58 protein-coding genes, 4 tRNA genes and 1 pseudogene (1 of these 63 cut by a window edge) are annotated in these 56116 nt (G+C 55.6%); 50 read left to right on the top strand and 13 right to left on the bottom strand.

Features of this window, described 5'->3' with window-relative positions; all coding sequences use genetic code 11:
• The 3 genes and pseudogenes from KUF73_RS26545 to KUF73_RS26535 form a co-directional block, all read left to right on the top strand.
• On the top strand, positions 1-109 hold the 3' portion of the coding sequence (locus tag KUF73_RS26545; protein WP_218440944.1) for a GntR family transcriptional regulator. 545 nt of this gene lie to the left of the window's left edge; 109 of the gene's 654 nt are visible here — the last part of the coding sequence; its start codon lies off the left edge, out of view; it ends in the stop codon at positions 107-109.
• Between the two features lie 387 nt (positions 110-496).
• Positions 497-853, top strand: coding sequence for an arsenate reductase (glutaredoxin) (gene arsC / locus KUF73_RS26540; RefSeq protein WP_218440943.1), 357 nt, complete (start codon positions 497-499; stop codon positions 851-853).
• Positions 854-2255: 1402 nt separating this feature from the next.
• Positions 2256-2484 (top strand): annotated as a pseudogene (locus KUF73_RS26535) (transposase); the annotation flags it as partial.
• A gap of 114 nt (positions 2485-2598) precedes the next feature.
• Here KUF73_RS26535 and KUF73_RS26530 read toward each other — a convergent pair.
• The 3 genes from KUF73_RS26530 to KUF73_RS26520 all read right to left on the bottom strand — a co-directional run bounded on the left by KUF73_RS26530 (position 2599) and on the right by KUF73_RS26520 (position 4691).
• Positions 2599-3507, bottom strand: coding sequence for a MurR/RpiR family transcriptional regulator (locus KUF73_RS26530; protein WP_218440942.1), 909 nt, complete (start codon positions 3505-3507; stop codon positions 2599-2601).
• Between the two features lie 219 nt (positions 3508-3726).
• Positions 3727-4272 carry a hypothetical protein gene (locus tag KUF73_RS26525; protein ID WP_218440941.1) on the bottom strand — a complete coding sequence of 182 codons (546 nt, stop codon included), beginning with the start codon at positions 4270-4272 and terminating at the stop codon, positions 3727-3729.
• Positions 4272-4691, bottom strand: a complete 420-nt coding sequence (locus tag KUF73_RS26520) for a hypothetical protein (RefSeq protein WP_218440940.1) — start codon at positions 4689-4691, stop codon at positions 4272-4274. Before KUF73_RS26520 ends, KUF73_RS26525 begins: the two co-directional genes overlap by 1 nt.
• Before the next feature lie 255 nt (positions 4692-4946).
• Here KUF73_RS26520 and hutH point away from each other — a divergent pair, with 255 nt between their 5' ends.
• The 34 genes from hutH (at position 4947) to KUF73_RS26350 (ending at position 36778) form a co-directional block, all read left to right on the top strand.
• On the top strand, positions 4947-6479 hold the full coding sequence (gene hutH / locus KUF73_RS26515; protein ID WP_218440978.1) for a histidine ammonia-lyase: 1533 nt from the start codon (positions 4947-4949) through the stop codon (positions 6477-6479).
• 511 nt (positions 6480-6990) lie between these two features.
• Positions 6991-8235, top strand: coding sequence for an OprD family porin (locus KUF73_RS26510; protein WP_218440939.1), 1245 nt, complete (start codon positions 6991-6993; stop codon positions 8233-8235).
• Positions 8236-8526: 291 nt separating this feature from the next.
• Positions 8527-9279 (top strand): hypothetical protein, encoded by a 753-nt coding sequence (locus KUF73_RS26505; RefSeq protein WP_218440938.1) that lies wholly within the window; start codon positions 8527-8529, stop codon positions 9277-9279.
• A gap of 115 nt (positions 9280-9394) precedes the next feature.
• A complete protein-coding gene (locus tag KUF73_RS26500; RefSeq protein ID WP_218440937.1) occupies positions 9395-9625 on the top strand; it encodes an AlpA family phage regulatory protein in 231 nt (76 codons plus the stop codon).
• A 4-nt stretch (positions 9626-9629) separates the two neighbouring features.
• Positions 9630-10472, top strand: a complete 843-nt coding sequence (locus KUF73_RS26495; protein ID WP_218440936.1) for a ParA family protein — start codon at positions 9630-9632, stop codon at positions 10470-10472.
• An 85-nt stretch (positions 10473-10557) separates the two neighbouring features.
• Complete coding sequence (locus KUF73_RS26490; protein ID WP_218440935.1) at positions 10558-10767, top strand: hypothetical protein; 210 nt, start codon at positions 10558-10560, stop codon at positions 10765-10767.
• 14 nt (positions 10768-10781) lie between these two features.
• A complete protein-coding gene (locus tag KUF73_RS26485) occupies positions 10782-12368 on the top strand; it encodes a ParB family protein (RefSeq protein ID WP_218440934.1) in 1587 nt (528 codons plus the stop codon).
• Positions 12365-12913 carry a DUF2857 domain-containing protein gene (locus KUF73_RS26480; RefSeq protein WP_218440933.1) on the top strand — a complete coding sequence of 183 codons (549 nt, stop codon included), beginning with the start codon at positions 12365-12367 and terminating at the stop codon, positions 12911-12913. The genes KUF73_RS26485 and KUF73_RS26480 overlap by 4 nt, the downstream gene beginning before the upstream one ends.
• Positions 12910-14100, top strand: coding sequence for an STY4528 family pathogenicity island replication protein (locus tag KUF73_RS26475; protein ID WP_218440932.1), 1191 nt, complete (start codon positions 12910-12912; stop codon positions 14098-14100). Before KUF73_RS26480 ends, KUF73_RS26475 begins: the two co-directional genes overlap by 4 nt.
• A 223-nt stretch (positions 14101-14323) precedes the next feature.
• Positions 14324-15079 (top strand): PFL_4669 family integrating conjugative element protein, encoded by a 756-nt coding sequence (locus tag KUF73_RS26470; RefSeq protein WP_218440931.1) that lies wholly within the window; start codon positions 14324-14326, stop codon positions 15077-15079.
• The gene (locus KUF73_RS26465; protein ID WP_218440930.1) at positions 15076-15594 is read left to right on the top strand and encodes a DUF3158 family protein; all 519 of its coding nucleotides are present in this window, start codon (positions 15076-15078) and stop codon (positions 15592-15594) included. Before KUF73_RS26470 ends, KUF73_RS26465 begins: the two co-directional genes overlap by 4 nt.
• Positions 15591-16061 (top strand): single-stranded DNA-binding protein, encoded by a 471-nt coding sequence (locus KUF73_RS26460; protein WP_218440929.1) that lies wholly within the window; start codon positions 15591-15593, stop codon positions 16059-16061. The genes KUF73_RS26465 and KUF73_RS26460 overlap by 4 nt, the downstream gene beginning before the upstream one ends.
• A 227-nt stretch (positions 16062-16288) precedes the next feature.
• Complete coding sequence (locus tag KUF73_RS26455) at positions 16289-18256, top strand: DNA topoisomerase III (RefSeq protein WP_218440928.1); 1968 nt, start codon at positions 16289-16291, stop codon at positions 18254-18256.
• Positions 18257-19162: 906 nt separating this feature from the next.
• On the top strand, positions 19163-19744 hold the full coding sequence (locus KUF73_RS26450; RefSeq protein ID WP_218440927.1) for an STY4534 family ICE replication protein: 582 nt from the start codon (positions 19163-19165) through the stop codon (positions 19742-19744).
• 71 nt (positions 19745-19815) lie between these two features.
• On the top strand, positions 19816-20073 hold the full coding sequence (locus KUF73_RS26445; protein ID WP_218440926.1) for a hypothetical protein: 258 nt from the start codon (positions 19816-19818) through the stop codon (positions 20071-20073).
• 100 nt (positions 20074-20173) lie between these two features.
• Positions 20174-20668, top strand: coding sequence for a DNA repair protein RadC (gene radC, locus KUF73_RS26440; protein ID WP_218440925.1), 495 nt, complete (start codon positions 20174-20176; stop codon positions 20666-20668).
• A gap of 52 nt (positions 20669-20720) precedes the next feature.
• Positions 20721-21467 carry an ABC transporter substrate-binding protein gene (locus tag KUF73_RS26435; RefSeq protein ID WP_218440924.1) on the top strand — a complete coding sequence of 249 codons (747 nt, stop codon included), beginning with the start codon at positions 20721-20723 and terminating at the stop codon, positions 21465-21467.
• Between the two features lie 106 nt (positions 21468-21573).
• Entirely contained in the window at positions 21574-22116 is a 543-nt protein-coding gene (locus KUF73_RS26430) for a PilL N-terminal domain-containing protein (protein ID WP_218440923.1), read from the top strand.
• A complete protein-coding gene (locus KUF73_RS26425; protein WP_218440922.1) occupies positions 22113-22784 on the top strand; it encodes a chemotaxis protein in 672 nt (223 codons plus the stop codon). Before KUF73_RS26430 ends, KUF73_RS26425 begins: the two co-directional genes overlap by 4 nt.
• A gap of 10 nt (positions 22785-22794) precedes the next feature.
• Positions 22795-23514, top strand: a complete 720-nt coding sequence (locus tag KUF73_RS26420; RefSeq protein WP_218440921.1) for a TIGR03759 family integrating conjugative element protein — start codon at positions 22795-22797, stop codon at positions 23512-23514.
• Positions 23496-24044 (top strand): lytic transglycosylase, encoded by a 549-nt coding sequence (locus KUF73_RS26415; protein WP_218440920.1) that lies wholly within the window; start codon positions 23496-23498, stop codon positions 24042-24044. Before KUF73_RS26420 ends, KUF73_RS26415 begins: the two co-directional genes overlap by 19 nt.
• Positions 24041-24553, top strand: coding sequence for an integrating conjugative element protein (locus KUF73_RS26410; protein WP_218440919.1), 513 nt, complete (start codon positions 24041-24043; stop codon positions 24551-24553). Before KUF73_RS26415 ends, KUF73_RS26410 begins: the two co-directional genes overlap by 4 nt.
• 8 nt (positions 24554-24561) lie before the next feature.
• Positions 24562-26667, top strand: a complete 2106-nt coding sequence (traD, locus tag KUF73_RS26405) for a type IV conjugative transfer system coupling protein TraD (protein ID WP_218440918.1) — start codon at positions 24562-24564, stop codon at positions 26665-26667.
• Positions 26668-26757: 90 nt separating this feature from the next.
• Entirely contained in the window at positions 26758-27489 is a 732-nt protein-coding gene (locus KUF73_RS26400) for a TIGR03747 family integrating conjugative element membrane protein (RefSeq protein WP_218440917.1), read from the top strand.
• 138 nt (positions 27490-27627) lie between these two features.
• Positions 27628-28608 carry an integrase domain-containing protein gene (locus KUF73_RS26395; protein WP_218440916.1) on the top strand — a complete coding sequence of 327 codons (981 nt, stop codon included), beginning with the start codon at positions 27628-27630 and terminating at the stop codon, positions 28606-28608.
• 705 nt (positions 28609-29313) lie between these two features.
• Positions 29314-29646 (top strand): RAQPRD family integrative conjugative element protein, encoded by a 333-nt coding sequence (locus KUF73_RS26390; protein WP_218440915.1) that lies wholly within the window; start codon positions 29314-29316, stop codon positions 29644-29646.
• Positions 29643-29882, top strand: a complete 240-nt coding sequence (locus KUF73_RS26385) for a TIGR03758 family integrating conjugative element protein (RefSeq protein WP_218440914.1) — start codon at positions 29643-29645, stop codon at positions 29880-29882. Before KUF73_RS26390 ends, KUF73_RS26385 begins: the two co-directional genes overlap by 4 nt.
• A gap of 17 nt (positions 29883-29899) precedes the next feature.
• Entirely contained in the window at positions 29900-30271 is a 372-nt protein-coding gene (locus KUF73_RS26380; protein ID WP_003174125.1) for a TIGR03745 family integrating conjugative element membrane protein, read from the top strand.
• Between the two features lie 7 nt (positions 30272-30278).
• Positions 30279-30692, top strand: a complete 414-nt coding sequence (locus KUF73_RS26375) for a TIGR03750 family conjugal transfer protein (protein WP_218440913.1) — start codon at positions 30279-30281, stop codon at positions 30690-30692.
• Complete coding sequence (locus tag KUF73_RS26370; RefSeq protein ID WP_218440912.1) at positions 30689-31330, top strand: PFL_4703 family integrating conjugative element protein; 642 nt, start codon at positions 30689-30691, stop codon at positions 31328-31330. The genes KUF73_RS26375 and KUF73_RS26370 overlap by 4 nt, the downstream gene beginning before the upstream one ends.
• Positions 31327-32139, top strand: a complete 813-nt coding sequence (locus KUF73_RS26365; protein WP_218440911.1) for a TIGR03749 family integrating conjugative element protein — start codon at positions 31327-31329, stop codon at positions 32137-32139. Before KUF73_RS26370 ends, KUF73_RS26365 begins: the two co-directional genes overlap by 4 nt.
• The gene (locus KUF73_RS26360) at positions 32129-33646 is read left to right on the top strand and encodes a TIGR03752 family integrating conjugative element protein (RefSeq protein WP_218440910.1); all 1518 of its coding nucleotides are present in this window, start codon (positions 32129-32131) and stop codon (positions 33644-33646) included. Before KUF73_RS26365 ends, KUF73_RS26360 begins: the two co-directional genes overlap by 11 nt.
• Complete coding sequence (locus KUF73_RS26355; protein WP_218440909.1) at positions 33609-34025, top strand: TIGR03751 family conjugal transfer lipoprotein; 417 nt, start codon at positions 33609-33611, stop codon at positions 34023-34025. The genes KUF73_RS26360 and KUF73_RS26355 overlap by 38 nt, the downstream gene beginning before the upstream one ends.
• A complete protein-coding gene (locus KUF73_RS26350) occupies positions 34025-36778 on the top strand; it encodes a conjugative transfer ATPase (protein WP_218440908.1) in 2754 nt (917 codons plus the stop codon). Before KUF73_RS26355 ends, KUF73_RS26350 begins: the two co-directional genes overlap by 1 nt.
• 41 nt (positions 36779-36819) lie before the next feature.
• Here the strand turns inward: KUF73_RS26350 and KUF73_RS26345 are convergent, their stop codons facing one another.
• On the bottom strand, positions 36820-37077 hold the full coding sequence (locus KUF73_RS26345) for a LasR-specific antiactivator QslA (RefSeq protein ID WP_069551349.1): 258 nt from the start codon (positions 37075-37077) through the stop codon (positions 36820-36822).
• Positions 37078-37246: 169 nt separating this feature from the next.
• Between KUF73_RS26345 and KUF73_RS26340 the strand changes: the two genes are divergently transcribed.
• The 5 genes from KUF73_RS26340 (at position 37247) to KUF73_RS26320 (ending at position 41802) form a co-directional block, all read left to right on the top strand.
• The gene (locus KUF73_RS26340; RefSeq protein ID WP_029290836.1) at positions 37247-37501 is read left to right on the top strand and encodes a helix-turn-helix domain-containing protein; all 255 of its coding nucleotides are present in this window, start codon (positions 37247-37249) and stop codon (positions 37499-37501) included.
• A 104-nt stretch (positions 37502-37605) separates the two neighbouring features.
• Entirely contained in the window at positions 37606-38562 is a 957-nt protein-coding gene (locus KUF73_RS26335) for a TIGR03756 family integrating conjugative element protein (RefSeq protein WP_218440907.1), read from the top strand.
• Positions 38559-39941, top strand: coding sequence for an integrating conjugative element protein (locus KUF73_RS26330; RefSeq protein ID WP_218440906.1), 1383 nt, complete (start codon positions 38559-38561; stop codon positions 39939-39941). The genes KUF73_RS26335 and KUF73_RS26330 overlap by 4 nt, the downstream gene beginning before the upstream one ends.
• A gap of 3 nt (positions 39942-39944) precedes the next feature.
• Positions 39945-40253, top strand: a complete 309-nt coding sequence (locus KUF73_RS26325; RefSeq protein WP_218440905.1) for a hypothetical protein — start codon at positions 39945-39947, stop codon at positions 40251-40253.
• A gap of 10 nt (positions 40254-40263) precedes the next feature.
• Positions 40264-41802, top strand: a complete 1539-nt coding sequence (locus tag KUF73_RS26320; protein WP_218440904.1) for a conjugal transfer protein TraG N-terminal domain-containing protein — start codon at positions 40264-40266, stop codon at positions 41800-41802.
• On the opposite strand, the gene KUF73_RS26315 is transcribed toward KUF73_RS26320, so the two are convergent.
• Entirely contained in the window at positions 41795-42202 is a 408-nt protein-coding gene (locus KUF73_RS26315; RefSeq protein ID WP_218440903.1) for a DUF3742 family protein, read from the bottom strand. The two genes, KUF73_RS26320 and KUF73_RS26315, sit on opposite strands and share 8 nt — an antisense overlap.
• 455 nt (positions 42203-42657) lie before the next feature.
• On the opposite strand from KUF73_RS26315, the gene KUF73_RS26310 reads away from it, so the two are divergent.
• Both KUF73_RS26310 and KUF73_RS26305 read left to right on the top strand, forming a co-directional pair.
• Positions 42658-42987, top strand: a complete 330-nt coding sequence (locus tag KUF73_RS26310; protein ID WP_218440902.1) for a hypothetical protein — start codon at positions 42658-42660, stop codon at positions 42985-42987.
• Positions 42988-43109: 122 nt separating this feature from the next.
• Entirely contained in the window at positions 43110-44069 is a 960-nt protein-coding gene (locus tag KUF73_RS26305; protein ID WP_218440901.1) for an ArdC family protein, read from the top strand.
• 131 nt (positions 44070-44200) lie between these two features.
• Here KUF73_RS26305 and KUF73_RS26300 read toward each other — a convergent pair whose 3' ends face one another.
• Positions 44201-44398 (bottom strand): hypothetical protein, encoded by a 198-nt coding sequence (locus tag KUF73_RS26300; RefSeq protein WP_096143053.1) that lies wholly within the window; start codon positions 44396-44398, stop codon positions 44201-44203.
• Between the two features lie 221 nt (positions 44399-44619).
• Between KUF73_RS26300 and mobH the strand changes: the two genes are divergently transcribed.
• From mobH to KUF73_RS26285, 3 genes are all read left to right on the top strand, one after another.
• Positions 44620-46344, top strand: coding sequence for a MobH family relaxase (gene mobH, locus KUF73_RS26295; protein WP_218440900.1), 1725 nt, complete (start codon positions 44620-44622; stop codon positions 46342-46344).
• Positions 46345-46656: 312 nt separating this feature from the next.
• Positions 46657-47649, top strand: coding sequence for a hypothetical protein (locus KUF73_RS26290; protein ID WP_218440899.1), 993 nt, complete (start codon positions 46657-46659; stop codon positions 47647-47649).
• A gap of 122 nt (positions 47650-47771) precedes the next feature.
• Complete coding sequence (locus KUF73_RS26285; RefSeq protein ID WP_256345694.1) at positions 47772-49298, top strand: DNA methylase; 1527 nt, start codon at positions 47772-47774, stop codon at positions 49296-49298.
• A 6-nt stretch (positions 49299-49304) separates the two neighbouring features.
• On the opposite strand, the gene KUF73_RS26280 is transcribed toward KUF73_RS26285, so the two are convergent.
• The 7 genes from KUF73_RS26280 to KUF73_RS26250 form a co-directional block, all read right to left on the bottom strand.
• The gene (locus KUF73_RS26280; protein WP_218440898.1) at positions 49305-50000 is read right to left on the bottom strand and encodes an MAE_28990/MAE_18760 family HEPN-like nuclease; all 696 of its coding nucleotides are present in this window, start codon (positions 49998-50000) and stop codon (positions 49305-49307) included.
• Positions 50001-50091: 91 nt separating this feature from the next.
• Complete coding sequence (locus KUF73_RS26275; RefSeq protein WP_256345693.1) at positions 50092-51042, bottom strand: DUF262 domain-containing protein; 951 nt, start codon at positions 51040-51042, stop codon at positions 50092-50094.
• A gap of 309 nt (positions 51043-51351) precedes the next feature.
• On the bottom strand, positions 51352-52668 hold the full coding sequence (locus tag KUF73_RS26270) for an integrase arm-type DNA-binding domain-containing protein (protein WP_218440897.1): 1317 nt from the start codon (positions 52666-52668) through the stop codon (positions 51352-51354).
• Positions 52669-52901: 233 nt separating this feature from the next.
• Positions 52902-52978: transfer RNA gene (locus KUF73_RS26265), tRNA-Asp, on the bottom strand.
• Positions 52979-52993: 15 nt separating this feature from the next.
• Positions 52994-53069 (bottom strand) — tRNA-Val (locus tag KUF73_RS26260).
• Positions 53070-53266: 197 nt separating this feature from the next.
• Positions 53267-53343 (bottom strand) — tRNA-Asp (locus KUF73_RS26255).
• A 19-nt stretch (positions 53344-53362) separates the two neighbouring features.
• Positions 53363-53438 (bottom strand) — tRNA-Val (locus tag KUF73_RS26250).
• A 161-nt stretch (positions 53439-53599) separates the two neighbouring features.
• Here KUF73_RS26250 and rdgC point away from each other — a divergent pair.
• The 3 genes from rdgC to sugE all read left to right on the top strand — a co-directional run bounded on the left by rdgC (position 53600) and on the right by sugE (position 56075).
• On the top strand, positions 53600-54520 hold the full coding sequence (gene rdgC / locus KUF73_RS26245; RefSeq protein ID WP_218440896.1) for a recombination-associated protein RdgC: 921 nt from the start codon (positions 53600-53602) through the stop codon (positions 54518-54520).
• 155 nt (positions 54521-54675) lie between these two features.
• On the top strand, positions 54676-55641 hold the full coding sequence (locus KUF73_RS26240; RefSeq protein WP_218440895.1) for a bile acid:sodium symporter family protein: 966 nt from the start codon (positions 54676-54678) through the stop codon (positions 55639-55641).
• A gap of 119 nt (positions 55642-55760) precedes the next feature.
• On the top strand, positions 55761-56075 hold the full coding sequence (gene sugE / locus KUF73_RS26235) for a quaternary ammonium compound efflux SMR transporter SugE (protein ID WP_218440894.1): 315 nt from the start codon (positions 55761-55763) through the stop codon (positions 56073-56075).
• Positions 56076-56116: the final 41 nt, after the last annotated feature.

Below are 56116 nucleotides of genomic sequence, written 5' to 3'. Positions count from 1 at the left end.
TGTCCGCGGACACTTCGAGATTGTAGATCACCTGGCCGAGGGAAACCGTGAGGCGCTGCTGCAAACGATGCGGACGCACGTAATTGGACATACAGACTTCGTCTGCTAAGGGCCTTCGATGGAGTTATCGAACAAACACCTTTCGCTTTAGAGATGATCGATCGCCTGCCTCCAGCCGGCATCGCGTCGCGCATTGCTTCCAGCAGAACAGCAACCAAGAAACTACTCGATGCGCTTGAGTCGAACACTAGCGAGGAGCAATTACTGGATCCGAGACAACTGCGAGGCTTAAACCTCGCTCCCGAGCAAAATGAAGGCTTTGAACCGTCTCTCGCGGGTACAGTGGCATTGCGGACGCCAATAGACATTTTGCGCCTGCCCCACGAGCCTGCTCAATTGGGTTGTTTCGCTTTGCCAATGCCTGCAAGAATGTTACAGTTTTAGCAGATTTCTGTGTCTAGATTTATTTTAATCATTGCGTCATGGGTAAATTACGATGAGCATTATTATTTATCACGCTGGAGTGTGCACCCATTCTCGAGGAGCACTTGAACTCCTCCGGCGTGCAGGTTTTGAGCCTGATATCGTGGAATACCTTGTTAATCCTTTAGATCGCCAGGTTTTACTTGATCTTTTAAAGCGTGCAGGCCTTTCCGTAAGGGATATCATTCGCATCCAGGAGCAAGAATATAAAGATTTGGGCCTGGACGATAAAAGTCTAAGTGATGAGGTTCTCTTGGATGCTATTGACGCGCATCCTATTCTCATGAACAGGCCTCTTGTAGCGACTCCCCTCGGTGTTCGCCTGTGCCGGCCCGCAGAGTTGGTGCTTGAAATTTTGCCTAAAGACTAGATCCAAGCGAAACTCTTAAGTCAGCAATATTGCTGCTTTCTATTATTGCTTTGTCAGGCCTGAGCTGCTGATCGCTCTCAGTTGTGATTTTCTTCGGCTCATACACCCTCCTGATTGTTCAATCTGGTTATGGAGGCTTTATTGGTAGTTGTCCCCTCCTTACCTGTACTCTCTCGTCCACAACCTCACATCTGGTGGCCGACAACGCAGCCAATTCGTCCTGGACTGAAGAGCATGTGCCAATGTGCATACTTGGCCGAGCAATTCCTCGCAGGAAGGAATATCAATGTTGGGCTCAACCCCGCGGAGGATAGTCAATCTATGATGTTGAGATTGACAGTCAATGGTGATGGCCCATTTTTGGCTTGAGTCCCGATTTTGCAGCAGATACCGCGTTTCAATCCCTAAGAATGGTAGGTGATACGAAACGTTACATGTTAGTCATGCTCTGATCCCGCGCGGTCGGAAACCCTGTGCACGTCGGGAAGTCCTTCGCGCGGAAACTGGGAGATCTCAGCGGCACCCGGTGCGCAAGCACGCGACAGGCCTCCAACCACTTAAAGCACCAGCTGCGCATCATGTGTCTCTATGGAAAGTGTAACGCCATCCTCGTGTCTAGCAGTAAGCCAAGCCCTCATTTTGCTCACATCGAAAATTTGCCCTTGCTCCATCAGCATCAATAAGAGTTCATCGGAAACTCTATAATGTCCACAGTCTGGACAGTCTCTTTCTTCCCATGGCCCTTGGCACTGGATGCGATCTGCGGAAGCAGAACAAATAAGGCAAGTCATAGAATCACCATTAATTTTTATAGTTTGTGTCAGATCCGCTGGATGTGCAGCGTGTTCAATTAAGCAGCGCACTAATATCCCGATCACTAACTCAGCAAGAGTTGACGCTGGTCGGCCTGCTACCTCGCCACGAACGTATGAACGCGTTGAGATGGCTTGTTGCAGCCGTCGTAACCTTCGTGCACATGGCGCAGGAAGCAGCATTTTCGGTTGGCCAGTTCACTTTGATGGCGCCACGCCCACTCGGGTGGATTTCCAGGCTGAAAGTGGCGGCCGTGATTTTTGATCGTATTGCAGATGCCTTGTAATTTCAGCGGTGTCGGCACGGGTTGAAGACTGGTTGCAGGGTGACATTTTTATGTAATTGCAGTCGAATCCACTCATGATCGAGGTTCGCGTTGAGGCTGTGGGTTAGCGCGATATTGGAAATCGAGACACTGGGCTGGGCACACTATTGAATGGGCGTTGAAGGATTGGGAATACGAACGGCGCGCTGGCTGCATGGAAGATCTGCTTAAAAAGGCTAGACGATGTGTACACTTAAAGTGAAGTGCACACAATGTCTTGGCTTAGCAGGGCGGGCTAGATGCCTTCACTGGACGCATACGAACGTGCTGCATATTCATCTGTTGCTAAACAGGTTCTCCCTCAGCGATCCAGCCGTGGAAATAAGCGCTTTATGAAATCACGTACTTACGCCAGTTCGTGCTTCTGAATCTGAGCGCGCCGATCCCCGAAGACACCACAATCATGAGTTTACGGTACTTACTGGAAAAGCATAAATTGGCGCCAGCGATCCTGACGATGATTAACGATTATTTGCAGGGAAAAGGTCAATCCTAGGCGAGCAATTTATCGGTACCGAAACGACTTAGGCCTATCATGACACCTCTAACAAGAGCTAACTTTTAGGCCTATGAGGCGAACAGTTAATGACACCAGGACATATGGGCATCAGCGTATAAACACTTTTCGACGCATAGATGACCGGTCACCTGCTTCTAGACGAGCTTCTCCTCCGTCTGGCATAGCATCGCACATAGCTTCTAGGAGAACTGTAACTAGAAAAGCGCTAGATACGCTGGAATCGAAAACCAACGACGAACAAATGCGAGTTGAAAGACTGAAGTCTGGAGCGAGTCCTTGCGTAGGAAACGCCGGATCGGAAACAACAGCAAGATCGAGACCAACCTGCCTGGCATATTGAAGCGCTTGTATTGTTTCGCGAGGATAAAGTGGCATGGCAAAACTAAGAATACATGTTGCTCCAGCTTCCTTTGCCTGCTCAATCTGGTCCTCGGAAATCGATCCACCATTAGTAATGAGCCGAACATCAGGGTGGATTTTAGCTGCAAAATAGGCAAATTGAGTTGCAAGTCCCGCGGATGCGCGGAGCCCTAAAACTAGGAGTGGAGCTGATCCCGCTAGCGCGCTTCCAAACTCTCTAATTCGAGCCATGTCCTCAAGTTGCTCTGACAACTCCATGAGATTGCGCGCTTCTGCTGCCGCGGCGACCTGATACTTGTTGGCATTGTGAGTATTGGTATTTGCTGTTGTGGAAGGTTCAGTGAGAGAACGAAGAGCCCGCCGCATTTCTTGAAAGCCGGGGAACCCCAATGCTACTGCAAAGCGAGACACTGATGGCTGACTTACATTTGCCAGTTGAGCTAACTCCATACTGGTCAGATAACCTACGTCGGCAGCATGCTGCACCAGAATCTGTGTGATTCGGCGGTGAGCAGGAGTGAGGCGCCGGCCCTCAAGCCTTCGTTCAAGCTCGTTGCGCAGTAGCGTAGGATCAGCCGCAGCTTGAGGTCCTAGCGCATCAGATTTATTTTTTGGGCTACGAGCTCTGACAGCCAAGGGTATCTCCAAGTTTTAGAGTAAATACTAGCAAGCTTGGCATGTTACTCGATAGCAAAGCAAGATTGGTACCGTAAGTACACGGTAACAAGGCCATCAGATTTAGTATATTGCAAAATTATGCCCCGACTCCACCATAGCATCATGCGTGGTGAAGGACGGGGCGCTACGCGCGATCACTGTACTAGGACCGCATCGCCTATTACTGAATGTAAATTTTCACGCTTTAGTCAAAATTCCGGCGATAGCCGCAACTTCTTCTGGTTGACGGTGAGGGAAGGCTACGCCCAGATTCCATGGGAAAATGAAGTGGATCCAGCGATGCATACGGATCACATAGGTCATCATAGAGCCAGTGAGCTGGACGTATTCTTCTTTGGTTTCCAAGGTATCGAGGGCATCGCTAAACATTTGCCCTACTTCATGCATATTCGTCAGACCCAAGTCGGTCATGAACTCGAACACGTTAAACGTACCGGTCAGAAACTCACGAGTCATCTTAATGAGCGTCGGAAGCTCTACATCCGGATACTGGGAAACCTTGAGAAAGCGATAGGTCACGTCTGCGCCTACCAACATCAAATACGCTTCGAGGTGGACCAAGACGCTGAAAGATTGTTGGCCGCTGCCGGCGCCGCTATCGATGATGCCCCAGCGAATTTTCTGAATTTCTTCAGGCTCTGTCAGCCATACGCGTTCGACTTGGCGATCAATCTCTGCTTTGGCTTCGCGCCAGTTACCTTCAAATTTCTTAATGCCGGACATTATGAAGCCCTCCGAACGGTAATATTGATGACACTCCGGCGCGGTTCGGTGATCGTCTGTGCGAAGACAAATTCGCCGAGTTTCGACAGCGCTGGCAGGTCACTATCGAGAACTTGCCCAAATTTGTTGACTAGCGCGCTTTCAGTGATGGCGCCGTAGGTCAGGCAAATTGTTTGGCCTGGAGCGTACAGGTACACAGCGCCGGGCGTCCGTTTCACCATATTCGACTTACCCAAATGAACAATCTTGGTTGGCATCCAAATGGCTTCGCCAGAAATGACGACGTGGCCAAGCACGGTATCAAGTGGCAATTGCTCAAGGACCTGTGCGATGACGTCAGGGTTTTCTTGGTTAAGCAGTTGGACACGGAACTTAATATCCGGGCCCGGCGCGTGAAACTCGAGCAGGTTCGTTGACATGGGAACTCCATCGTTCTGAAAGTTTTTATGTTTGCGGCGAGACGAAGAATAAAACATTTCATTCATCCATGCAACGATTCAGATTAACGGTGGTGGCTGGTAGCGTGCAGCTGTCGCTTCGTCTGTCTTAAGCCCCTGTAAATCATAGTGTTTACGATGGATGTAACAATTTTTCACTTGGTATTGAATGAAAAAATACATTCATGTATATTTCGCTCACTGTTCATTCGTCCTTCATTCATAGGGGAAATCGGCATGATTAAGCTAACACCTGGCAAACTCACCTTGAGCCAGTTGCGCCGCATTGCGCGTGAAAACGTCTCTCTCGAACTCGACCCGGCCAGCTTCGATGCTATCGAGGCGGGTGCTCGTACCGTTCAAGCAATTGTTGCCAAAGGGGCACCTGCGTACGGCATCAACACAGGTTTTGGTTTGCTGGCAAGCACGCACATCCCTAGCGACCAGCTTGAGTTGCTTCAGAAAAATCTGGTGCTGTCTCACTCGGTCGGCGTGGGTGAACCAATGCCGCGACCGGTGGTTCGCCTCTTGATAGCGCTCAAATTGTCGAGCCTTGGCCGTGGCAACTCTGGAATCCGTCTGGAAGTGATGGAAGCCATGGTCAAGCTCTTCAATGCGGATGTGCTACCTGTAATCCCGGTGAAAGGCTCCGTAGGCGCCTCTGGTGACTTGGCTCCTCTTGCGCACATGTCAGCTACGCTGATCGGATTCGGTGAGGTGCATGTGAAGGGTGAGCGCATGAGCGCTCTCGATGGATTGCAGCTTGTCGGGCTCGATCCGCTTACATTGCAAGCTAAGGAAGGGCTCGCCCTGCTTAACGGAACCCAGGCATCTGCTGCTCTCGCGATACAGAATCTGTTTGCGATTGAGGACCTATTTAGCACTGCTCTCGTTGCAGGTGCGCTGTCGGTCGATGCTGCTATGGGTTCAGTTGCACCTTTTGATCACCGTATTCATGCGCTTCGAGGCCATCAAGGTCAGATTGATGCTGCCGCAGCTTACCGAACTCTTCTTAAAGGCTCTGAGATTAACCTGTCGCATGCTGATTGCGAAAAAGTGCAAGACCCGTACAGTCTGCGGTGTCAGCCTCAAGTTATGGGAGCTTGCCTCGATCAGATTCGGCATGCCGCCAACATACTGCTGATTGAAGCGAACGCTGTTTCTGACAATCCGCTGATCTTTCCCGAAACTGGAGAGGTTATCTCAGGAGGTAATTTCCACGCTGAGCCGGTGGCTTTTGCTGCGGATAACCTAGCTATTGCTGCCTGTGAAATTGGGTCGATTGCGGAGCGTCGTATTGCACTTTTGATTGATGCAACGCTTTCTCGTCTACCTCCATTCTTAGTCAAAGATGGTGGTATCAATTCCGGCTTTATGATTGCACATGTTACTGCCGCCGCACTTGCATCAGAAAACAAGTCACTTGCGCATCCAGCTTCTGTTGATTCAATCCCTACCTCCGCTAACCAGGAGGACCACGTATCCATGGCGACCTACGCCGCCCGCCGCTTGACCGATATTGCTGATAATGTGGCGCACATTCTAGCCATTGAACTTTTGGCTGCAGCTCAGGGCGTGGACTTGCGTGGTCCTCTTAAGACTAGCTCTACACTCCAATTGGCGATGCAAACTATCCGTCAAGAAGTCGCTCACTATGACGCTGACAGATATTTTGCTCCCGATCTTGTGGCAGCTTATTCATTGGTTCGAAACGGCAGTTTTGCCAAGTACTCACCTTGCTCTTTTGCTTCGACAATGGAAACAATATAAATAGTTACCATTTGTCATATGGTGAATGTGAGTTTTCGGTAAGTTTGTGTTGTTTTGATGGTTTGAAGGGCTGAAGACTCCCCGTCCTCGCCATATTAAGTTGATCAGGTAGCCTGCTGGTCGTTTGAGTAATATGAGCATGCCACGGATGGCGACGGGAAGGTTTGAAAGCGCCCAAACGCTGGTAAGTGGAAATGCTCGATGCCTTCGAATTTGGAATGTTGATAAGAAGCTATAAATGGTTTTGTCCAGAAATTAGGTTTCTACGGCGAGGCTATTTTCTTCAATAGCTGATTTTAAAATTTTCTGTACGAGAATTGGACAGCGTTTTCTTGCCCCCATTGGAATAGGCGCGCTATAAAACTTTAAGATGGTGTTTGCATTTCGGGCTAGGAAAGTTGACATTCCTACTGCGTGGGATGTTGGTATGGTTTTGTGTTGCGCGAATAATAACTACTCGGTAAAAATAAAAAAAACCTGATGTATGCCATAACTTAAAAAGAGGCATGTTATGAAAGTATTATTGGCTGTCGCGGCTGCAGTGCTGTTGTTGGGGAGTGCCTACACATTTGCTTCGGATGTTTCGGAGTCTGATTTTGTCAAGAAGAGTACGCTCAGCGTACTTAACCGAAATTATTATTTTGATCGGGACTACTCAGGAGATAAAGTCAAACAGAGCCAGCGCCGAGAGTGGGCGCATGGTATTATTGCGAAGTTCAACACTGGGTATACTCCCGGCATAGTCGGCTTCGGAGTAGAAACAATCGGCATGTTCGGTTTGAAACTTGATAGCAGTTCCGATCGTATTGGTACTGGCCTTCTTGCTAGCTCAGGTAATGGCGTACCTGGGATTGATGAAGCTCAAGACGAATACTCCAAGGCGGTAGGAGCAGTTAAGGTAAAAATATCAAATAGTATTTTAAAGGTAGGCGGTCAGATTGTCCATAACCCCGTTTTCTCGAACGGAGACTCCCGTTTACTTCCCGAAACGGTAGAAGGCGTGACTCTGAGTAGCACGGAAATTTCAAATCTTCTCATCGAAGCGGGTCACCTAACATCATTACGTCGTAGAGATCAGACTGATCATGCATCGGGTCCTTTGGAGGATGCTGATTATTTGGGCGGTAAGTATGATTTTACCAAAGAGCTCAAAGCTTCCCTATACGCATCGAGTATACAGAACTACTGGGATAACCGTTTTGTCGGTGTTGACTGGTCACATAGTTTGGATGCTGACCAGGCAGTAACCCTACAATACAATGCGTATCAGCAGAAAAGTATTGGGCATGAACTCGGCGGAAATTTAGATAACTTTGCGTTCAGTCTTCAAGGCAGCTACTCCTATCTCGGCAGTACCTTTACTGTAGCTGATCAGCAAACCCGCGGTCGAGGTGCTCATATGTATCTTATAGACGGGACGGACACTCTGTACTTAGCCAACTATATTCAGATCATGGACGGTGTTAATGAAGACGAAAAATCTTGGCAGTTAAGATATGACTTTAACTTTTCACAAGTTGGCATCCCAGGCCTGACTTTCATGGCGCGTTATGCTGCGGGTGACAACATCAAAGTGTCAAGTGCAGTGGATGACGGGAAAGAGTGGGAGACTGACTATCAAATAGGTTATGTAGTGCAAAGTGGTCGCGCTAAGGGACTGAGCGCGCGAGTTCGTTACGCCGACTATCGCAGCGACTTTAAATCAGACATAAAAGAGCTACGTCTTATCACAGAGTACCCACTTAACATATTTTGATTGCGTGTAAGGCTTCGAGAACCGCTCCACTGGCCTCGAAGTATCTTTTGCCGCCCATTGGGCGGTTTTTTTAGTAAAAAGTCTTTTGCACATACTACACGGGAATGCTCGCCAGGTAGAGACCTCTGATGACCAAACAACGCCATTCCTTTCCCGATGAATTCAAACAGGATGTCGACTTGCCAACACATTGAACCGTTTTATGGAACAGTCACCGCATGGAAGCTCAAACCAGTACAAGCCTCTAAACGTACCTAGCGGATCTGTTCCCTCAGACATGAGGCCGCTCCTATGTACACACCCCATAGCTACAATCCGCTGGCAAAAGTGTTTTATCGCCCCATCGACGCCGCCATACGTTGGTGCAATCTTATGGCTCATGAATCTCAGATTCTTGAGTTCACCAGGGATTGCCCCGCAGTGCTGTCCACGACCTTCCCCCAATGGCCGTGCCTCCACGCCAACACTGAAAAAATCTACGACGCGATACGTAATGGAGAACTGACTTATGGCTGTCTCGGTATTTCGGTCCCTATGGGCAGCTATGTGGAGCCTTATCAATTGACAATCCGCCACTCTGATTTGCGCCACTGGATGCAGGTTTATTTTCCCGATCAGAAGCCTGGCTTTCTGTTTGAATCAGGCAGAGACACTCATGAAAAAGTCAGTATCGGAACCTTCCTTGCGCTACAAGCGGATCGGGATACCCTCCTGCGAGAGCTGAACACGCTACAGCATCACCTCCAAGATATTTTAGTAGATCTCCGGGCCATCGGGCTTGAACGGGATGACCTCAAAGCAATGGTCAAAACGCACGGACAGCTCAGCGATCGTAGCGAACTCACCTATCAGAATATTATCGGTGCTTTGCTCAATCTCTTCCTGGACCAATCCCCTGCTGGTCACCCTCTATCCATGTTCAAGAGCCAATCTGCAATCGTCGATGCCGTTATCGCACGCCATAGCGAGGTACCCGGTCTGAGCAAACGAACGCTGGATGAAAAGTTCGCCGCAGCCAATCGCAACCTCAAAAAGAGCAAATAGACTGAAACATTGCATTGCAACACACCCGATTGCAGTGCAATGACGCCCTCCCCTTTCTGTTATTCAATTCAGGTCACTTCCCACTACGCGCCATTCCGCGCCAGGAGTGACCAGCATGTCCAGCCAATCCTCACCCATCGTTGAAGCACCTCAACTGCAGGTAGAACGTCACATCATGCGGCGTGACGAGGTGGAGCGAAAAACCGGCTTCAAGCGTGCGCACATCTACAACTTGATGAAAGAAGGGAAATTTCCTCAGGCTAAACGCATTGGATTGCGGGCTGTGGGCTGGGATTCGCTGGAGATCGAGCGGTGGGTCGCTGAGCGCTTAGGCCAGCAGGCCTGATGCCATGCGTGTGGTATCGGTGGTTTCCACTAAAGGTGGGGTAGGCAAAACCACGGTGACCGCCAATCTCGGCGGTCTGCTGGCTGATGCGGGTCTGCGCGTTCTGCTGCTGGACCTGGATAGCCAACCTACCCTCTCCAGCTATTACACCTTGAAACAGAAGGCTGATGCCGGTGCATACGAGTTCATCGCACTCAACCTTACAACGCCTGCACAGATTGTTTCCAAGACGGTCATCCCTGGGCTCGATTTGATCCTTTCCAACGACGATCAAGGCCGACTGAGCACCTTATTGCTGCATGCCCCTGATGGGCGACTGCGTCTGCGCAATTTGCTGGATGCCTTCCGCCCCAGTTATGACCTGCTTTTGATCGACACCCAGGGCGCACGTAGCGTGCTGCTGGAGATGGCCATCCTGGCCTCCGACCTAGCCCTCTCTCCCATCACGCCGGAAATGCTCGCCGCCCGCGAACTGCAGCGCGGCACCTTGAAGCTACTCAGCGAACTCGAACCATTCCGCCACATGGGCATTCCACCACCACCCTTACGACTGCTACTGAACCAGGTGAATGCCATTCGGGTGGACACCCGGATGATCATCCATGGCCTGCGCGAGACTTTCGCTGGGGCTACCCACATCTCGGTTTTAGACACGGTAGTTCCAGATCGAGTGGCGTACCTCAATGCCGCCTCCCTCGGCCTACCGGTCCACCTAATTGAGACACGCCAGTCACGGGAACGACGCTCGCCATCAGCGCTGGAAACCACGCAAGCGCTGGCCATCGAACTGTTTCCGGAATGGCGCGAAGCGATCTCTTCGGTGAGCCGATGCGCGGAGGCTCAATGAGACAAATCACCAAGCCCGCATTTCTCACCCAGTCATTGTGTTTGATCGACCTTGAGGCCAACCATGTTTGGCTAGGAGTCTTCTGATGTTGGATCAACTGCCCATCATCGTTCCACCCTCCATTCAACCACACCACCCACATTGCGAGGAGTACTGCACCGTGGTCTTTCGCCTGCAGGGTGGGCGCTCGGCCATGGGGTGGTTCCTCGCAGAACTCTCCCGACATTTCGAAGGTTCGGGCACTGCCGAGATCGTCAAGTTCGAGGTCGGTGACCATTTGCGTAACCGGCGTTAACTGAGGTTGTTCCGATGAAGAAGCTCAGTCAGGGGCAGATCACCGACAAGCTGCACCAGGACCACTTCCCTCGAGGGCCGGAACAGGAGCGGCTGTCCGATCCACTTACTGACACGCCTATGTTGGTCACGCTGGAGGAGCTGCGGCCCTACGAACACAACCCGCGCTTCATCCGTAATCCGCTATACGACGATATCAAGGCTTCGATCCGTGAACGCGGGCTGGATCAACCGCCACCGATTACCCGACGGCCGGGTGAAACCTATTTCATCATCCGCAACGGCGGTAATACGCGCTTGGCGATTCTCGGCGAACTGTGGCAGGAAACTCGCGACGAGCGCTTCTTTCGCATTCATTGCCTGTTCCGACCTTGGAGCAATGAAATCACCGCCCTACTCGGCCATCTGGCTGAAAGCGATCTGCACGGCCAACTCACGTTCATCGAACGGGCTCTGGCGGTAGCCAAACTCAAAACCATGCTCGAAGCAGAGGGAGCTGTGCTCTCACAACGGGAACTGGCACGACGTCTTGCCGCTGGAGGCTATCCGATTTCGCAGCCGCACATCAGCCGGATGCTCGACACTCTCGAACACTTACTGCCCGCCATTCCACAAACCCTGTATGCCGGATTGGGTAAGCCCCAGATCGAACGCCTGATCGGCCTACGCAGCCAGGCAGAACGAACCTGGAACCGCTATCCAACCGCCGCCGTTGCGTTCGCCGATTTCTGGCTCGAGACCCTGGGCTACTTCGATGCAGAACCCGAGTCCTTCGATCTTGAGCAAATCCAGGATGAACTGCTCGAACGCATGAGCCGCTTGCTCGGACAGTCCTACCGTATGTTGGCTCTGGAGCTGAGCGATACCCAACGGGTCATCTCGACGCCTGGCGTTGCCCTCACAGCGCCCTCGGAAAATATCCATCTGCCGAGCAGTGATGAAGCCTCGGCAGGACCTCCCTCCTCCGCGCCCCATCCCAAATCAACTGAGACTAGGCCCCAGACCGAACCAACGCGAGAGGAACTGCTCACACCGCCAGAAACGAATGTCGCATCGGCGGTCAGTCCTCCGTCACGCGTTCAACAGATTCGTGAACAGATCGATCGCGAGACCGCCACCGACTCAGCATATTCGGTCGACACCTATGCGATCGACGACATCTGGACAATCGCACCAGCACTGGATAGCCCCGAACAACTGCGCTTAGCCATCGCCGGACTGGCGCGGGAAATGGCAAATTATGCGGGTCATCCCGAGAGCATCGTCGATCAGCAGCTTGGCTTGGGTTTCGCCCTGAACATCGAGCGAGTTGATCTTGCAGTGCCTCGCGCGACCGGCGTTCACCTACTGCTCCTGGCCCTGCTGCGCGCTCAAGACGAGGTCAACTGGGAAGATCGTAAGCAACTGCCCTCGGCGCTGTTCGGCCAGTTGTTGTTGGGGATCTATCAACTTCCGCTCACAGATCGTCCCGCCGTGGATGTGGGACTGGAGCGATTGCCCGACAGTCTGCTCATCAAACTGTATCGGCTGATCCGCCTGGCCCGTCGCCTGATCGACCTAACGCTTCCCCCTCAAAATGAGTCACCGAAGGAACTGCCATGAACCTGTCCTTCAATGTGCTCAACCAGGCCATGCTGACCCAGGTGCTGCATGAGCTGCGCCTGGGTAATCTACAACGCTGCAAGGCACTCGGACTGAGTGAGGACGACATCTACTTGTTGCAATCCTTACCGCCCACCACGCTGTCGCGGCTGGCACATGCCACCGTGTCTTGGGTCGAGGTCAAGATCGACTCGCCGGTGCTGCATCGGTTGATCGAGCAAGCCGAACGCGACGAACAGAACGAGCGATTGATCAACCGCGCGCTCAAGCTAGGCGCCAGCAGCACCATCATGTATCAATACTTCGGCTTGGCGCATTCGGAAACCGCCCTGCGTCGACGTCTGCTCAAGATAGAAACCCGTAAGGGTCGTCCTCAGCATTTGAGTGAAGCGCAGGAACACGCGCTCTGGCAGCGATGGTGCCAACTGCGCGCTCAAGACAGTACCGGGGATCAGCTCGACGCCATGATGATGCTGGCCGAAGAGCAACAGATCAGCTTGACCATCGTTTGGCAGCAGATTGACCAGTACAGCAACAACACATGAACACTGCCCCGTCCAGTCGCTGGCAACGTGTCCTGCAGCAATGCACCCAGCAGCTGAGTGAACGCTGGCCCGCACGCCCCACCACTGAACAACCCTCCAACCAGGCGCTGCAGGCTGGCTTTTTGTTCAGTGGCCAATCTCACGAAGTCGTGCCACGTCGGCTGCTGTTGGATAGTCGGCTGACGCCATTGGAACGCAATGCCTGGCAGGTGTTTCGACTCATGCTGCACGGCCAGGGCGTGGTCACACCGCGCTATGAGGATTTGCAGCCTTACCTGTCTAGCGTGCCCTACGGTGCGTCAGCCTCCCGTGAAACCATTGCTCGGGTGTTGACGATGCTCAGGCTCACTCGCTGGCTCAGCTTGGTGAGTCGCGGACGCGATCAGCTCAGCGGACGCCTTCAAGGTTCTCTGTACGTTCTGCACGATGAGCCGTTAACCTCCGCCGAAGCCATGGAACTGGATCAGGATTACCTGGCGCTGGTCGGACATGCCCTCGGTCATGCGACCAAGGCGGTGCGTATTGTCGCGCAGCACATTGTGGAAGAAATCCGCCAGGACACGAATATCGATCAGGGTCGACTACCGACACGGCTCGACAGTTGGGGCGAACACTGGATGCAGCAAGGATTGGATCCGACAACCGACTCCGCGGTGCACGATTCCGAACGGGGGGAAGATGCCCTCGTTCGGAATCGTGCAGGCCCTCGTTCGGATTCCGAACCGAGTCTGAACGCCAGTGTTTCCGGCACCGTTCGGAATCCGAACGCCGCCTGTACTGTATTAAAAGAAAGTATTTGTACAGTACCGCGCGCGACCCCAGCGGTGGATAACCTGCACTGGCCCGCTGCGCTGCACCTGAGCCCAAGCGAGCGTCAGGCCGTCGCCGTGGCGCTGAACAAGCTCAAACCAGCGGATCGGCAGGCGGTGCTCAACGAAGCGGGGGCACGCTGTGCGGCCGGTGGAATCCGCAAGCCAGCGGCGTATCTGATGGGTCTGATCCAGCGTGCGCTGAACGGCGAATTTCATCCTTGGGCAGGTCAGGCCGAACCGTCACCCATTGCAGAACCGCCTGCACCAACCCCCTCGCGCCCCATTCGAAAACAGGGCGAACCCGCCTCCGCCCTCGCCCAAGCGTGCCTGAATGAGCTGCGCCAACTGCGTGGCAAACGCGGTGGACGTCAGTAGATTTGATGCCAGTGGCATCAAATCCATGGAGTTCCAATCTACGAACACATCGGACCAAACTATGAAACTTTTAGGGAAAAGCCGGGACATCTCCTCCTATGAACGTAGACGTCAGTAGTTAGCCCTCTTAAACCAAACCGAACAGACCGCATTCAGCTTTTTGGCTGTCCTTGACCCTCATCTGTCGCAACGTTCCCGTCCAAGCGAATGCGAGGACAACACCGTGGCCGATCACTATCAACTCAATCTGGGTTCATTGCGCAGCAGCATCACCTTGACCCTGCACACCCACCACGCCGCCCGTATCTGGCAAGGTCGGGCCGCACGTGAAGGCGTCCACTCGATCATGGGCATGGCCGGCTACATCAGCGTCACCAACCTGATCAAACAAACCGCGGCCCAGGACGATCCCTATGCCGACTGGGCCATCGTGCAACTCGAAGAAAAACTGATGCAGGCCAAGGCTGGGATGCTGGAACTGACCCAACAGCTGGACCGAATCAGACAGGACCTGCCGACACAGATCGACATGGGCGACAACCTCAACATCCACCCCGTCACCTTGCCGTTGTACATCGGCAGCCAGCTGGGTTTTCTGGCGGTCTACCTGCTGACCGACTACGACACCCTGGTGCGTCGTACCTTATTGGCCCATCACACCGCCTTGATCGGCCGCGTCGACATGGAAGCCTGGATCGATGATGGCGCCCATCTGCTGCGCAGCCTATTCGGCCAGGCCCAGCGCTATCGGCATGCCGGCGTCACACGCGATGACATGGCGGCGAACAACGCCCGTGCCATTGCGGCCATCGAGAAGATGGGTTTGCCCCCGATGGACATCCTGGAGGGTCATCGCCGCTCCCAGTTCGCGCCGCCAATCACTCGCCGTGGTGCGGTGGCAGCGGATGACGCCGACGCGTTGGCAGAGGACGCGGGAGCGTCGTCTGCGACAGTGAATGAGCCGGAGGACGAAGCATGAATCCGATGATCCCGGCTCAACCAATGCCCTTCGAAGCGTTAACACCGGATGCCTATCGACAGCTCGAACACGCAGCCTCCCTAAAAGGCCTTTTAAAACCTTTTAAGGGTAAGGGGGAGTTGGAGCACCTGGCGCAGGTAGCGAGGGAAATCGAGGCGCAGTTATGTCGCCTGATGGAGGCTGTGGTGCAGCAAGCCGGACAGCCCCCTTACTCGCTGCTGGACATTCGTTTAGTGCTGCAGAACACCAGCGCAGGCAGCACCTTTTTGCGTTGGCGCACCCGTGACTTCGCCCGTATGGGCGTAGCGGTCTGGGAACGCCAGGTCTGCAACAATGCCCTGCCGCAGGCCGTACGCGAGAGATTGCACCGTTTCGAATGCGAGCGCATTGCACTGAACCTGCAGATGAGCGTGGTGCATTCACTCTACCGCCAGGCCTCGACCTGCGCGATCAACATGGCCAGTGCCGAACGGCTGCTGCGCCAGTTCACACCCGCAGTGGAGGTATCACGATGAGTACTTTTTTCGTCGGCGAAGGCAATATCGGCAGTGCGCCAGAGTTCCAGGAGTTCGCCTCAGGTAATGACGAGCCACGGCGCTTGCTGCGGCTGAATGTGTACTTCGACAACCCCGTGCCACGCGAGGGCAGCTATGAAGATCGAGGCGGCTATTGGGCGCCAGTTGAGCTCTGGCACCGCGAGGCTGAACACTGGAGCACGCTGTACCAAAAAGGTATGCGTGTGTTGGTCGAAGGCCGCACAGTGCGCGATGAGTGGGAGGACAGCGAAGACAATGCGCGGGTGACCTTCAAGATCGAGGCCCGTCGAGTCGGCATCCTGCCTCATCGCGTGCAAAACGTGGTCATGCGGGAACGCCCCAGTGAACCGGCGTCATCTGCGTCACCCTCCGGGCAAAATACAGAGCAGGTCAGTTTACGTGCGTCGAAACCCAAGAAACGCCGAGGGCCGCCACCGTCGGACTGACGGGCATCAGGCATAAAAATTGCGCCTTTGCGCGAAGTTGCTGGCCCGTTACTACGCGCTGCTCGTGATGACCCACACTGTCGTCCAGGCTGCGACGGGGGTAGTAATCTCGTCCTCTTCAAGGCTGCCCTCGCCGACTAATATGAGGAACCTGCCATTCAGGTTTCTCATATCTCGCCACCGCTGTTTTCAACAACGCTGCTCCGAACTCAATCCGGAGCAGTTCTATGCGCCTCTTCCTCTGCGAAAAACCTTCCCAAGGTCGAGACATTGCCAAAGTACTCGGAGCCAGCCGGCGTGGTGATGGTTGCCTGATCGGCACAGAGACAACCGTCACCTGGTGTATCGGCCACCTGCTGGAGACAGCACCGCCTAAAGCCTATGGCAAGCAATTCAAGAGTTGGTCGTTGGATGATCTACCGATCATTCCCGTGCAGTGGCAGGTCGAGGTCAAACCCAAGACCGCGGCACAATTCAAAGTCATCAAGCGTCTGCTCAGTGAAGCCACCACCGTCGTCATCGCAACCGACGCCGACCGCGAAGGTGAAATGATTGCCCGCGAGTTACTGGAGCTCTGCAAGTATCGAGGCCCTGTTCAGCGCCTCTGGTTGTCCGCACTCAACGACGCGTCGATTCGCAAAGCCCTGTCCTCGCTGAAGTCTGGTCAGGAGACCTTCCCGCTCTACCACTCAGCCCTCGCCCGCAGCCGCGCCGACTGGCTGATCGGCATGAACCTGAGCCGTTTGTTTACCCTTCTTGGTCGGCGGGCAGGCTACGACGGCATTTTGTCAGTGGGGCGCGTCCAGACACCCACCTTACGTCTGGTGGTCGATCGGGATCGTGCGATTGCCGGCTTCGTCCCGGTGCCTTACTGGAACGTTGAAGTGCACCTATCGTCGATGGGCCAGCGATTCATCGCGTCGTGGTTACCGCCATGCTCAGGACGGGACGAGTCGGGGCGTTGCCTGCAACAGGCGCTTGCCCATCACGCGGTCCAAACAATCACCGACGAGAAGTCCGCCACGGTACTCTCGTTGCAGACTGAGCATTTCCGAGAACCGCCGCCCCTGCCCTTCGACCTGAGCACGTTGCAGGAAGTCTGCTCGCGTAAGCTGGGGCTCGGCGTCCAGGAAACCCTGAACATCGCCCAAGCCCTGTATGAAACCCACAAAGCCACCACCTACCCGCGCAGCGATTGCCACTATTTGCCAGAGAGTATGTTCAACGAGGCGCCCGCGGTACTCGATGCCCTGCTCAAAACGGATCCTGAACTCAGACCTGCATTCGGGAGCCTCGATCAATCATTGCGCTCCCGCGTATGGAACGATGCCAAGGTCACCGCACACCACGGCATCATTCCCACCACCGAGCCGGCAAACCTGGTGCGGATGTCCGAACAAGAACGCCATGTCTACGAACTGATCCGTAGCCACTACCTAGCGCAGTTTCTTCCGCATCATGAGTTTGATCGTACCCAGGTCGAACTGGAGTGTGGCGAAGAACGATTGACCGCTGTGGGCAAACTGATCTTGGTCCAGGGCTGGAAAAGCTTGCTCTCCGAAAACACCGAGGAGGATGAGCCCAGTCACAAATCCCAAGTCTTACCCGTCTTGCAACAGGGCACGCAGTGCGCAGTGGACGATGTCGAACTCAAATCCATGCGTACTGCCGCTCCCAAACCTCTCACCGAGGGTGATCTGATCAAGGCGATGAAAAACGTCGCCAAGCTGGTCAACGACCCACGCCTGAAACAGAAACTTCGGGACACCACCGGTATCGGTACTGAAGCCACGCGAGCCGGCATTATCAAAGGGTTGATTGATCGCGGTTATTTGCTGAAGAAAAAACGCACTTTGATGGCCTCCGCCGCGGCCCATACCCTGATCGAGGCGGTACCGGCAGCAGTCGCAGATCCGGGTATGACCGCAATCTGGGAACAGGCGCTGGACGAAATCGAAGCGGGACGCCTGACCCTGGATGAGTTCGTTGCCAAGCAGGCGAACTGGATTGCGCAGTTGGTCGCACACTGCCGCTCGCTCACTTTGGCAATAGCGGTCGAAACGAGCCCGGGCTGCCCCATGTGCAACGCCTCGATGTTCAGACGAAAGGGTAAATCAGGACCGTTCTGGTCATGCTCCCGCTATCCGGATTGCAAGGGCACTGTGTCAATAAGTAAAGATACGCGTCGCTCATAATGTGCCATGAGCCGATCATCATGAGAACGGTGAGTTCTCTGCCTTGACGTCGTCCCACCCTCTCTGCTGTAGTGCCTCAGGATCATCGCCAACGGCGACCCAAGACCGATTTGCTCCGGGTAGCTCGGTCGGACTCCTAGAGTTCGGAGCCTTCTCTTCTGCGGAATTTAATTCCCGTTTTATGCTCGACCTGATCACGGTGGCGGATGACCACTGTTGCCTCTACCCGGCAATAGCGGTCATCCGCTTCGGCGATCGTATTCAGTCCCGGAGCCCACCGGGGAAACACGGGGCACCCTTTGTGCGCGGATGCGTGCCAGCAGCTTCCGACCCAGGCCACGACAAGGGTCGGTTGGCGAATCATTGCGCAGTTCAACCAAGTGTTGCGAGGCGCTTGTCGACTGCGTGAGACCGTCAAAGGTGGTTTTTCTCTTCCTCGCCTGGCACCCCGCCAGGCCCACTCTTCATTTTTTCCCTTTTCTTAATTCCAGAGACTTCCACCGTATTCCGGCCTTAAAAAATCGGGTTGCAGCGTCTTGACGCTCCCCTGTGACAGGCTTATACAAAGGACGTAGGTCGCTGTCGTTGACAGCCCAGCCCAGGTAGCCAGAACCTTCAAGGCTACGCCACGTTCGTGGTGGTTTACCCAAGTGCGATCAGCGTTCGGAAGCTTGCACGATTACCGTTTCAGCGGTGATGAATGCCCACTACCCCATGCCTGCGGATCACCACCGCAGACGCTCCTCTGCTGCACTGCTATTCCCCCAGACGCATCGTTCTGATCGTCATCGGCTTGCCGGTGGCGAGTCGTTCATTGCTCGCCTTCACCTTACCCACCCTGACGGGGGCTCACTTCCCCGCCAAGGACTGTGCGTCGCCGTTTTCCCTTGAAACAGGAGAACCACCATGGCCCACGCCAACCAATCCCAAGAAGCGACCACTTACTTCAACCTGCACACCGTCGGCATCGGCTACCTCAACCGAGTTCGTGAAGTACAAGTCCGCCGCGGTCAGCCGTTCATGGCCTGCGATATCGCAGCCCTGCACGGTGCCAGCGATGCGGTGGAGTACACCCGCTTCGACTGCAAAGTCGCTGGGGGTGAAGCTGAACGCTTGATTCGTCTCTATATGGACGCCGTCAACGCCGAGAAAAAGGTGTTGCTGTCGTTCCGTATCGGCGACCTGTGGATCGACCCGTTTCTCTACGAAAAAGGCGATAAACAAGGTCAGCCAGGCGCCAGCCTGAAAGGTCGTTTGCTGTTCATTGACTGGATCAAGGTCAACGGCACGTTCGAATACAAAGCGCCCGCCAGGCAGGAAGCAACAGCACCTGCTGAGTCAGCGCCAAACAGTGAGCCATCCCCACCATCGGCTGATACCGAAGCTGAGGAGACCGAAAACCCAACAGAGGCTCGGGTCGAACCTGAAACTCCACCCACTCCCCGCACGGCCCGCCGTGAGGCCACCCGTACCGTTCAGTCCGCCTGAACAGTCCACGATGTTCCTCATCAAGGCGCTCCATCGAGCGCCTTTTCTTCAATCCGCACAGGAGAACCAACGTGGAATCCTTCTGGCTTTGCGACGACTGCCTGTTCGCTGCGGCTTACGAGGACTACAGCGCGTTATCGCTGTATCACTCGGAGGATGAAATTGAAAAACGCATCGCCGGCATCCATCGAGGACTGGTTCGGTTAATGCCCATCAGTGCCGACTTCGATCCCGAAACTGGCTGGGGAGTAAAAACTTTTTCCCCATTGCCCTGCGACGGCTGTGGTTCGCCCCTACACGGTCAACGCCACCGATTCACCCGGCTGTAAACAGCGCGTCATCGGCTAATACCCGCGACTCTATATCCACCTCGGGGACACCACTCCCCTCGGGCGTGTACCCCTGATTGTTCCCTTCGGAGGTACCACCATGAGCACCCAACTCACACTGATTGAGACCTCGGATTTCGAGGCTGATCGCATTGTCCAAGAAAACCAGCTGATCGACGAAGCGCTGCATATTCTGGATCGTCGGCTGTTCGCCCGCGGCCCTATCCTGACGTCGCCTGACGCCGTGGCCTCGTACCTAAAACTGCACCTTGTGCAACAAGAGCATGAAGTCTTCGGTGTGATATTTCTCGATGCCAAACACCGGGTGTTGGCGTTCGAAGTCCTGTTTCACGGCAGCATTGATGGCGCCAGCGTTTACCCCCGCCAAGTCGTTAAGCGCTCCTTAGCACATAACGCTGCAGCCGCCATTTTTGTTCACAACCACCCCTCAGGTTGTACGGAACCCAGCCAGGCGGATCGCGTCTTGACCGCACGGTTGAAAGAGGCCTTGGCCTTGATCGAAGTGCGCGTACTGGATCACTTCATCGTGGGCGAAGGTCGTCCGCTCTCCCTTGCCGAATACGGTTGGCTTTAACCCTCACAGGCGCCTACAGGCGCCGTGTTCATTTTCATTCTGGAGAACCCTCATGAACCCCGCCCCCCAAGCCCCAGCCCTGCTAACAGCCTCAAACCCATTTGCTCGCGGTTACGACAACCTTCGTATCGAACGGCTGCTACTGATCACCTACGAAAACGACTGCCCTCCCTGCTTTCGACCCGTGCATGATGCACAAGCCCATCTGCCCGACGATGAGCTGCAACTGTTCCCCTGCCTGTTCAATGACGATTTCGCCTTGATCAGCGAAGGCCAATCCATTCCGGATGAGTTGGATGAACGCTGTCAGTCCACCGGACTGGTGCGCCAAGTGATCTACGCCGTGATGAGCGAAATGCTCAACGAGCTGCATCACCTCGGTGACCTGTACTCTCTGGAAGAGGCACAAGCCATGGTCCATCGCTTGAGCTTCGAAACGGGACACTACAGTCGAGCCTGGGAAATCAGTACCGCGCACCTCACTGAAGAAGCATTGCGCTACTTGGAACGCCGGGCTGGCAATTTCGACTCCAGACCAACCGGTCTGCTGTTCGAACCCTTTGCCCTGACGGACTGCAATGGCGTCGGGTGCAAACTGATCGGCACGCCATGGACCGACGATAACCTGGTGAAGATTGAGGGCAGCCCTTACTCATCGCTGAGGCAAGAGCAACTCGATGCCGGCACGCCGGAAGCCTTGGTCAACGTACTGTATTTGGCGGCATTGGCGGATGTGCGATTGTTGATCTTCGACCCCGACGCTGCCGTCTTGGATGGGCTCGCCATTTTCGATGAATAGCAACGTGTTCAGCGTTAACACGACCCACCTTGAATCAACTTTCTCACTGAATCGCTCCTTCACCTCATGTCAGGTTCTGCACTGAATCTGACATGAGGTTTCTTCCATGGAGCGTTTTTTCACGCCTGTCTGCCTGCTGGGTTTGTTGAGCGCCTGCACCGCGCAAATCCCCAACCCTTTGCCGACCAATCCAGAGATCGACAGTGGCTCCAATCGGGCCCAGCACTCGAGGGGCATAGCCGAAGAAAGCCATCCGGCAGAGCTTCGTTATGGCCGCTACACGCTGGTCAGCACCGAGCCCACCACGGAACAAAGCGATCTTCTTGCCCAAATCATTGAAGTGAACATCCCGTCTAGCCTGAACCCCTCGGTGCAGGATGCGTTGCAGTACGTGCTGCTGCGCTCTGGTTATGCGCTTTGCCCAGTTACTGCGTCGGTGAAGGTGCTGTTTACCCGGCCTCTGCCTGCAGCCCATTACCGGCTTGGTCCAATCCCTTTGCACAGCGCGCTACAAGTGCTGGCTGGCCCCGCCTGGCAACTCACGACCGATGAAGTCAGCCGTTCGGTCTGCTTCGAACAGCAGAAAACGGATGCCGGTGTCGCGCTGATCGCAACCGTCTTGCCCCATCAATTGGAGGCGCGGCCATGAAAGCCTCAACGTTTCAAACCCTCATTGTCGGCTTACTTTGCCTGGCGGTCGCCGGGCTGAGCGGTGGTTTGTATAACCAGTACCAGCGCATGGCAGAACTGCAGAGCACGGACACGCAATACCGACAAACCCTGGACACCCTGCAACATGATTCAAGCGCCCTCAAGGACGCCCAGGAGAAGCTGCAGTACGCGCTGAAAGACCTGAAGCAGATGGTCGATACTGGTGAGCAACAGGCCAATACCCTCGATCCGATGCTGGATCAGTGGGCGCAAGAAATACAGGAGCTGCGCGATGGTCTGGCAGCCCGCGCCACCGTGGCAGATCTGACAGCGCTGCGCGCACGCCTTGAACAGGTCGAGCAGCAGCTCCTGGACCTCAGGACAAAGCCATACCCTCCACCGCCGACGCCTTCTGCGACCAAACCGAAAAAGACCGCTCGCCCCAAACCCACCCCGCTCTCGCCACCGTTCTCGGTGTTGAGTGTCGAGTCCCGCGGGGGTGAGCGCTTTCTGGCGGTCGCACCTCATGACAGTCGCTCTCTCACGGATGTCCGGCTGCTACATAGCGGTGAGCAGCAAGGGGCTTGGCGCCTGAAAATATTGGAGCCGAACTCAGCCATCTTCGCGGTGGCCGCTCAGCCAGATCAGACCGTGCTCCTCCATTGAGAAAGTGATCATGAACAGAGCGCTACTGCCCACCGTTGTCTGTCTCGCTTCGTTACTGGCCATGGGCGCTGCGATGGGCAACCCCGTCACGACACAGTCACGGACCCAGGACACGCAGTCTGCTCCGCTGGGGCGCTCTGACTCTGAACAGGCGGCGAGCTGGGGGCTGACGGAGCAGGAATGGACGCACTTCGAACAGATCCAAACAGGCCCGCGCGGTTTCTGGAGCCCGAACCTCGATCCGTTGACCGCACTCGGGGTTGAGGCGCAGACCGACCAAGAACGCCAGCGCTATGCCGAATTACAGGTAGCACTGGAAGCCAAACGCGCCGAGCGTGAATTGGCCTACCAAAACGCTTACACCGCGGCCTGGACCAAGCTGTTTCCCGGGCTGCTGCCGATCCAAGGCATGGCATCTTCGTCCCCTACCAGCTCATCGGTCGCGCCGCGCCCAGCCCTGTTTGTGGAGGACCACTGCCCTGCATGCACCGCTGAAGCACAACGTTTGCAAAACAGTGACACAACGTTCGATATCTACCTGGTGGGCAGCCAAGGCGAGGATGAACGCGTCCGTAGCTGGGCTCGGCAAGCGGACATCGATCCGGCCAAGGTTCAACGCCGGCAGATCACCCTGAACCATGACCGTGGTCGCTGGTTCAGCCTGGGTGCTCCGGGGCCATTGCCCGCCACATTTCAACAGGTGAACGGACAATGGCAACGCCTCGACTGAGTGGTATTGCGCTCATGCTGACGGTGCTCGCCGTCCAGGCTGACGAACTTCCGCCTCCGGCCTATCAACTGGCGGCGCATGACGCCGGCATCCCTTCTACGGTGCTGTTCGCGATTGCGCTGCAGGAGAGTGGTATCCGCGTCCGTGGCCGACTGCTGCCCTGGCCGTGGACCTTGAACATCGCCGGAACACCCTACCGCTTCGCCACTCGCCAGGCCGCCTGTCACGCCTTGCTTCAGGCGCTTGCCCAACATGACGCCAAGCGGGTCGATGCCGGACTGGGGCAAACCAACCTGGGCTACCACGGACAACGTTTTTCCAGCCCCTGTGAAGCCCTCGACCCCGACCGAAATCTCGCCGTCACCGCCGCGCTGCTACAGGAGCATCACGCCGCCACCGGTGATTGGATGTCAGCGGCCGGACGCTATCACCGCCCGGCAGGAGGAACTCCGGCGGCGCGTTACCGCGCCGGCTTTTCCCGACAACTCGAACGACTGCTGGTTTCCTTCGAACAAGGCACACCACCATGAAGCGAATATCCCTTACCTGTTTCATCCTGCTCTTGGCACCTTTCGCCCACCCGGAACTGACCGTAGCCGGGGATCAGCCTAGCGACTTCACCCAACCCGATTTTCCAGCCATGGGCGTGCCGATAAATAACAGAGTTCAGGCTGATCGGCCCGTGCATGCGGACCTGTCCACCTTTGCCGATGTGGCCTGGATACTGCCGATTAGTAGTTCCCGGTTGAGCCCAGGCCCGGTCAAGCCTCGCTCTCTGAAAATGCCCGGCCTGCAACCCTTCTTTCTGGTGGGCGGCGATCCCCAGTCGCTGACTTGGCTGCGTCAACGCGCGGCTGAACTGCAGGAACTGGGTGCAGCCGGCCTGGCCGTCGAAGTGGCCGATAATGAAGTCCTGGCCCGGATTCGAGCAGCCGCTCCGGGCATCACCATCCTGCCGGTCAACGGTAACGACATCGCCACCCGCCTGCAGATTGAGCACTACCCCGTCTTGATCACCGCCACCTCATTGGAACAGTGAGTCAGGTCATGGCCGAGCATGCGATGGAATCCAAGCTCCGGCCAGCGGTGGAGCTGTACACGGTAGCGATCTGCGTCGCTGCCGCAGTGTTGTGCGTGTACTCCCCCTGGGCTGTGGCGCTATCACCCGAGATCGGGCTGGTTGCGGCGCTGGCCTATGCCCTGTTCGGCCTTATCCGGCTGAGACAAGCCTGGGAGGTGCTTCGTTATCGACGCAATATCCGTCGGCTGCCCCGCTACGATCTGACCAGTCGGCAGATTCCGGTCAGCCGCAAGCGTCTGTTCATGGGCCGCGGCTTTCGCTGGACCCGCCTGCACACCCAGCGCTTGGTCGAAGCCCAGGATCCGGCGGTCGCCCACTATGTCGACCAACCGACCTGTTACCGCTTGGCCCGTGGACTCGAACGCCGCCTGGAACATGCACCGTTTCCGCTCTCTACATTGGCGCGTGTCACCGCCTGGGACAGTGCCTTCAATCCGTTGCGCCCTTTGCCCCCAGTCGGTGGCTCGCCGCTGTTGCATGGGGTCGAGCCCGACGAAACGGAAGTCAGTCTGCCGCTGGGCGAACGGGTCGGACATACCCTGGTGCTGGGCACGACCCGTGTTGGCAAGACCCGGCTCGCCGAGGTTTACATCACTCAGGACATTCACCGCGTCGAACATGAGGTGGTGATCGTCTTCGATCCGAAGGGCGATGCCGACCTGCTCAAACGGATGTACGTTGAAGCCAAGCGGGCCGGTCGGGATAAGGAGTTTTATGTTTTCCATCTGGGCTGGCCGGAGATCTCCGCTCGATACAATGCAGTGGGACGCTTCGGGCGTATCTCGGAAGTGGCGTCACGCATCGCCGGGCAGCTCAGCGGCGAAGGTAACTCCGCGGCCTTTCGCGAGTTTGCCTGGCGTTTCGTCAACATCATCGCCCGCGCCCTGATCGAGTTGGGCCGACGTCCGGACTACCTGCAGATCCAACGGCATGTGGTCAACATCGACGCACTGTTCATCGAATACGCCCAGCAGTTTTTCGCCAAGACCGATCAGAAAGCATGGGAAGTGATCGTCCAGCTTGAAGGCAAGCTCACCGAGAAGAACATCCCCCGGCATATGGTGGGACGCGAAAAACGTGTGGTGGCCATCGAGCAGTACCTGGCGGTGAAGCGGGTATTTGATCCGGTACTGGACGGACTGCGTTCGGCGGTACGCTACGACCGTACTTACTTCGACAAAATCGTTGCCTCGCTGCTACCGCTGCTGGAGAAACTCACCACCGGTAAGACCGCCCAACTGCTGGCCCCAAACTACACCGACCTAGATGACCCGCGACCAATCTTCGACTGGATGCAGATCATCCGAAAACGCGGCATCGTCTACGTCGGTCTGGATGCACTGACCGACGCCGAGGTGGCCGCCGCTGTGGGCAACTCCATGTTCGCCGACTTGGTCTCGGTCGCCGGACACATCTACAAACACGGCATCGACCATGGCCTGCCCCAATCGGGTAACAACAGTGACAAGTTGCCGATCAACCTCCACGCCGATGAGTTCAACGAGTTGATGGGCGATGAGTTCATCCCGCTGATCAACAAGGGCGGTGGTGCCGGTATTCAGGTGACGGCCTACACCCAGACCCTCAGCGATATCGAAGCGCGAATCGGCAACCGCGCCAAGGCCGGCCAGGTAATCGGTAACTTCAACACCTTGCAGATGCTGCGGGTACGAGAGACCGCTACTGCTGAACTGCTCACCCAGCAGTTGCCCAAGGTTAACGTGCTGACCAAGACCCTGGTCTCCGGCGCCACCGACACCTCCGACCCTGAGGCCAACACAGACTTCACTTCGTCTTCCCAAGACCGCGTTAGCAGTACCAGCGTGCCGTTGATCGAGCCAGCGCATATCGTCAGTCTGCCCAAGGGGCAAATGTTCTCCTTCCAGACCGGTGGGCAGCTCTGGAAAGTCCGCATGCCTTTACCTAAACCCTCCAACGACGACGCCATGCCCAAGGACCTGCAGGAACTCACTCAACGGATGCGGGCGGCCTACAACGCGCAGGCGGGGCAGTGGTGGAGCGCAAGCGGCGGCGGCCCAACTACCAACTTCAATCTGGATCAGGTGGGGTAGCCCTACCCCACCACAGATTTCGATTCAGCAGAAAACGATCCAGAAGACGTAGTGCCCACATCAACGCTGCAACGCGCAATGGAGTGAACGATGGCGACTTCCGCCCAGAACACGCCGCCACAACCGATCCAGCGCCCTGGGTTGATCATCTCGACGATCAGCTTGGTCCTGCGCATCATCGGATTGCTGATGGCCTCGTTGTTGTTCTCGATCCTCATCGAGTTCGTCGGACTACTACTGTTCTGGGGCGATCAGGGTTGGCGACACAGCCAGGCCATGTTGAATAGCGAATTGGGATGGCTCAGCGAGCACTTCAAAGTTTCACTCATCATCCACCAGCCTGGGCGAACGATTGTCCAGTTGCTGGACGTCCTCAACCAATGGTTGTTGGTCGAGACAGGTTTTGCGGACTTTGCACAGCAGGCGCGGGTGTCGAGCCAGGGCAAGGGTTTCTGGGGCTGGATCAATCAACTGTATGTGAGTATTGAGGACTTTGTGCTGGCGGCGGTGTATGTCAGCTTCACCTTTGTGGTGCGCCTGACCATTTTGGCCTTGGCGACTCCCCTGTTTCTGCTGGCCATGTTCACCGGTTTCATCGATGGCCTAATGCGCCGCGACCTGCGTAAGTTTGGAGCCGGGCGAGAAAGCAGTTTTGTCTATCACCGCGCCAAGCGCGCAGTGATACCACTGCTGATCGTGCCCTGGATGCTTTACCTGTCTCTGCCCTTTTCGCTCAATCCCATGGTTGTTTTTGTGCCTTGCGCCGTGATGCTCGGGGTGGCCATGGCCATCACAGCAGCGACATTCAAAAAATATCTCTGAGTGCGACACGAATGCTTATCTGCGGAAGTGTTCAGGAGGCCAGCTAATGAGATTCCCAAGCTCCCGGTTGTAAGGAACCGCCTGTCCCGCGTTAGTGGACAACCCTCACAGGTGTTTGGCTTCGAGAGGAGTTTGATCATGGCATTGGTTGGTAGAAGAGACGGGCGCAATTTTGGCTATGGCCGACAACTGAGTTATGCCGGACCGAAAGCATTGCGTGATTTTTTTGGCGGCGGACATTACGCCACGGTCAAGGCGCACAGTGATCGCTGGCAGGCGTTTGTCCGCTGGTGTCGTTCGGAGGATGGGCCCGGATTTAACAATGCGCGACAGATAGATCGGCAGACCTTGCTGGACTACGCAGAGCATCTGCGCCAACAAGTTGAACAAGGCGCTATCGGCATCGCTACTGCGCAAAACCGGTTGTCCAGCGTGAACCGGACTATGGTGGCGCTTCGCGGCGATCAGTCTGTGAAGGTGCCGAGTCCGAGTATGGCATTGGGAATGCAGCGCACCAGTGTTCGTCGCTCGGTGCCGCAAGGCCAAGACCACGAACAGGTAAAGCGGATCGTCGACGTGCTCTGCGAACACCAAATGCCGCGCGCGGCGGCTATCGTTCAGTTGGCGCGAGCCACCGGCATGCGCTTGCGCGAGGCCATTTTGGCCGATCTACCGCGCCTAAAACATGAGACCGAACACTGCGGCAAAATCAACATCCGAGACGGCATCCAAGGTGGCCGTTCACGTGCGTCGGTGCTTCGTTGGATCACGGTAAATGATCCTATTCATGACGCGCTGAAATTTGCCGAACAGGTTTCGCCCAACGGTAGCCGCAACCTGCTTGCACCGAACGAAAGCTATGTCGATTTACAACGGCAAATCGTTCGTCCCGCACGAGAGATCCTCCATTCGCACAACCTCAAAGGCTTCCACGAACTTCGGGTCGCCTATGCGTGCGAACGCTATGAGCAGATCACTCATCATCTCGCTCCCATCAACGGTGGCCGTTGCTACCAACTCGACCGACGCCTAGATCAGGATGCCCGAGTGCAAATCAGCTACGAGTTGGGGCTCGGCCGTATCGACCTGTTATCGACTTACATTGGTAGTCGAACATGAGCAAGCCATTGGATATGGAGCTGTTCCTAGTGCTCGCGAACGTAGTCCGGCATGATCGGACCAGTAGGTACGTGTGAACTGTGCTGGTGGATCTTTGGGACTGGCATGCTCTCTTCTTCTGGACCACTATATGTGGTGTCGATCGCAAGTCAGCTCCGTGGCAATCACGCCAAAGACTCTTTTTGCGGAACCAGTTCGCTTACAGCGCCGTTAGCCTCTTATGTTCGTCAGAGATAGCCATATCACTTCCATACCAACTCTTGTGGTGTTCGATGCAGGCGGTTTTGCTATCAAAAATCTACTTACTACCCGTCAGGATAAAAGGAATCCGTAACCGTCCAGCGAGCGGCACAAAGGCGTTATCTTGGCCATTATTCAGCATGTGCCCGGCGCACTTCACGTCCGTTTTTTGTGACAGACAAACGAGTCGGCAGCGAGGATTTCGGCCATCCGTTCTACTCCGAGGCAGCCTTGCTGGGTATTCTTATGGAACGGATACCATCACCAACGAAACTCATCGAGATTGGGATTTCCCTAGAGCCTCAACCACTCTCTCCACCCAAGATCGAAGGACCACATTAGCTGTAATGTAAACATTCCCTGTCCTTTCCAAGAAAAAAAAGCGATTCATCAGACCTCAGGTTTCTTACGGAACAATTCGACCTTTGACTTGATTCTGCTCCCAGCTCCATATGGGACAGCATCATGCCGACTACCGTCTTTCGCTGCTTACTACTCTCACTGGCTATCGTTCACGGCAGCAGCTATGCCGCCTCGGCTCATGAGCAGGATCAACTCAGCCTTATCCAGCGGCAACTCGACACCATCGAACGCCTTGCAACGCGAGCTGAGGGAGCCAGCACGGCTGAACCCGGCGATCGCTATCGCTTCGACTATCCCCGCCTGTCTCAGGACATCCAACGTATTCGCCAAGGCGTGCAGGGTTATCTGTCCCCCTCTCGCGCCCAACCGCGCGACCCCTCTGAATTGGTCGGCGAATACCGCCTCGACATTCCGCCTGCGGAGCCTTCGCCATGAGTATGACTGACGCGCAGAGCTCAGCGTTTCAAAACGCCTCCGGCGTCTCGGCACAGAGCAGTTCGACGCTGTGGTTGTCCCTGGTTCTCGTCCTGGCTTTGCTTTGGTGTGCCTGGGTGATGTGGACGGCTTACCGGGGTTGGGCGAACGGTAGTGTGCGCTTTGGAGCCTTCGGCGGCAGCGCCGCGCGTGTGCTGCTCACCTTGCTGGTTTTGATGTTCTTCACCCTGTCCTAACACTGGAGATCGCCGTCATGCTCAAGTGCCTTGTCCCCCTGAAAAACAACCTGCGGGATCGTGCCAGTCAACGTCTAATCGGGTTGTTGTTGGTGCTCGGTCCAAGCTTGGCTTTCGCCGAGCTCCCCACCATGGAGGCTCCTTCACGTGGTGAAGGTTCCGGGTTGATCGAGACGATCAAAAACTACGCCTACGACGGCGGCATCCTGCTCGGTCTGCTGATCGCCCTGCTCGCTTTTCTCGGTGTGGCTTGGCATTCCCTAACTGTCTATGCCGACGTGCAGAACCAGCGCAAGACCTGGAAGGACTTGGGTGCTGTGGTCGGCATCGGGGCCCTGCTAGTGGTGATCATCATCTGGTTCCTGACCAAGGCTGCCGCAATTTTGTGAGGTCGGCATGAACGACACTATTGAACGCCTTGCCGACGGCACCTTGATCTTTCTACCAGAGCGACTCAATCGTGATCCTGCCGTATTACGCGGTTTGACCAACGATGAGATGTGGGTGGCGCTCGGTGCCGGCGCACTCGTCGGCCTGGTGCTGGGTGTTCCTCTGGCGATCGCCACCGCCTCCATTGCCGTGGCGCCGACCAGCATGATCGCAAGCATGGCACTGGTGTTATTTGCCGGTGGCACGCTACTGCGTCGAGCCAAACGGGCCCGCCCCGAGACCTGGTTGTACCGCAAGCTCGAATGGGTACTGGCTAGCCGCTGGCGCCTGGGTCGAGGGACTTTGGTCCTGCACTCCGGCGCCTGGACGGTTCGCCGGTCACGTCGACTGCGGCCTGCCCTGTCCCGGTGGCAGCCATGAGCCGTTTTCGGAACAAGGTGGATGCCCAGCAGGCCCACATCTTCAGCCTGCGCCTGGCGGTAGTGATCCTCGCCCTGCTCTGTGCCGGACTCTGGTATGGCTGGCGCTCGGCACCGACCGAGCTGACCGTGCATGTCCCCCCGGATCTGCGCTCGGGCAGCACGCGCAAGTGGTGGGATATCCCCTCAGAGAATGTCTATGCCTTTGCCCTGTACATCTTTGGTCAGCTCAACCGCTGGCCCTCGGATGGCGAACAGGACTATCGCCGCGCCATCTATGGCTTGCAGTCCTACCTGACACCCTCCTGCAAGGCCTTCCTCGATGGCGACTACGAGTACCGCAAGGCAGCCGGCGAACTACGCCAGCGGGTGCGTGGCGTCTACGAAATTCTGGGCCGAGGCTACAGCGAAGATCCGGAACTCCGGGTCAAGCAACTCGACCGCGACAGCTGGCTGGTCAAGCTCGACCTCAACGCCGATGAGTATTACGCCGCCGAACCGGTGAAACGGGTGGTGGTGCGTTATCCATTACGCGTGGTGCGTTTTGATCTGGACCCCGAACGCAATAAGTGGGGGCTGGCACTGGATTGTTATCAGGGCACTCCGCAAAAAATCTCCCTGCCTGGAGGTGAGCCATGAAGCGGATTTCTACCCTGGGACTCACCGTCGCACTGATGCTATGGGGAGCTGCAGCGCAGGCCGTCGAGCTGATGCACTGGGAACGCCTACCCCTCGCGGTCCCACTGGTGATCAATCAGGAGCGGGTGGTCTTTGTCGATGAGGCTGTTCGAGTCGGTGTGCCCTCAACGCTGACGGGCAAGCTGCGTGTGCAATCAACCGGCGGCACGCTGTACCTGCGCGCGTCGGAAGCCATTGCCCCGACCCGACTGCAACTGCAATCGGTCGCAACGGGCGAGATCATCCTGCTGGATATCGCGGCCACGCCTGGTGATCTACCGCTGGAGCCCGTACGTATTCTCAAGAATGCTCAGGTGCAGGCTACCGAGACGGAATCTAGCACCGTCCTTGTTCCAGATCGTACGCCGATCCCAGTCGCCTTGACGCGCTACGCCGCACAGAGCCTGTACGCGCCGCTGCGCACCGTGGAGTCCCTACCCGGTATCCGTCGCGTACCGCTCAAGCTGCGTACCGAACTGCCAACCCTGCTGCCGACCGAAAACGTGTCCAGCACGCCCATCGCCGTCTGGCGACTCGGTGACTACTGGGTGACGGCGGTGAAGTTGCGCAATCGTGGTCCAGAGACGGTACAACTCGATCCGCGTCGGCTTCAGGCCAAGCTATTCGCTGCGACCTTCCAGCATGCGTTCCTCGGACCTGCCGGCAGCGCAGAAGACACCACGATTGCCTACCTTGTCACCCGCGGTGGTGGCCTTGAACAAGCCGTGCTGCTCCCGCCCGTCGCGCGAGGTGCGGACGATGAAAGCTAACGCATTGCTCAAATGGCTAGTACCGGCTGCGCTGCTGGGCGTGGTGCTGATCATCCTGAAAAGCTGGGTCGCGGGCGGCAGCACGCCTTCTCCAGAGCACCCGATTGATCAGGGCAACATTCAGTTATCCGCCGAGCAAGCCAAGTCGCTCGGCATTGCTGGCGATACCCCGCGCGACACGGTCGCCACCCTGGTCGGCCAGGTGAAGGCCATGCGCAGCGACATGCTCGGTCTGAAGAAACATAATGATTCGCTGCAGACGGAGAACAACCGTCTGCGCGAGCGGGAAAACAGTGTCGATTCACGCATCCAGACGGCGCTGGGCAGCGTGACCCAACAGGTCGACGAAGGCCGCCGACAAGCCAACGAGGCCCGACTCAAAGCGGAACAAGACAGTCGTCAGGCTCGCGGTCTGCTGACACAATTGCAGGAACAGTTGTCGGGGCTAACCGGCAAAGGCAAGGATATGCCAATCGGATTGGGGCTTGAGCCCGGCGACGGTGCTCAGTTCGAAGGGCGGCACTCTGCCAATGATGCGACGCAGTGGATTGAACCCTCGGATGCTCCGTCCACCGACGCCCGAGGCAAAACCAAGACCTCCTCCGCACTGAGTCTGCCTACCGCCTTCAACTCGCTGGAGGGTCTGAAAGACAACACTATTGACCGCAGCCAGAAACAATTGCGCGCGGTCACCAAGGGAGAGCGTGAATTGGCCCGATCCGTTGATCGTACCGAAGGTTCGAAGCCGATCTACACCATTCCCGAAAACGCGACATTGATGGGCTCGGTCGCGATGACCGCGCTGATCGGCCGAGTCCCGGTGGACGGCACAGTGAATGATCCCTATCCCTTCAAGGTACTAGTCGGACCGGAGAACCTGACCGCCAACGGCATTGACCTGCCAGACGTCGCGGGGGCCGTGATGAGCGGCACGGCGTCCGGTGACTGGACCCTCTCCTGCGTACGCGGACAGGTCGAGTCAATCACCTTTGTGTTTACCGATGGCACCATCCGTACGGTGCCTCAGCCGAAGGCGGTAGCCAGCCGCAATGCCTCCACCACCCAGAGCTCAAACACCGACAAGATCCGCGGTGGACTCGGTTACCTGTCCGATCCGTATGGCATTCCTTGCATTGCCGGCGAGCGCCGCTCGAACGCTCAGCAATACCTCAGTAGCCAGAGCCTGATCACGGCGGCCGGCGCCGGTGTCGCCGCCTTGCTCGGGGATGAGCAGAACAACAGCAGCGTGATCAGTTCGGGCGGCAGTACACTCGGGGTCACCAGCAGCACGGGCAACAGCGCGCTGAACTCAATCCTCAGTGGTGGGGTCAGCGACATCCGCGAGTGGATCAACAAGCTGTATGGCGAGGCCTTTGCTGCCGTGTACGTGGCACCGGCCGCCCAGGTCGCACTGCACCTCGACCATGAGATCACCATCGACTACGAGCCTAAGGGCCGGAGCGTTCGCCATGAAAAAGACCATGCCTCCCTACCTGACCTGGATTAGCGTGCTCTGCTGGGTCCTAACGGGGTGTTCCACCGACAAGGACACGCTGCTGCCCCATGGCGAGCAAACCATGCTGGACATCTGGAACGGCGCCGGTTCGCAAGGCACTCAGCAGCAACTGCTAAATGCTCGTCAGCAGTTACGCCGCCCGCTGGCTCAGGCAGATTTCTCCGCTTCTCTCCAGGAACCGTATACTCGCACAGCGGCGAACGAGATCCGCAACCTGTTCCCTCGCCTGCCCAATCCCGATTTGGTGCTGTACGTGTATCCGCATCTGAGCGGCACCGAGCAGGCACCGGTCCCGGGTTACTCGACCGTCTTTCCGTTTTACCAACATGTGCAGTACGCATTGCCGGGTGAACGTCAGGAAGACTTGTAGTGCGTACCGGCGATTCGGGGAACCGTACTCCTGCGTGGAAAGCCTGGCGCCACCCAATGCGCCCTCGCGCGACCTTGGCTGATGAAGCCGCACTGTACGCGCACAACCCCAGCTTCACCGATCACTTGCCGTGGGTCGAATACCTCGACACCGAACAGTGTTTTCTATTGGATGACAATCGCTCGGTGGGCGCGGTGTTCGAGTTGCTGCCCATCGGCACCGAAGGGCGAGAACCCGATTGGCTGATGGCGGCCCGCGATGCCCTTGAGGATGCCCTGCAGGATAGTTTTGACGAGCTGGATCAAGCGCCTTGGGTGGCGCAGTTCTTCTGCCAGGACGACAACGACTTCACCCCCTACCTGACCCGGCTCACCAATTACATTCAGGACAGCGCGCGAGGCACGATCTTCACCGAGGCATATTTGGAGCTCAGCCGCCGTCATCTGAAGGCCATTGCCAAGCCCGGTGGTCTGTTTGAGGATAAGGTGGTTACGCGCCTGCCCTGGCGCGGCAATAACCGCCGGGTACGCTTGGTGGTCTATCGCTGGCTTGAGTCTGACGCTGAGGCGGCGGGACTCACCCCGGTGCAATCCCTGCAACAGACTTGCGAACGTATCGCGGCTTCGTTGCAGGCGTGCGGGGTGCACTCAACGCGAGTCGATGGCCGCGGTTTGTATGCTTGGTTACTGCCCTGGTTCAATCCAGCCCCCAGGCTCACCGATGAAGCGCCCGAGAAGTTCTACCGCCGCGTGGCCTATCCGGAGTCGGGCGACGGTGAGTCGCTGGAACTGCCCTTCGATCATGACTTCGCCGAGCGCCTATTTTTCAACGAACCGCGTTCGGATGTGCAGCGCGGACTCTGGTACTTCGATGGTCAGCCCCATCGGCTCATGGTAGTGGACAAGCTGCGCCGGGCGCCCTTGATTGGTCAACTCACCGGAGAAACCCGCAAGGGCGACGCGGTGAATGCCCTGTTCGACCAGTTACCCGAAGGTACGGTGATGAGCCTGACCTTGGTGGTCAAACCGCAGGACGTGCTCGAGGATCAGTTGAACCGCCTGGCGCGCAAAGCCATCGGTGAAAACCTGGCCTCGACCCAGACCCGTCAGGATGTCGAAGAAGCTCGCGCGATCATCGGCCGCCAGCACAAGCTGTACCGCGGCACGCTGGCGTTCTACGTGCGCGGTCAGGATGAACAGCAATTGCACCAGCACTCGGTCAGCCTGGCCAACGCGCTGCTGGGTGCGGGGTTGCAGCCAGTACGTGAAGGCGATGAGGTCGCGGCCTGCAACAGCTACCTGCGTTGGTTGCCGATGGCTTACAACCCGTCCCGTGACTCGCGCAACTGGTACACCCGCCTGATGTTCGCCCAGCACCTGGCGAACCTGGCTCCGGTCTGGGGTCGAAGCACCGGCACAGGTAACCCAGGCATCACCCTGTTCAATCGCGGCGGTTCACCGCTGAGCTTCGACCCGCTGTCACGCTTGGACCGGGCCATGAACGGGCATCTGCTGTTGTTCGGACCGACCGGCGCCGGCAAGTCGGCGACCCTGGTCACCCTGCTGATGCAAGTCACGGCGGTGTACCGCCCTCGCCTGTTTATCGTCGAGGCCGGCAACTCGTTCGGTTTGCAAGGCGACTACTTTTCAACGCAGGGCCTGTCAGTCAACAAAGTCCAATTGAAACCTGGCGCCTCGGTCAGCCTCGCCCCGTTCGCCGATGCTTGGCGCCTAGTCGAGCAGCCGGATCAGGTGGCGAGTCTGTCGATCGATGAGTGGGACGATGAGGTGGTAACCAGTCGCGAAGACCAGCGTGATGTTCTCGGTGAACTGGAAATCACCGCCCGGCTGATGATCACCGGCGGCGAGGCCAAGGAAGAGGCGCGCCTGAGTCGAGCCGATCGCAGCTTGATCCGCGAGTGCATTCTCGATGCGGCGCAGACCTGCGTCACCGCGGGCCGTCAGGTGCTGACCCGCGACGTGCGCGACGCCTTGCTGCGCGTCGCCGCCGACCTGCACTTGCCCGAGAAGCGTCGTGAGCGCGCCCAGGAAATGGGCGAGTCCATCGACCTGTTTTGCCAGGGTTTCGAGGGTGAACTGTTCGATCGCGAGGGCATGCCCTGGCCCGAGAGCGATGTGACCATTGTCGATCTGGCCACCTACGCTCGCGAAGGCTACGAGGCACAGATGTCCATCAGCTACATCAGCCTGATGAACACCGTGAACAACCTCGCCGAACGCGACCAGTACCTGGGGAGGCCGATCATCATGGTCACCGACGAAGGCCATATCATCACCAAAAACCCGCTGCTGGCGCCGTTCGTGGTCAAGGGGACGAAGATGTGGCGCAAGCTCGGCGCTTGGTTCTGGCTGGCCACACAAAACCTTGCCGACTTCCCCACGGCTGCGCAGACCATGCTCAACATGATCGAATGGTGGATTTGTTTGAACATGCCGCCCGCGGAAATCGAAGAAATCGCACGGTTCAAGAAACTCACGCCGGCACAGAAAGCCTTGCTGCTCTCCGCCAGTAAGGAACCGGGTAAATACACTGAGGGCGTCGTGCTATCGAAGAAGCTCGAAACGCTGTTTCGGGCCGTGCCGCCCAGTCTTTATCTCGCCCTGGCCATGACGGAGCCCGAGGAAAAAGCCGAGCGCTGGACACTGATGCAGGAGAACGGCTGCTCAGAACTGGAAGCGGCGTATAGCGTAGCTGAACGGATCGATAGAGCGCGAGGAATAGAGCCGCTATAGGAAAGTCTATTCAGTCATCGCGCTCTAAAGCGAGTGACCGGTTATTGCGGTACGCCCCGGAGCCGCTGCTGAATCCTCAACAGGAATCCGGCTTCGAAGGCATCCTGGCAGTCACCGACAGGAAAGGTCTTGCGGGTTTGCGCCAGCTCCCACCACAGGGGAATCTCGCCGGGCGTATCAAGCCAAGCTTGAGCACATTGCACGCCACGTTCGATCATCGAGGCAAACTCGTTGCCCCAAGGTGTCAGAAGACTTGGGCAACCATCCGCCGCAGGAATTGAAATGTAGTTTTCGTCCATACACACCCTAGATTTCTGATTTATTGTTAGACGTGAAGTCCAGCCTCGAAAAGCTTTACGACACCAAATGAACGCTCGATAACAGGCATGAGCATCAAATGGCCTAGATCAATACCAATGTAGACTATATCCCGTGGATTGAGAGTCCCTCAAGGCGCAATTTGCGCGCATGACTCAAGACTACGAACAGCTTCGTCTGCAGCTGGCGGAAAACATCCGCTTGATGCGACGCGTGAAAAACCTGACCCAAGAGCAGCTCGCGCTCATGGCCGAGGTGGATCGCACCTACGTCAGTCAAATCGAACGATGCACGGGCAACCCGTCGCTGTTGGTCCTGTGCAAGCTCGCCAATATTCTCGAAATTACCGCAGATCAGTTACTTGTGGAACCCGATATCCTGCGCAGCGCCCTTCACGTCAAATAATAGTCTCACGTTTCACAAACCCGATAGGTCCGCCTTCATAATTTCCACTGACAGTCTTCAGTCCATAGCCGAACCTGCCCAGGCCATCATCGAGAGCCTGGATCATGTCTGTTGCCTGCTCGTCAATCCCGCCCACGAAGCTAAGACCCTTGGCGCTAAGCATCCTGCTGGCGTGCGGTCCAAGTATGGCGCTGGACACCGGCAGTATCACGTCCTCTGTGCTTTCGCCAAACTGTCTCGAATACAGGGTCGTCGGCATTTGTTTCTGGCTCCTCTGCACGCCCTTCGGCTGCACAGTCAAAACCTCGACCAAGGTTCGTCATTTCATTCCTGAACTGGTGGTCTCGAGCTACGCCACCACCGGCAATAACCCCTGGACCGAGATGGCCACCCTCTCCTCTCCAATCAGCGGTGCGGAAGGTGGCGGCAACCTGATCACCCCGAACACCCTCCGCGACAACCTGCCCCGCTTCAAGAACGTCGATGGCATCGGCCACCCCGGTGGCTGGGTCGCAACGCAACTGGCTTCGCAATCCGGCTATGCCTGCGCCACCGGCGCTACTGCGTTCATGCCCTACTACCTGAGCACCCTGGACTCACTGGCATGGCGCCATGGCATACCGGAAAGTTTTTACCCCGAGTCGCTCATGCCGGGGATCCGTGAAATCGGTCGTCAGGCTTCGGGAAACATGTGGGGCAACGTTTATCCCAGGCAGGGCTTTCTGGTACAGCCCGACGATTTCAAAGCGGCCGCAGTCATGGCGCAACGGGCCGGCGATGTGATTACCCGCAACTGGCAGCCGCATGTGTACTTACCACTCACGCCCGCCAAACGCGACGGCTACTGGCCGCCTGGCCCGATCGTTGAAAACGATGCTTCGACCCACAAATGGCAATTGCTCTACCCTCAGGTTCAGCCCACGTGCGCCATCTTCCCCAGCGATCCGTTACAGAGCGCGGATGGCGGCTACGCCTGGTCGCTGTGGCGTCCCTATAGCTGCTGCAAACGTGAGGGGCAGACCTTCCTGTTCAGCATCGACTTCGAAGGAGGTGCTTCATGAGTCGGCTTCTCGCGCGACCATGGTTGGGCGTGATGAGTCTGTTGCTCTACGGACTGCTCGCCATTGCCACTCATGCCCACGCCGCCGAGGGCGATTACCGCCTGGGCACTCAAGGCGAAGTGCTCGACGACCGGGTGATGTATACCATCGGTGGCGGCTCGGCAGTGGGCTCACCGAGCTCGCTCTACCGACCCAGTGGTCTCGGTGTCGGCGGGTCCTGGCGAGCGAACATGATGTGCGGAAACATGAGCCTCACCAATACCCTGCAAAACCAGCTGAACGGTGCCACCGAAGGTTTCCAGCAGATCATGGGCAGTATCGTGCAGAACGCGACCCAGGCAGTGATGTCGCTGCCAGCGTTGATCATCCAGCGCGCCAACCCCGGCCTCTATGAGTTGCTCAGTAACGGGGTGATGCAGGGGCGCATCGACTTCGATCGTTCCAAGCTGACCTGCCAGGCCATGGCAGAGAAGATGGCGGACAAGGTCGGTCAAGCCGGCTGGGGCGCGCTGGCCAAGAACCAGGAGATGCAGGGCAATCTGGAGCAAACCGGCGGCGATGCGGTGGCTGCGGTGAAAAACACCGAGACCCATAACGGCAACAATGGGGTCTCCTGGGTCGGCGGCTCGAAGGCTGGAGGTAATGGGCAGACACCCATCCGGGTGACCTCTGACGTGGTGCGCGCGGGCTACAACCTGCTGCATAACCGTACGGTGGATGACAGTGCCTCGATCAGTAGCAGTGATTGCCTGGGCGGTGCTATTTGCCAGACCTGGGCTTCGCCCCAGGAGGAATCCGAATGGGCTGTTCGCGTGTTGGGCGAGAGCGAAGTCGCGACCTGCGACAGCTGCGAAACCCTGCGTGCTACCGCTGGCAGCGGATTGACACCGCTGATCCAGGAGGCCTACAGCGAACGCCTCAAGGCCCTGCAAGGGTTGCTGTCGGGTTCACTGCCGCCTACCCCTGACAACCTGGCTAAAGCCTCCAGCCCGATGCTGCCGGTGACCCGTGGTGTGATCGAAGCCCTACGTGACGACCCCGACCAGGATCTGCTGGCGCGACGCCTGGCCAGCGAGACGGCCTTGTCCAGCGTGCTCGACAAAGCACTGCTGCTACTGCGCACCCTGCTGGCAGGCAGTCACGAACCGAACATCGCCTCCGCCGAGCCGGCCCAGACCGCCTTGACGAAAAATATCGACGCCCTGGAGCGTGAAATACGCCTGCTACAAACCGAGCTGCAGGTCCGGCAGATGCTGGCCACCAACACCGCTAGCCTGGTGCTCGATCGGCATGCCGGTGGTGCCGATGCTTCGCGTACCGTCGAGCAAGGCGACCCCGAGCCCGGTCGACTCAATGATGCTGACGCCAGGCGCAAGTGAGCCATGAAACGCTCACCGCTATTCACTCTGCTTTCGAGTCTGGGGATTGCCACGGTGATGATCCTGAGCGCCGCGCTGGTCGCCTGGATCGGCCGCGCTGCGCTGGGTAGTTTCGAGGCCTGGCAGCAGGCATTTGAATCCGCACGGCCTTATCTGCGGTGGTGGCGCGCCCTGCTCTACTGCGCCCTCTTTGCGCTCTGGTGGGATCTGCTTCGGCGCTACCGACATCGACCACAGGATCGACTGCGCGTGAAACGCATCGGAGCATTAGGGCTCGTACTCTTTACCTGCGTCGAACTCACCCGACTGTGAGGTCACCACCATGCTCATGAGCACCAACAGTTACCTGGAGTTTTACCTCTCTCTCCTGGCCTGGATCATCAACAACGGCCTTTGGAGCGTCCTGTCCGACACCGGGCTGTTTGCCGCGCCCTTTGGCGCAATCATCCTCCAAGAATGGCTGTCGGCCCGTCAGCAAGGCGCGGATGAAGGCAACAAGGGGCTGCTCTCGGTGCCGCGGATCGAGAACCGTTTATGGCTAGCCTACATCGTTGTATTGTTCGGCTGCGCGCCCGTCTTTCCTCTGAGCCTCGCATCGATGACGTTCGATGATGCGGCGAGCCAGCGCTGCGGTGTCAGTGTGGCCAGGCCAGCGGAAACCGCTTGGGGGACCACCTTCAACACCATTGGCGAGCGATCTGCCAACGTACCGATCTGGTGGTTTCTGGTGCATGCCTTGAGCAAAGGTGTGACCGCCGCGGCCACTGCCTCCATCCCCTGCGCACCGGATATCCGGCAGTTGCGCATGGAGATCGACAGCTCGCGCATCGACAGTCAGGTACTGCTGCAGGAAGTCGCCGACTTCACTCGCGACTGCTATGGCTATTCCCGTTCTCGCCTGTTCACCAACCGTCCGCAGTTAGACAAAGCACAAAGTCACGACGCGTCCTGGATCGGCTCAAGCTATTTTCTGGACACGCCCGGCTACTACGACACGGATCGTTCACGCACACCGCGAATCAGTTGGCCGTATGACGAAAGCCGCGATGTTTCCTTACCGCGGCTGGAAAATGGCGCAGGCTACCCCACCTGCAAGCAGTGGTGGAACGACAGCGGTGTCGGCTTGCGCGGGCGCTTGATCGAGCAAGTCGATCCCTCGCTGCTGACTCGGCTGAAAGGTTGGTTGACTGGCCGTTCGAACAACGAGATCGAGGATGCCACCCTGCGCGAACTGGTCAGCCCGCGCCAGCAATCGGTGTCCATGTCGCCCGGACAGGTGTACCAGGACTATGGCTCCAGCGCCCGTGGCGGCTCGATCAATCAGGGGCTCAATAACCTCGCCACCAATACCGGGTTGGCCCTCGGCTCCTTCAGCAACTTCCCGGCAATGAATGCACTACGCGCCGCCTTGCCAATGGTGCAGGCCTTCCTGATCATGGGCATCATCATCAGCTTGCCGCTGATCCTGCTGGTCAGTACCTATCAGCTGAAAACCGTCATGACCGTGACGTTCGCGCTGTTCACCTTGCACATGCTGAGTTTCTGGTGGGAATTGGCGCGCTGGGTCGACTCCAGCATGCTAGACACTTTGTACAACCAGGTTTCGGCGTCCAATCAAGTGCTGTTGTCGCTGCCTTCGTCCGGTTTTATGGATGGGACTGTCACCGCGCAAGTGATCGAGTATGTGATGGGGGCGATGTTCTTGGTGCTGCCTGGACTGTTTTTGGTCGCCATGAGCTGGGCTGGCTACTCAATCGGCAACAGCCTTGAGGGGATGCTAGGTGGTGCAAGCAAAGCCGCGCATGGTGCAGCGGGCAAAGGAGCAGATCAGTTGATGGGTGCTACGAAGAAGTTTATCTGACGTCATCTGATGATTTGAAATGACCTATGTAGTGGCCATTGTCATCGAAGTTGCCAAGATAAGAGTTAGCCCCAAGGTAGTCAGGACCTGGATTGTCCTCTTCAAGATCCGTGTCGAAGACAGCCTTGAACTGCAGAAGGGCAATCACAGCGATCATCACCACAACAGAAGCGACCAGCCAAAAACCGATAAAGAGCAGCCCTCCGACCAACGCCAACTTGGCAGTCAGAAAACTCCCGCGAACAAGAAATTTACCTGCGGGCATACCTGCCGTCTCCGCACGCCCAACCACACGGGATTCAAATGTTTTTAACTTACGGTAACCACGCTTCACCGACATACCACAGGCGTATGCCCAGCGGTGGGCACGTGAATTGTGAATAGGTTGCTGAGTCGGCATGGTTTCGCCCTCTTCTGAGCGTTTTCATGGTTGAGACAAGAGTAATAGCCTACTACTGAAAACGGCCCGTGCCTGACCGCCTATCAGTTTTCCCGGCCGAAAAATCTTCATTGGAAGGCAGAAGACAAACCCCGGGAAGCAGCGTCTCTAGAGTGATTGACCCATATAAATAGTCCAGTTAAATACAAGATACGGATCGCTGTTATCGACAGCACTTTCCCAGGTAGCCAGAACCTTCAAGGCTACGTCACTTCGGTGATGGCTCTCCCCAAGTGCGATTAGCGTTCGGTGGCTCGCACGATGACCGTTGCTACGGTGATGAACGCCTACTGCTCTCCGGAGCGCCTTTCGAGCTCTGCTCGTCAGGCAAACCTTCTTGTTTTTCTTCAACCCACCGCGGGGAAGTTCTTTCCCCCACGGGACAGGTTTCTTCGCGCTTTCAACGGAGGCACACTATGTCCGACTCACTTACACCGGAAGCACTGAACACCCTTCGGTTGCCCATCGTGTTCACGCCTGGCGCTTGGCAACGCGCAGTTCTGCTCGAACGCTCAGGTCCTCCTGAGAAGCTGCAGGTCGATCAACTGAGCAACGTATTGCGCACAGCCTTCGAGGCTCACCTGGCCTCTCCACACGAGCCCTATGTAGTGTTCGAGGTAGCCCAAATCGCCTCGACGGGTCATCCACGCCATGACCCGTTGCTGCAACTGAGCCTTAGCCTACTCCAAGAACCGGGCCAGCCTGCCGTCTTGCTGATAGCGCTTGCAGGAGAACACCAGCGCTAAGCGCAATTGGCGACGCCCACCTCCACATTCGGACGGCATGCAAGTCCTGCATCAATCCAACCCACCGGGGAACCCTCCCCGACGGGCAAGGCGTTCCTCCGTTTTCTCTCGAGGAAAATGCCATGCGCGATATCTACCAAGACGTGACTGACAAGATCGTTACCGCTTTGAACCAAGGCGTTGCCCCCTGGATCAAACCCTGGTCCTCAAGTGGCTCAGCTTACATCGGTCATCAACCCTACCCCATCAACGCCATCACGCATCGTCCCTATTCAGGTATCAATTTACCGTTGCTCTGGGCCGAGGCCAGGTTGCAGGGGTTCACTCAAGATCGTTGGCTGACCTTCAACCAAGCCAAAAAGGCCGGCGGGCACATTCGTAAGGGTGAGCACAGCGCCCTGGCAGTGCTCTACAAGCCGATGGAGCGCGAGGAACAGACCGAGTCAGGCCAACCCGTACTCGATGAAAACGGGCAGCCCAAGGTCGCTCACTTTGGCATTCTCAGGACGCATTTTCTGTTCAACATCGAGCAAACGGAGGGGCTCGAAATGCTCAATAAAACCCTGCTCGAAACGGAACCGACCGATCCCTTCCAGGCCAACAGCCTTGCGGAAAATCTGCTGTTAAGTTCAGGCGCACGCATCGTTCATCGGCCTGCCGACGAAGCCTTTTACCACCCGATCAGGGATCTCATCCAACTGCCGACAAAAGCACAATTTCACGATGAAGGCGGGTACTACGCCACCGCACTGCACGAGCTGACGCACTGGACCGGGCATCACGCTCGGTTGCAGCGCGACGGGGTGACATCGGCCTATCCGTTCGGCTCGCCAGGCTATGCCTTTGAGGAGTTGATCGCTGAGATGGGTGCTGCGTTTTTATGCGCCTACACCGGAATACAGGGAGAGCTGCGGCATGCGGGCTACATCGACTCCTGGCTCGGCCTGCTCAAGGCTGACAAACGCGCGATCTTTCGCGCCAGTGGTCAGGCCCGAAGCGCCTCGGAATATGTACTCAACCTGGAGCAGCAACTGAAGCGAGCGGTCTTGGACGACTCACTCTGCATGAACGATGGAGCTTGATCGGTACCTCTCCGCTGCAAACGCTTCACAGGGTCCAACACGAGTTGGACCCTTTTTTCTGCGCCCAGAAAAACCCTCATGCCGCCGGCACTGACGTAAAGAGTCAGGGATGGGCACACACCCGCAGCCTGTCATTCCGCATCCAGGTTCTGCGCCAGAAAATCCACCAGATCGAGCGGACTTCGGCTATCGATCACCTTGTAGATCAGATCGCGTTTACTGCGCGGTAACTTCTTGACCACGCTCTTCGCCGAGGCCCGGACGGCTTCGTCGGTCCCATGGATACGTGCCGCGAGCAGCAGCACGAGCGTGGCGTCAGTGAGGTTCATGGCAAGACCCAAAAAATATGCACCGCAGTGTACCGACTCTTGTCTTTGCCGTACTAGCCCCAACAAAACGATGCCTAGCCGTATCCATATTCCGATTGCCATGCAAAGGGACACGAGCCAAAAGGACGGGTAAGGGTTGGAAGGGAATGGGGACTCAAGGGTAAGAGCTCTATCCGAAAAGGCTAAAAGGCCACTGACCCAGCCACTTCCCGGAGGTCACGATGCTCAGCCTGTTTCGCCGCAAAAGGCAGAAGCCCCCTCCGCCACCGACCGTCAACGTCACCGAAGGTTACCTGTCCATCGAGTCGGCTCACAACTTGTTAGCCGCGGAGCACCGCCGCCAGCTGGTCGATCGCATCTGGCAGTACACCGCCCTCTCCCACGCGCAGTTCATCCAGCTCTATTTAAATCCGATCCATCGCTACGCCGAACAGGTCCAGCAACTCCCGGCCAGCGAGACGCACCATCATGCGTATCTCGGCGGCATGCTCGACCATGGACTGGAACTGGTCGCCTGCAGTTTGAAACTGCGCCAATCCTATCTGCTTCCCACTGGTGCGGCGCCCGAAGACCAGGCCGCCCAGACTGACGCCTGGTCCGCCGGCATCGCCTATGGCGCGCTGCTGCATGACATTGGCAAGATCGCCGTGGACCTGCTGGTTGAACGCCAAGATGGCCGTCTTTGGCATCCTTGGCAGGGCCCCCTGGATCAGCCCTACCGTTTTCGTTACCTCAAAGGTCGCGACTACCACCTGCACGGCGCCGCTGCAGGCTTGCTCTACACCCAGATTCTCGACCGTCCCATCCTCGATTGGCTCAGTGGATTTCCGTCGCTGTGGGCCAGCTTGCTGTATGTCCTGGCGGGTCAGTACGAGCGCGCCGGTGTGCTGGGCGAGTTGGTCATTCAGGCCGACCGCGTCTCTACCGCGCAGAACATCGGTGGTAACCCGAACAAAGCGCTCCAGGCACCCATCCATTCGCTGCAACATCACTTGATCAGCGGACTGCGCCATCTGGTTCAACATGAGCTGAAACTCAACCAGCCGGGTGCCGCGGGTTGGTTGACTCACGACGCACTGTGGCTCGTCAGCAAGACGGTCACGGATAAGCTACGGGCCTATCTGCTGTCGCAATCGATTGAGGGCATTCCCTCATCCAACATCGCTGTGTTCGACGAACTCCAGTCGCATGGGCTGGTCGAGTCTACCCCCGAAGGCAAAGCCATCTGGACCGCACTCGTCGCACAGGGAAACTGGGAGCAGACCTTTACCTTTCTGTGCCTTCAACCGGCGTTGATTTGGGGAAGCGAAGACCGCCCCGAAGCTTTCAGCGGAACGGTGAGCGTTGCAGCCGATGACCACTCGACTGACGCTTCGGCATCACTAGCAGCGCCTAAGACTGTCAGTACAAGATCGCGTCAAAGCTCTTCGCTAACAGACCCCATGGCGATGGAAGACGCTGACTATCTCGGCACGCTGTTGGATATGTTCGAGCTGGAAGAGCCTGAGATCAGCGACGCATCGTCAGCAAGCACTCTCGAAATCTCAAATCCCTCATCGGATGACCCTGGTCAGGCATTCCTGAATTGGGTCAAGGAAGGCATCCTGAGTCACAAGCTGATCATCAATGACAGCAAGGCTAAAATCCACACGGTGTGTGGCAGCGTATTTCTGGTCACGCCTGGTCTCTTCCAACGTTATGTCCAAGAGTTTCCTGGCATCGCCAAGAGGGTCGATCAAGAGATTGAAGAATGGCGTTGGGTACAGAAGCAGTTCGAGAAACTGAAGGTCCACAGGAAGCGAGACAACGGTCTGAATATCTGGGCGTGCCAAGTGCAAGGCCCTAGGAAGAAAACCACCCTGAAGGGGTATCTGATTGAGAAGCCGAAGCTATTTTTTGAATTGATACCACCCGACAATCCTTTTCTTACAATCGAAAAAGACTAAATTTTCGTAATTGTTGCCTGATGTGAGTCGAAACGCAGAGTTGACTATCGAGTCAACTCATTACTGCATCGCTCCATTGCCCATCTTCGACAGTGCATCGCGCCGATGATGAATTCTCTTTAGTCGTTAAAAGCCCCTACAAGACTGGTGCTACGCAGTGAGCCCTATTGCTAAGGACTCCCGCCTGCCACCAGAGACAATAAAAACCCAAAGCTCAAGAAATTTTATTCTAACCGAAATTTTTCTGGCAATTCAGGACGCAACCTCCGTAGGCTTCTGTTAAGAATTGACCATTAAGAGCTTGAGCACAGCATGGACACGAACCTCTCAAGAGTAATAACGAATTACCAAATATGCGTACGTAAGGCGGTCGAGCTTATGCAAAGATCGGGTATACCATTGCCTTCTACTTCTCTAGACTGGATCGACACAGACATCCCTAACCACGGAAAACTCAAAGGAGATATTCCTTATTACAAGCATGGTCACGGGTGTACTGTTTATTCATCTGACGGAAAAATAGACTTCGATTTTGGAGAAGATGGTGAGATAGATGGATTTGACTTATGGAGACTATCAAATTTTGCGAAATTAAGACCAAGTGAACACGGCCACATCAATGAAAAACTGATGGAAAAACTTTTTGCAGAGTCAGTTAAAAACGGTTCAATAATTCACTCAGGCTATCTCCTTTACTACATAGCAAACACCAATCGCGTATATGCTATAGAAGCCCTAAACATTTCACCTAGTGACAAGCTCCCGAGCTCGAATCAAGATCCTGTATTAACGCTGTACACACACTACTTTCTCGCCGCAGATTTAATGCGTAACAACTATCTAGCCCTTGATAAAAAATGGCTGAAAAAAAATCGCCTAAGCCAAGGAGAACAAATCAAAATTGGAGTATACCTCTCTTCTTGGCTAGGTTTTCTTGCGGTAACGTGTGAAGGATTCAACAAGTTAAACATGAGGCTATTATTGCAGAACAACCGCCCGCCGAACTTCCAAAAACTTATTTCGGCCAGTGATGACATAGGAAAAACATTAAAGCTTCACACTGACGCATTAAGAAAATTCAGAAACACAGTTTTTCATCTTCGAGACAATATTGAGGCAGTGAATCACTTCTTTGCCCACGACGCAGATCGACTTCCATGGGCGATTGAATTACACTCTACTATTGAGAAGTTTTTCTCTAAGTACCGAGTCCAATGTGAAGTTCACTATTTAACCAATGACCGACAGAGCGAGTCGCAATTAGGACGAATGAAATCTGAGCCTGTCATTAAGAAGGTCAACTAACTATTACTCCAAGCACACTCTTGGAAATTTCGTTCTAGGGTCACATCAATGCGAAAACGCCTAGTAGGCAACCTCTAATTTTTCAAACCTAACCTTCTGAGCTCGCTTGCCCCGGTACACGCTTGATCTCTCCTGCGTTGGCTGGGAAACCCGAGGTTTGCTCCGATGCAAAGCCCCTTTTCACCAGGCTCGGTAATATTTTCGCTGCCCAGGCTTGTGGGCTAGCCCCATCATCAGGTATCGAACAGACAACTCAAGCCGGAATGGCTCGCTGGAGGCTACGAAGCAAGGTAGAATTCAGGTCAGAGTCCCTTACCACCTTATTACGCTGTGAAAAAACCTTGTTAGACTACTCTCAAATCGCGAATCCCAAAAGGCACCTCGACTTATCGCAGTCGGACAGTAGGAAGCTTTTTCCTTACTATGCGGGGTTTTCGAGTGCCTTCGTCGAGAGCACTCTTGATTCGATTTGTCTTCCAGCAGGAGCCAAAATTTTCGATCCTTGGAATGGAAGCGGAACCACTACAACTGCAGCTTTCAAACGTGGCTTTGATGTAGTTGGTTCAGATCTAAACCCGGCCATGATTCTAGTCGCAAAGGCAGCGTTTGTTTCAAAGTTAGACATAGAAAGCCTTGTCCCCATTGCGCATTCAATTGCAAAAAAAAATATCACTTTATCAATAGCAAATCCTACCGATCCATTATGCAATTGGCTGGAGAAAAACACCGCTCAAATAATTCGAAAACTAGAAATCAGCATTAACCGAATTCTGATTTCCCCTTCATCTTATCTTCAGCTTCATTCTACAGAAGCGCTACAAAAAGTTACGCCGTTGGCTGCCTTTTTTTACCTGGCTCTCTTTAAAGTGATGCGACAACTTACACAAACATTTGTTGCATCCAACCCTACCTGGATCAAAACATCAAAAAGCAACGAAACTAAAATCGCCGCAACCAAAAAATTCATAAATGAATTATTTATAAAAGAGGTTGAACTACTTAGTTTTCAGCACATGCAAGTAGCTCTTCAACACGAAAAAAGAACCAACAATGTAGAACTACTTTTATCCAATGCTGAAAACCTTCCTTTGGAATGCGGCTCCGTAGATGCCATTATCACTTCCCCTCCATACTGCACAAGAATCGACTATGCAATTGCGACTTATGTTGAGCTTGCCACTTTAGGAATTGGCGGTGAGAGCTTCTCAAATCTGAGACGATCCCTTACTGGCAGCTCCACTGTATCTTCCGTGCATTCAGAAATTAAAGAGCAGTGGGGCGAAGAATGCGGAACATTTTTGAATGCATTACAAAAGCATCCATCCAAGGCGTCCTCAACGTACTATCTCAAAAACCATTTACAATACTTTGAGTCATTATACAAATCACTAAGTGAAGCCTCTAGAGTAATGAGAACGGGAGCACCTTGCGTTTTAGTCGTACAAAACTCTTACTACAAAGAAATACGTAACGACATTGCCAAAATAATTATAGAAATGGCTAATAGCATTTCACTAAAACTTACTCACCAAGCTGACTTCAGCGCATCGCGCTCAATGGTTGACTTGAATAAAAACTCAAAAAAATACATCTCAAACCGTTCAACTATTGAAAGTGTAATTTTTTTGGCCAAGGAGCCCAGCATCTAGCACCACTCACCTATACATTGAGCGATGTCTTGACTTAACAAAGCGTAGATCTATAGCGTGCTGTTCAACAGTATCTAAAAAATAAGAGCACACGCTATATACAACATTCAGCCTTAACTCTACCTCTTGAACAGATAATCCCTGACCTGCATCCGTGGCAGATTCCCTGCCATGCGCTACCGCATTGCGCCTTTCGGTTATTTCACTAAAGTAACCTACTTCACTTTCATGCAGTGTCGCTGGTTTGTTAATACCAAGGCACAAAAAAATCTCTAAGACGGTTTTTGGGTACACATTATGTAAGAAGCTACCAAAAACCGTGTCAGGTATACTGCAAACAGCAGCTGATTGCACACCAGCAAAAATCGCCCGTCGTGCCTCCCATTTTTTCTTTTCCGACCCATCACGGGCAGAGGCAAGCTGTGAGTTTAATGCTATTGAGTACAGCGACTGTTCTAAATGCTTTGTACTTACCCTCAATCCACACAAGTGATTGATGAAGGATTGCACTCCCTGGGTGATTGCATACTCCAGCGCTCCGTACAAATTTACATATATAACTCCTCTAAGAACAGAGGACAAGGGAGTTGGAGGCTTCGGAACCCCCTCTTGTGGTTCCTCGTTTTTTATTTGTGAAAGCAGCTCTCGAGCTTCTGCCAGTCTAACATTTACCCCTTCTCTAACATACCGACAAATTGTCATAATGAATCTCGTACTAACTCGATACGACCAATCACAAATTTCTTTTGGTTTGATCCTGCACCCGTATATTTTTTTAGATCAACATCATTTATTAAGGCGGGGATTTTTTTGCGTCAATTACCTTACCCCCCTTAATAGCTAAGGCGACCCCAACTGAAAATGCCTCATAAAGATTGGCTGGAGTAGTGCCTCTACCTCTCGAAATGCCTTTCGGAAATGCTTCGTGCAAAACAGCCACCATTTGTTCAAATAGCTGTTTATCTTTAGCACTGAGCCCCATATGACGCCGGTCATTCATATACTCATTAAGGAAATCCTTAACAATATGATTGAATTTATTATAGTTATCTAAGTATGCAAAAAATCTAAGGACCAGCTCTTCATAAGTACCGTTAGACCCTTTGCCATCTTGCACTTTAACAACACTTCTGAAACTTGGCCGCGAAGCAAGCTCTTTAATATCATCATTAAATTGCCCTCGATAGACGCAGTTCCTTATTTCTTGAGGGGTCAGCGATACCCCCCCTGTATTAAGACGCTCAAACAAATCAAACCTTACAGCCAAATCACTTCTATCGTTTAATACAGTCACTCGGATAGGGCGAGTCAAAAATTGTAGTTGTATCGATTTCGGCAAGTCCTGAAATTTAATCCCATTGAAATAGTCTAACTTCTCCAACCCTTTTAGTACTAACGGCTCATTTTTTTGTATTTTATCTAAAAGTTCTACTGACCCCACAAAATGACTCAGCGAGCCAAGTCGCTGAACGCCATCTACGACTTCCCAGGTGGAATCCGGATTTGTAGCCATAAACAAACTTGGTACTGGGATCCCTAAGAAAACCGATTCAATGAGTACAGATTGCCGACCTGCATCCCAAATAAATTGGCGCTGATACTCTGGCGGCACGAACACGTCGCCTGATTCCACCATATCAAGAATTTGCCTTACAGAAAGATCATAACTATCAAAAGATACTGTTTTCCGCTTACTCTCTAACTGAGACTGTATAAAACTAATTTGCTTGGTGGTCAGCGCCATGGATCAATATTCCTTTGTGTGCTCGCCTGTCATTCTCGCATGAGATAGAACGCAATTTCAGCCCGTTTAAGAGTAGATCAGCCATCCTTCGTTTTCAGATGACTGTATACCATTTCACTCAAACATAAACGGGCTAACGGCAGCGCTGAGCTTAAGGCAACATTCACATCCCCTGTCACACGAGTGCTAGGGCATGAAACACTCCATAACTGATCCAAGCGCGTCGTATAGCTAGAGCTTAGCAATCTAAGCCATTGAAAAATATGGTTGGAATGGAGTGATTCGAACGCCTGCCCCTAGCCCCCCACGCTATTGATCAACAGACTCAAGCTGAAGGCCCAAAGAACCCGTTGAAGCCCGCCCGATCTGCGGCATATAAGCCTCGGGCGCAGGCGCCGGTAAATCGAACTCCAGTGCATCTAACAAATCCGCCCAATATTGCATCATCCTGCGCCTCGGCTCGACGTATTCCGCATGATTGTACGCAGCCCGAATTTGGTTCGCATCAGCGTGGGAAAGCTGCGCCTCAATCCATTCTTCGACAAAGCCAACCTCATTGAGCGCCGTTGAGAGGGTGGCCCTGATGCCATGACCGGTGAGCCTTCCTTTGTAACCCATCCGGCTGATCGCGGTGTTAAGGGTATTTTCACTGATCATTTCCTGCGGTTCGTATCGGTGAACCAGCAGATACCGTGCACCGCGCGTCCTTAACTGCATCAGCCGCTGCACAATTGCAATTGCTTGAGTAGACAGCGGAATCACATAAGGTGGAATCTCATTTCCCTGTGTTCGCACACGACTTCGGAGCTGCTTCACACCCTCCGGCGGCACCAGCCAGATCCCCTTGTCGAAGTCGAATTGGTCTGGCGTCGCCGCCCGTAGCTCTCCTGTACGCACGCCCGTCAGCAGCAATAGACGAATACCAAGCCGTGTCGTTTCTGCACACTCATAGTGGGTGACGGTCCTGAGCAATCCTGGAAGTTCATTTACTTGGAGGAAGGGATTATGGCGGACTGGTCGCGGCGTCTCAGCAACGATATCAAGGTCTGCTGCCGGGTTCACATCGATTAGCCCCTCCGCCATAGCAAAACGAAAGATCTGGTTGAGCCAGGTGCGTACCTTTCGAGCAGAGACTAGCGCCCCTCGGCGCTCAATTCGCCTAATGAGCTCCAGCACGTCACCACGAGAAATATCCGCGATCGGAAGATCGCCCAAACACGGCAGCATGTCCTTCTTCAGGTATTTGCTGGCTTGCCCTGCACTGCCCTTCTTACTTTTCGTCAGTTTTTTACTTCGGAACTCATGCCAGCGATCAGCAACCGCTTCAAACGTGTTGTTGGCGGCGTGAGAGGCTTTCTGCCGCTCGGCACGACGATGTGATCGGGGATCGACATTGTTGGCCACCAGCGCACGTGCAGCCTCTCTCCGCCGACGAGCCTCCTTGAGACTCACGTCGGGATAGGTGCCGAGGGAAATACGCAATTGCTTGTCATGCCAATAGAAACGGAAATGCCAGCGCTTCGAACCCGTCGCGGGCACCTGCAGAGATAAGCCATCCCCATCAGTTAACGTATAAGGCTTGCTGGCGGGCTTGGCTTGCTTGATCGCTGTATCTGTCAGAGCCATCAGACACCTCCTTTTACATCTAGGAGGGGAATACAACCCAGCAGTAGACGAACCAATACGAAAATTGATGCGCAAGAAATCGTAAAAGGCTGTGCCAGCGGTGTACTTAAATGTGTACTTAAAAACCGTGGCTCGAGATGGATTCCAGTGGAATTCAGGAAACGAAAAAAGCGGCACGAGGCCGCTGTTTCCGTGGCTTCCAGGCGTTCAGTGGGCCTTAGTGGAAGCAAATATGGCGCAGCGGACGGGACTCGAACCCGCGACCCCCGGCGTGACAGGCCGGTATTCTAACCGACTGAACTACCGCTGCGCGTAGCGTTGAAAGTGGTGGGTGATGACGGGATCGAACCGCCGACATTCTGCTTGTAAGGCAGACGCTCTCCCAGCTGAGCTAATCACCCTTTACCTTCGTTGCGGGGCGCATTATGCCACAGGTTTTTATAAAGTGTTGATTTAATTGAAGTTTTTTCAAAAAAATCTAAAAACCGGTGAAACGATGCACACCACGGGACAACATACAAACTTGAGGCAGAAAAAAGCCCGCCTAAGCGGGCTCTTCCGTGGTGACCTGGCGTTCAGTGTTCCAGGTTACCGAATATGGCGCAGCGGACGGGACTCGAACCCGCGACCCCCGGCGTGACAGGCCGGTATTCTAACCGACTGAACTACCGCTGCGCGTAACACTGAATGAGAATGGTGGGTGATGACGGGATCGAACCGCCGACATTCTGCTTGTAAGGCAGACGCTCTCCCAGCTGAGCTAATCACCCTTCACGTTCGGTGTGGCGCGCATTCTACGGAGCGACCCTACCTCTGGCAAGCACTTTTTTAATTAATTTTTTCATGCCTTCCAAAGGCTTAGAGAAGGGTTGGCCTATGGCACGGCGAAGACAATAATGCCCTCCTTTGCATATAAGGAGAGACTCACCCCATGTGGTTCAAAAACCTGCTTATCTATCGCCTGACCCAAGATCTGCCTGTTGATGCCGAGGCGTTGGAAGCTGCACTGGCCACCAAACTGGCGCGTCCATGTGCAAGCCAGGAGTTGACCACCTACGGTTTCGTCGCGCCATTCGGCAAGGGCGAAGATGCGCCGCTGGTGCATGTCAGCGGCGACTTCCTGCTGGTCAGCGCCCGCAAGGAAGAACGCATTCTGCCGGGTAGCGTCGTGCGTGACGCGGTAAAGGAAAAGGTCGAAGAGATCGAAGCCGAGCAGATGCGCAAGGTCTATAAGAAAGAACGCGACCAGATCAAGGATGAAATCATCCAGGCCTTCCTGCCCCGCGCCTTCATTCGTCGTTCGTCGACTTTCGCCGCCATCGCGCCGAAACAAGGCCTGATCCTGGTCAACTCGGCCAGCCCGAAACGCGCCGAAGACCTGCTGTCTACCTTGCGTGAAGTGATCGGCACCCTGCCGGTGCGTCCGCTGACCGTGAAGATGTCGCCGACCGCGACCATGACCGAATGGGTCACCACTCAGAAAGCCGCGGACGGTTTCTTTGTGCTGGACGAGTGCGAGCTGCGTGACACCCACGAAGACGGTGGCATTGTGCGTTGCAAGCGTCAGGACCTGACCAGCGAAGAGATTCAGCTGCACCTGAGCACCGGTAAAGTGGTTACTCAACTGTCGCTGGCCTGGCAGGACAAGCTGTCTTTCGTCCTCGACGACAAAATGGTGGTCAAGCGCCTGAAGTTTGAAGACCTGTTGCAAGACCAGGCGGAACAGGACGGTGGCGAGGAAGCGTTGGGCCAACTGGACGCCAGCTTCACTTTGATGATGCTGACCTTCGGTGACTTCCTGCCGGCGCTGGTTGAAGCGCTGGGTGGGGAAGAGACGCCGCAGGGCATCTAATGCCTTGATAGGCGGCGCCTGTAAAAAAGACCGCAGCCTTCGGCAGCTCCTACATTTGGAATGCGTTTTCCTGTAGGCGTTGCCGAAGGCTGCGATCTTTTTGCAGGCAACGTATGCTTAGCTCCCTAACGCTTTTACATAATAAGGAGCAGGCCATGCGTGCACTGGCTGCATTGAGTCGTTTTGTCGGCAACACCTTTGCTTACTGGGTACTGATTTTCGCCGTCGTGGCGTTTCTGCAACCCGCATGGTTCATCGGCCTGAAAGGCGCCATCGTGCCGCTGCTGGGGCTGGTGATGTTCGGCATGGGCCTGACCCTCAAGCTCGAAGACTTCGCCGAAGTCGCTCGTCATCCATGGCGCGTGGCATTGGGCGTGGTTGCACATTTCGTGATCATGCCCGGTGTGGCGTGGTTGCTCTGCCAGGCGTTTCATTTGCCGCCAGAGATTGCTGTCGGTGTGATTCTGGTCGGCTGCTGCCCAAGTGGCACCTCGTCGAACGTGATGACCTGGCTGGCACGCGGTGATCTGGCGCTGTCGGTGGCAATCGCTGCCGTGACCACCCTCCTCGCTCCGCTGCTGACCCCGGCATTGATCTGGCTGTTGGCCTCCGCCTGGTTGCCGGTGTCGTTCATGGAGCTGTTCTGGTCGATTCTGCAAGTGGTGCTATTGCCGATCGTGCTGGGTGTGGTTGCCCAACGACTGCTCGGTAATCGGGTTCGCCACGCGGTAGACGTACTGCCGCTGGTGTCGGTGGTGAGCATCGTGATCATCGTTACGGCAGTGGTTGCCGCCAGCCAGGCGAAGATCGCCGAGTCCGGCCTGCTGATCATGGCCGTGGTCATGCTGCACAACAGTTTTGGTTATTTGCTGGGTTATTTCACCGGTCGCCTGTTCAAATTGCCATTGGCCCAGCGAAAATCCCTGGCGCTGGAAGTCGGCATGCAGAACTCCGGCTTGGGTGCAGCCCTGGCCAGCGCTCACTTCTCGCCATTGGCGGCAGTGCCGAGCGCGTTGTTTAGTGTGTGGCACAACATTTCCGGGGCGTTGCTCTCGACGTATTTCCGCCGGATGAGCGAGAAAGAGGATCGCCGCATCGCGGCTCAGCAAACGGCTGACTGACTCGTAAACTTGATCCTCGGGTTAATGCTGGGCACTATATTGCGCAACGTGAGGACGACCTCGCGGCTCGATCGAATCATTAACCTGGGGACGACCCCGTCAATTGATGGAGGTCATTCATGTCCTGGATCATTCTGTTTTTTGCCGGTCTGTTCGAAGTCGGCTGGGCTGTTGGCCTGAAATACACCGACGGCTTCAGCCGCCCCCTCCCCACCGCATTGACCGTTGCAGCCATGGGCGTCAGCCTTGGCTTGCTGGGCCTGGCGATGAAGGAATTGCCGCTGGGCACGGCTTATGCGATCTGGACTGGTGTGGGTGCCGTCGGCACGGTGATCGCCGGGATCATCCTGTTTGGTGAATCCATGGCGCTGGTGCGATTGGCGAGTGTAGGGTTGATTATTGCCGGGTTGGTTGGGCTCAAGGCTAGCGCTTAGGCCACTGGCCTCATCGCGGGCAAGCCCGGCCCCCACAGGTT

This window comes from Pseudomonas sp. PD9R (assembly GCF_019200975.1).
GTDB lineage: Bacteria > Pseudomonadota > Gammaproteobacteria > Pseudomonadales > Pseudomonadaceae > Aquipseudomonas.
This window is presented reverse-complemented; position numbering and strand designations above follow the sequence as displayed.

Bases quoted from the DNA above. Each gene is read 5' to 3' on its own strand.
- arsC (WP_218440943.1), top strand. From the start codon at position 497: ATGAGCATTATTATTTATCACGCTGGAGTGTGCACCCATTCTCGAGGA.
- KUF73_RS26525 (WP_218440941.1), bottom strand. From the start codon at position 4,272: ATGTCCGGCATTAAGAAATTTGAAGGTAACTGGCGCGAAGCCAAAGCA.
- KUF73_RS26520 (WP_218440940.1), bottom strand. From the start codon at position 4,691: ATGTCAACGAACCTGCTCGAGTTTCACGCGCCGGGCCCGGATATTAAG.
- hutH (WP_218440978.1), top strand. From the start codon at position 4,947: ATGATTAAGCTAACACCTGGCAAACTCACCTTGAGCCAGTTGCGCCGC.
- KUF73_RS26510 (WP_218440939.1), top strand. From the start codon at position 6,991: ATGAAAGTATTATTGGCTGTCGCGGCTGCAGTGCTGTTGTTGGGGAGT.
- KUF73_RS26505 (WP_218440938.1), top strand. From the start codon at position 8,527: ATGTACACACCCCATAGCTACAATCCGCTGGCAAAAGTGTTTTATCGC.
- KUF73_RS26500 (WP_218440937.1), top strand. From the start codon at position 9,395: ATGTCCAGCCAATCCTCACCCATCGTTGAAGCACCTCAACTGCAGGTA.
- KUF73_RS26495 (WP_218440936.1), top strand. From the start codon at position 9,630: ATGCGTGTGGTATCGGTGGTTTCCACTAAAGGTGGGGTAGGCAAAACC.
- KUF73_RS26490 (WP_218440935.1), top strand. From the start codon at position 10,558: ATGTTGGATCAACTGCCCATCATCGTTCCACCCTCCATTCAACCACAC.
- KUF73_RS26485 (WP_218440934.1), top strand. From the start codon at position 10,782: ATGAAGAAGCTCAGTCAGGGGCAGATCACCGACAAGCTGCACCAGGAC.
- KUF73_RS26480 (WP_218440933.1), top strand. From the start codon at position 12,365: ATGAACCTGTCCTTCAATGTGCTCAACCAGGCCATGCTGACCCAGGTG.
- KUF73_RS26475 (WP_218440932.1), top strand. From the start codon at position 12,910: ATGAACACTGCCCCGTCCAGTCGCTGGCAACGTGTCCTGCAGCAATGC.
- KUF73_RS26465 (WP_218440930.1), top strand. From the start codon at position 15,076: ATGAATCCGATGATCCCGGCTCAACCAATGCCCTTCGAAGCGTTAACA.
- KUF73_RS26460 (WP_218440929.1), top strand. From the start codon at position 15,591: ATGAGTACTTTTTTCGTCGGCGAAGGCAATATCGGCAGTGCGCCAGAG.
- KUF73_RS26455 (WP_218440928.1), top strand. From the start codon at position 16,289: ATGCGCCTCTTCCTCTGCGAAAAACCTTCCCAAGGTCGAGACATTGCC.
- KUF73_RS26450 (WP_218440927.1), top strand. From the start codon at position 19,163: ATGGCCCACGCCAACCAATCCCAAGAAGCGACCACTTACTTCAACCTG.
- radC (WP_218440925.1), top strand. From the start codon at position 20,174: ATGAGCACCCAACTCACACTGATTGAGACCTCGGATTTCGAGGCTGAT.
- KUF73_RS26435 (WP_218440924.1), top strand. From the start codon at position 20,721: ATGAACCCCGCCCCCCAAGCCCCAGCCCTGCTAACAGCCTCAAACCCA.
- KUF73_RS26430 (WP_218440923.1), top strand. From the start codon at position 21,574: ATGGAGCGTTTTTTCACGCCTGTCTGCCTGCTGGGTTTGTTGAGCGCC.
- KUF73_RS26425 (WP_218440922.1), top strand. From the start codon at position 22,113: ATGAAAGCCTCAACGTTTCAAACCCTCATTGTCGGCTTACTTTGCCTG.
- KUF73_RS26420 (WP_218440921.1), top strand. From the start codon at position 22,795: ATGAACAGAGCGCTACTGCCCACCGTTGTCTGTCTCGCTTCGTTACTG.
- KUF73_RS26415 (WP_218440920.1), top strand. From the start codon at position 23,496: ATGGCAACGCCTCGACTGAGTGGTATTGCGCTCATGCTGACGGTGCTC.
- KUF73_RS26410 (WP_218440919.1), top strand. From the start codon at position 24,041: ATGAAGCGAATATCCCTTACCTGTTTCATCCTGCTCTTGGCACCTTTC.
- traD (WP_218440918.1), top strand. From the start codon at position 24,562: ATGGCCGAGCATGCGATGGAATCCAAGCTCCGGCCAGCGGTGGAGCTG.
- KUF73_RS26400 (WP_218440917.1), top strand. From the start codon at position 26,758: ATGGCGACTTCCGCCCAGAACACGCCGCCACAACCGATCCAGCGCCCT.
- KUF73_RS26395 (WP_218440916.1), top strand. From the start codon at position 27,628: ATGGCATTGGTTGGTAGAAGAGACGGGCGCAATTTTGGCTATGGCCGA.
- KUF73_RS26390 (WP_218440915.1), top strand. From the start codon at position 29,314: ATGCCGACTACCGTCTTTCGCTGCTTACTACTCTCACTGGCTATCGTT.
- KUF73_RS26385 (WP_218440914.1), top strand. From the start codon at position 29,643: ATGAGTATGACTGACGCGCAGAGCTCAGCGTTTCAAAACGCCTCCGGC.
- KUF73_RS26380 (WP_003174125.1), top strand. From the start codon at position 29,900: ATGCTCAAGTGCCTTGTCCCCCTGAAAAACAACCTGCGGGATCGTGCC.
- KUF73_RS26375 (WP_218440913.1), top strand. From the start codon at position 30,279: ATGAACGACACTATTGAACGCCTTGCCGACGGCACCTTGATCTTTCTA.
- KUF73_RS26370 (WP_218440912.1), top strand. From the start codon at position 30,689: ATGAGCCGTTTTCGGAACAAGGTGGATGCCCAGCAGGCCCACATCTTC.
- KUF73_RS26365 (WP_218440911.1), top strand. From the start codon at position 31,327: ATGAAGCGGATTTCTACCCTGGGACTCACCGTCGCACTGATGCTATGG.
- KUF73_RS26360 (WP_218440910.1), top strand. From the start codon at position 32,129: ATGAAAGCTAACGCATTGCTCAAATGGCTAGTACCGGCTGCGCTGCTG.
- KUF73_RS26355 (WP_218440909.1), top strand. From the start codon at position 33,609: ATGAAAAAGACCATGCCTCCCTACCTGACCTGGATTAGCGTGCTCTGC.
- KUF73_RS26345 (WP_069551349.1), bottom strand. From the start codon at position 37,077: ATGGACGAAAACTACATTTCAATTCCTGCGGCGGATGGTTGCCCAAGT.
- KUF73_RS26340 (WP_029290836.1), top strand. From the start codon at position 37,247: ATGACTCAAGACTACGAACAGCTTCGTCTGCAGCTGGCGGAAAACATC.
- KUF73_RS26335 (WP_218440907.1), top strand. From the start codon at position 37,606: ATGTCTGTTGCCTGCTCGTCAATCCCGCCCACGAAGCTAAGACCCTTG.
- KUF73_RS26330 (WP_218440906.1), top strand. From the start codon at position 38,559: ATGAGTCGGCTTCTCGCGCGACCATGGTTGGGCGTGATGAGTCTGTTG.
- KUF73_RS26325 (WP_218440905.1), top strand. From the start codon at position 39,945: ATGAAACGCTCACCGCTATTCACTCTGCTTTCGAGTCTGGGGATTGCC.
- KUF73_RS26320 (WP_218440904.1), top strand. From the start codon at position 40,264: ATGCTCATGAGCACCAACAGTTACCTGGAGTTTTACCTCTCTCTCCTG.
- KUF73_RS26315 (WP_218440903.1), bottom strand. From the start codon at position 42,202: ATGCCGACTCAGCAACCTATTCACAATTCACGTGCCCACCGCTGGGCA.
- KUF73_RS26310 (WP_218440902.1), top strand. From the start codon at position 42,658: ATGTCCGACTCACTTACACCGGAAGCACTGAACACCCTTCGGTTGCCC.
- KUF73_RS26305 (WP_218440901.1), top strand. From the start codon at position 43,110: ATGCGCGATATCTACCAAGACGTGACTGACAAGATCGTTACCGCTTTG.
- KUF73_RS26300 (WP_096143053.1), bottom strand. From the start codon at position 44,398: ATGAACCTCACTGACGCCACGCTCGTGCTGCTGCTCGCGGCACGTATC.
- mobH (WP_218440900.1), top strand. From the start codon at position 44,620: ATGCTCAGCCTGTTTCGCCGCAAAAGGCAGAAGCCCCCTCCGCCACCG.
- KUF73_RS26290 (WP_218440899.1), top strand. From the start codon at position 46,657: ATGGACACGAACCTCTCAAGAGTAATAACGAATTACCAAATATGCGTA.
- KUF73_RS26280 (WP_218440898.1), bottom strand. From the start codon at position 50,000: ATGACAATTTGTCGGTATGTTAGAGAAGGGGTAAATGTTAGACTGGCA.
- KUF73_RS26275 (WP_256345693.1), bottom strand. From the start codon at position 51,042: ATGGCGCTGACCACCAAGCAAATTAGTTTTATACAGTCTCAGTTAGAG.
- KUF73_RS26270 (WP_218440897.1), bottom strand. From the start codon at position 52,668: ATGGCTCTGACAGATACAGCGATCAAGCAAGCCAAGCCCGCCAGCAAG.
- rdgC (WP_218440896.1), top strand. From the start codon at position 53,600: ATGTGGTTCAAAAACCTGCTTATCTATCGCCTGACCCAAGATCTGCCT.
- KUF73_RS26240 (WP_218440895.1), top strand. From the start codon at position 54,676: ATGCGTGCACTGGCTGCATTGAGTCGTTTTGTCGGCAACACCTTTGCT.
- sugE (WP_218440894.1), top strand. From the start codon at position 55,761: ATGTCCTGGATCATTCTGTTTTTTGCCGGTCTGTTCGAAGTCGGCTGG.